The organism is Streptomyces sp. NPDC085931, from assembly GCF_044540565.1.
GTDB lineage: Bacteria > Actinomycetota > Actinomycetes > Streptomycetales > Streptomycetaceae > Streptomyces.
This window is the reverse complement of the sequence record NZ_JBITSK010000007.1, coordinates 220,393-263,456: the sequence shown is the minus strand read 5'-3', so window position 1 is coordinate 263,456 and position 43,064 is coordinate 220,393. Positions and strand designations below refer to the sequence as shown.

At 73.7% G+C, this 43,064-nt stretch carries 36 protein-coding genes and 2 pseudogenes; 18 read left to right on the top strand and 20 right to left on the bottom strand.

Annotated elements, in window-relative coordinates; genetic code table 11:
* The first annotated feature begins 203 nt into the window (after positions 1-203).
* Positions 204-893, top strand: coding sequence for a nucleotidyl transferase AbiEii/AbiGii toxin family protein (locus ACIGAN_RS17010; RefSeq protein ID WP_399858276.1), 690 nt, complete (start codon positions 204-206; stop codon positions 891-893).
* Here ACIGAN_RS17010 and ACIGAN_RS17005 read toward each other — a convergent pair.
* The gene (locus ACIGAN_RS17005) at positions 856-2,088 is read right to left on the bottom strand and encodes an MFS transporter (protein ID WP_399858274.1); all 1,233 of its coding nucleotides are present in this window, start codon (positions 2,086-2,088) and stop codon (positions 856-858) included. The two genes, ACIGAN_RS17010 and ACIGAN_RS17005, sit on opposite strands and share 38 nt — an antisense overlap.
* 69 nt (positions 2,089-2,157) lie before the next feature.
* Here ACIGAN_RS17005 and ACIGAN_RS17000 point away from each other — a divergent pair, with 69 nt between their 5' ends.
* Positions 2,158-3,141 (top strand): ArsR/SmtB family transcription factor, encoded by a 984-nt coding sequence (locus ACIGAN_RS17000; protein WP_399858272.1) that lies wholly within the window; start codon positions 2,158-2,160, stop codon positions 3,139-3,141.
* A 9-nt stretch (positions 3,142-3,150) separates the two neighbouring features.
* Positions 3,151-3,660, top strand: a complete 510-nt coding sequence (locus ACIGAN_RS16995) for a glutathione peroxidase (RefSeq protein WP_399858270.1) — start codon at positions 3,151-3,153, stop codon at positions 3,658-3,660.
* A gap of 143 nt (positions 3,661-3,803) precedes the next feature.
* Here the strand turns inward: ACIGAN_RS16995 and ACIGAN_RS16990 are convergent, their stop codons facing one another.
* The 3 genes from ACIGAN_RS16990 to ACIGAN_RS16980 all read right to left on the bottom strand — a co-directional run bounded on the left by ACIGAN_RS16990 (position 3,804) and on the right by ACIGAN_RS16980 (position 6,058).
* Positions 3,804-3,995, bottom strand: a complete 192-nt coding sequence (locus tag ACIGAN_RS16990; RefSeq protein ID WP_114253634.1) for a DUF397 domain-containing protein — start codon at positions 3,993-3,995, stop codon at positions 3,804-3,806.
* Between the two features lie 196 nt (positions 3,996-4,191).
* Positions 4,192-5,049, bottom strand: coding sequence for a helix-turn-helix domain-containing protein (locus ACIGAN_RS16985; RefSeq protein ID WP_311681551.1), 858 nt, complete (start codon positions 5,047-5,049; stop codon positions 4,192-4,194).
* A gap of 253 nt (positions 5,050-5,302) precedes the next feature.
* Positions 5,303-6,058: a GOLPH3/VPS74 family protein gene (locus ACIGAN_RS16980; RefSeq protein ID WP_365745072.1), complete on the bottom strand. Its 756-nt coding sequence runs from the start codon at positions 6,056-6,058 to the stop codon at positions 5,303-5,305.
* Positions 6,059-6,293: 235 nt separating this feature from the next.
* Between ACIGAN_RS16980 and ACIGAN_RS16975 the strand changes: the two genes are divergently transcribed.
* The 3 genes from ACIGAN_RS16975 (at position 6,294) to ACIGAN_RS16965 (ending at position 13,014) form a co-directional block, all read left to right on the top strand.
* Entirely contained in the window at positions 6,294-9,068 is a 2,775-nt protein-coding gene (locus ACIGAN_RS16975) for a D-alanyl-D-alanine carboxypeptidase (RefSeq protein ID WP_399858266.1), read from the top strand.
* Between the two features lie 195 nt (positions 9,069-9,263).
* On the top strand, positions 9,264-11,168 hold the full coding sequence (locus tag ACIGAN_RS16970) for an MFS transporter (RefSeq protein WP_399858264.1): 1,905 nt from the start codon (positions 9,264-9,266) through the stop codon (positions 11,166-11,168).
* A gap of 271 nt (positions 11,169-11,439) precedes the next feature.
* A complete protein-coding gene (locus ACIGAN_RS16965) occupies positions 11,440-13,014 on the top strand; it encodes a sodium:solute symporter family protein (protein ID WP_399858261.1) in 1,575 nt (524 codons plus the stop codon).
* A gap of 73 nt (positions 13,015-13,087) precedes the next feature.
* On the opposite strand, the gene ACIGAN_RS16960 is transcribed toward ACIGAN_RS16965, so the two are convergent.
* From ACIGAN_RS16960 to ACIGAN_RS16940, 5 genes are all read right to left on the bottom strand, one after another.
* On the bottom strand, positions 13,088-14,386 hold the full coding sequence (locus ACIGAN_RS16960; protein WP_399858605.1) for a phytase: 1,299 nt from the start codon (positions 14,384-14,386) through the stop codon (positions 13,088-13,090).
* Between the two features lie 172 nt (positions 14,387-14,558).
* Entirely contained in the window at positions 14,559-15,677 is a 1,119-nt protein-coding gene (locus ACIGAN_RS16955) for an ADP-ribosylglycohydrolase family protein (RefSeq protein ID WP_365091015.1), read from the bottom strand.
* A 103-nt stretch (positions 15,678-15,780) separates the two neighbouring features.
* Positions 15,781-16,083 carry a DUF6247 family protein gene (locus ACIGAN_RS16950; protein ID WP_399858259.1) on the bottom strand — a complete coding sequence of 101 codons (303 nt, stop codon included), beginning with the start codon at positions 16,081-16,083 and terminating at the stop codon, positions 15,781-15,783.
* Positions 16,080-16,868 (bottom strand): helix-turn-helix domain-containing protein, encoded by a 789-nt coding sequence (locus ACIGAN_RS16945; RefSeq protein ID WP_399858256.1) that lies wholly within the window; start codon positions 16,866-16,868, stop codon positions 16,080-16,082. Before ACIGAN_RS16945 ends, ACIGAN_RS16950 begins: the two co-directional genes overlap by 4 nt.
* Before the next feature lie 139 nt (positions 16,869-17,007).
* A complete protein-coding gene (locus ACIGAN_RS16940) occupies positions 17,008-17,541 on the bottom strand; it encodes an ATP-binding protein (protein WP_399858254.1) in 534 nt (177 codons plus the stop codon).
* A gap of 113 nt (positions 17,542-17,654) precedes the next feature.
* Here ACIGAN_RS16940 and ACIGAN_RS16935 point away from each other — a divergent pair, with 113 nt between their 5' ends.
* Both ACIGAN_RS16935 and ACIGAN_RS16930 read left to right on the top strand, forming a co-directional pair.
* Positions 17,655-18,467 (top strand): helix-turn-helix domain-containing protein, encoded by an 813-nt coding sequence (locus ACIGAN_RS16935; protein ID WP_365738292.1) that lies wholly within the window; start codon positions 17,655-17,657, stop codon positions 18,465-18,467.
* Positions 18,464-18,655, top strand: coding sequence for a DUF397 domain-containing protein (locus ACIGAN_RS16930; RefSeq protein ID WP_365738291.1), 192 nt, complete (start codon positions 18,464-18,466; stop codon positions 18,653-18,655). Before ACIGAN_RS16935 ends, ACIGAN_RS16930 begins: the two co-directional genes overlap by 4 nt.
* Here the strand turns inward: ACIGAN_RS16930 and ACIGAN_RS16925 are convergent.
* Positions 18,639-20,939, bottom strand: coding sequence for a tetratricopeptide repeat protein (locus tag ACIGAN_RS16925; RefSeq protein WP_399858251.1), 2,301 nt, complete (start codon positions 20,937-20,939; stop codon positions 18,639-18,641). The genes ACIGAN_RS16930 and ACIGAN_RS16925 overlap by 17 nt on opposite strands.
* A 90-nt stretch (positions 20,940-21,029) precedes the next feature.
* On the opposite strand from ACIGAN_RS16925, the gene ACIGAN_RS16920 reads away from it, so the two are divergent.
* The gene (locus ACIGAN_RS16920; RefSeq protein ID WP_365091036.1) at positions 21,030-21,542 is read left to right on the top strand and encodes a DUF2165 domain-containing protein; all 513 of its coding nucleotides are present in this window, start codon (positions 21,030-21,032) and stop codon (positions 21,540-21,542) included.
* Here ACIGAN_RS16920 and ACIGAN_RS16915 read toward each other — a convergent pair.
* Both ACIGAN_RS16915 and ACIGAN_RS16910 read right to left on the bottom strand, forming a co-directional pair.
* A complete protein-coding gene (locus ACIGAN_RS16915) occupies positions 21,535-22,089 on the bottom strand; it encodes a hypothetical protein (RefSeq protein WP_365091039.1) in 555 nt (184 codons plus the stop codon). The two genes, ACIGAN_RS16920 and ACIGAN_RS16915, sit on opposite strands and share 8 nt — an antisense overlap.
* 100 nt (positions 22,090-22,189) lie before the next feature.
* The gene (locus ACIGAN_RS16910; RefSeq protein WP_399858248.1) at positions 22,190-23,188 is read right to left on the bottom strand and encodes a glycosyltransferase family 2 protein; all 999 of its coding nucleotides are present in this window, start codon (positions 23,186-23,188) and stop codon (positions 22,190-22,192) included.
* A gap of 93 nt (positions 23,189-23,281) precedes the next feature.
* Here ACIGAN_RS16910 and ACIGAN_RS16905 point away from each other — a divergent pair, with 93 nt between their 5' ends.
* Both ACIGAN_RS16905 and ACIGAN_RS16900 read left to right on the top strand, forming a co-directional pair.
* A complete protein-coding gene (locus ACIGAN_RS16905) occupies positions 23,282-23,752 on the top strand; it encodes a GtrA family protein (protein WP_365091045.1) in 471 nt (156 codons plus the stop codon).
* 27 nt (positions 23,753-23,779) lie between these two features.
* On the top strand, positions 23,780-25,189 hold the full coding sequence (locus tag ACIGAN_RS16900) for a hypothetical protein (RefSeq protein ID WP_399858245.1): 1,410 nt from the start codon (positions 23,780-23,782) through the stop codon (positions 25,187-25,189).
* 6 nt (positions 25,190-25,195) lie between these two features.
* Here the strand turns inward: ACIGAN_RS16900 and ACIGAN_RS16895 are convergent, their stop codons facing one another.
* The 3 genes from ACIGAN_RS16895 to ACIGAN_RS16885 form a co-directional block, all read right to left on the bottom strand.
* Positions 25,196-27,781: a bifunctional FO biosynthesis protein CofGH gene (locus tag ACIGAN_RS16895; RefSeq protein ID WP_399858242.1), complete on the bottom strand. Its 2,586-nt coding sequence runs from the start codon at positions 27,779-27,781 to the stop codon at positions 25,196-25,198.
* Positions 27,782-27,823: 42 nt separating this feature from the next.
* On the bottom strand, positions 27,824-28,030 hold the full coding sequence (locus tag ACIGAN_RS16890) for a hypothetical protein (RefSeq protein ID WP_365738282.1): 207 nt from the start codon (positions 28,028-28,030) through the stop codon (positions 27,824-27,826).
* Positions 28,031-28,171: 141 nt separating this feature from the next.
* The gene (locus ACIGAN_RS16885; protein WP_365738280.1) at positions 28,172-29,017 is read right to left on the bottom strand and encodes a TIGR03619 family F420-dependent LLM class oxidoreductase; all 846 of its coding nucleotides are present in this window, start codon (positions 29,015-29,017) and stop codon (positions 28,172-28,174) included.
* Positions 29,018-29,215: 198 nt separating this feature from the next.
* Between ACIGAN_RS16885 and ACIGAN_RS16880 the strand changes: the two genes are divergently transcribed.
* Entirely contained in the window at positions 29,216-30,745 is a 1,530-nt protein-coding gene (locus ACIGAN_RS16880; protein ID WP_365091074.1) for a CehA/McbA family metallohydrolase, read from the top strand.
* Between the two features lie 9 nt (positions 30,746-30,754).
* On the opposite strand, the gene ACIGAN_RS16875 is transcribed toward ACIGAN_RS16880, so the two are convergent.
* Positions 30,755-31,585 (bottom strand): endonuclease/exonuclease/phosphatase family protein, encoded by an 831-nt coding sequence (locus ACIGAN_RS16875; RefSeq protein ID WP_399858238.1) that lies wholly within the window; start codon positions 31,583-31,585, stop codon positions 30,755-30,757.
* A gap of 101 nt (positions 31,586-31,686) precedes the next feature.
* On the opposite strand from ACIGAN_RS16875, the pseudogene ACIGAN_RS16870 reads away from it, so the two are divergent.
* The 3 genes and pseudogenes from ACIGAN_RS16870 (at position 31,687) to ACIGAN_RS16860 (ending at position 35,716) form a co-directional block, all read left to right on the top strand.
* Positions 31,687-32,075: pseudogene (locus tag ACIGAN_RS16870) on the top strand (nitroreductase/quinone reductase family protein).
* Between the two features lie 268 nt (positions 32,076-32,343).
* Entirely contained in the window at positions 32,344-35,355 is a 3,012-nt protein-coding gene (locus ACIGAN_RS16865) for an AfsR/SARP family transcriptional regulator (protein WP_399858235.1), read from the top strand.
* Between the two features lie 175 nt (positions 35,356-35,530).
* Positions 35,531-35,716 carry a hypothetical protein gene (locus tag ACIGAN_RS16860; RefSeq protein ID WP_365091082.1) on the top strand — a complete coding sequence of 62 codons (186 nt, stop codon included), beginning with the start codon at positions 35,531-35,533 and terminating at the stop codon, positions 35,714-35,716.
* Positions 35,717-35,891: 175 nt separating this feature from the next.
* Here the strand turns inward: ACIGAN_RS16860 and ACIGAN_RS16855 are convergent, their stop codons facing one another.
* Together ACIGAN_RS16855 and ACIGAN_RS16850 are read right to left on the bottom strand one after the other, a co-directional pair.
* Positions 35,892-38,270, bottom strand: coding sequence for a serine/threonine-protein kinase (locus tag ACIGAN_RS16855; protein ID WP_365091085.1), 2,379 nt, complete (start codon positions 38,268-38,270; stop codon positions 35,892-35,894).
* A gap of 192 nt (positions 38,271-38,462) precedes the next feature.
* Positions 38,463-39,184: pseudogene (locus ACIGAN_RS16850) on the bottom strand (VOC family protein).
* Between the two features lie 134 nt (positions 39,185-39,318).
* Here ACIGAN_RS16850 and ACIGAN_RS16845 point away from each other — a divergent pair.
* From ACIGAN_RS16845 to ACIGAN_RS16835, 3 genes are all read left to right on the top strand, one after another.
* Positions 39,319-39,954, top strand: a complete 636-nt coding sequence (locus tag ACIGAN_RS16845) for a TetR family transcriptional regulator (RefSeq protein WP_399858602.1) — start codon at positions 39,319-39,321, stop codon at positions 39,952-39,954.
* Between the two features lie 152 nt (positions 39,955-40,106).
* Positions 40,107-40,532: a pyridoxamine 5'-phosphate oxidase family protein gene (locus tag ACIGAN_RS16840; protein ID WP_365091090.1), complete on the top strand. Its 426-nt coding sequence runs from the start codon at positions 40,107-40,109 to the stop codon at positions 40,530-40,532.
* Between the two features lie 33 nt (positions 40,533-40,565).
* Positions 40,566-41,231 (top strand): pyridoxal 5'-phosphate synthase, encoded by a 666-nt coding sequence (locus tag ACIGAN_RS16835; RefSeq protein WP_399858231.1) that lies wholly within the window; start codon positions 40,566-40,568, stop codon positions 41,229-41,231.
* A 55-nt stretch (positions 41,232-41,286) separates the two neighbouring features.
* Here the strand turns inward: ACIGAN_RS16835 and ACIGAN_RS16830 are convergent, their stop codons facing one another.
* Positions 41,287-42,144 (bottom strand): GNAT family N-acetyltransferase, encoded by an 858-nt coding sequence (locus ACIGAN_RS16830; protein ID WP_399858229.1) that lies wholly within the window; start codon positions 42,142-42,144, stop codon positions 41,287-41,289.
* Positions 42,145-42,373: 229 nt separating this feature from the next.
* A complete protein-coding gene (locus ACIGAN_RS16825) occupies positions 42,374-42,988 on the bottom strand; it encodes a GNAT family N-acetyltransferase (RefSeq protein ID WP_365091098.1) in 615 nt (204 codons plus the stop codon).
* Positions 42,989-43,064 lie beyond the last annotated feature (76 nt).

Below are 43,064 nucleotides of genomic sequence, written 5' to 3'. Positions count from 1 at the left end.
CTCCTACTTCACGGCCCCCGGCCGCTTCGCCACGGAGTGCGCCCAGGCGGCCCCCTGGATCGCCGCGGGCCCCCCCCCCCCCCCCCCCCCCCGGGGCCCCCCCCCCCCCCCCCCCCCCCCCCCCCTCCCGTTCGGGCGGCCGGCGCTCACCCGTCCGCATCGGCCGTCCGGGCCCTCGGCCGCCGCCCGGCGATAATCAGGGCATGTCCGCCCCGCCCGCGCACCCGCAGCCCGTCAGCCGGCTCCTCGGCGATCTGGTCGCGGTGGGCGAGGCCTACGCGCTCGTCCTGGCCGGCGGGTCCGCGGTGCTGGCGCACGGGCTGGTGGACCGGGGCGGGCGGGACGTGGACCTCGCCACCGAGCACCCCGCGGGCATGGACGCCATCGCCGACGCGGTCCGCACCGGGCTGGTCGGGCGCGGCTGGCTCGTGCAGACGCTGCAGACCGAGCCGCTGTCCGCCCAGTTCCTCGTCACCGACGCGGCGACCGGCGAGGAGTGCCAGGTCGGCCTCCGCAAGGAGGTGCTGTGGCGGCCGCCCGTGCCGACCCGGCTGGGACCGGCCCTCTCCCGCGACGACCTCGCCGGCACCCTGGTGCGGGACCTGGCCGACCGGGGACTGGCCCGCGACCTGGTCGACGTGCACGCCGTCTCGGCCCGCTGGAGCCACCCGGAGCTGGAGGAACTCGCCCGCCGCCACGCCCCGGACACCTTCGACCCGACCGATCTCCAGGCCCGGTTGACCGGCACGGACTGGCTGGACGACAGGGCGTTCACCTCCCAGGGCCTGGACGCCGGGGACGTGGCCGGGCTCCGCCGCTGGGCGCAGGAGTGGGCCGACGACATCGCGGAACGGCTCATCGAGGGCGAGGCCCCGGAGGAGACGGACGGCTGACCGGCCGTCCCCCGCCCGCCGGCGGCGACGTCCGCCGCCGCTGCCGCCCCTCCGCCGCCGTCAGCGCCAGGGTCACCCCCGCCGACACCACCGCCAGCGCCGACATCGCCCGGGCGGGCGAGGTCAGTTGCGCCACCGCCCCGGCCAGGGCCGCCGCCACGCCCTGCATGGTGAGCATCCCCGCCGAGTGCAGGCCGAGGGCATGGCCCGTCAGCTCGTCCGGGGTCAGCGCGACCAGCCGCTCCTGCTGCACCAGGCTCGCGCCGAAACCGGCCGAGGCCACCGTGACGGCGGCGGCCGCGAGCGGCAGCGGCGGGTGCAGGAGGAACGGCACGTAGGGCAGGGCCAGGAGCAGCAGCAGGGGGAAGCCGAGGCGGGGGCGCAGCCGGGGTGGGACCAGGCGGCCGACCAGCACGTCCCCGGCGAGCATGCCGAGCGCGGCGCAGGCGAACAGGGTGCCCGCGGCCCCGGGCGCGTAGGAGACGTAGAGGGATTCGCAGCCGACGATCAGGCCGTTGGGGATCCAGAGGGCCAGATAGACCTGGCGGCGCGGCGCGGACGACCACAGCAGGGCGTTGGCGCGCCAGGTCGCCGTCACGGAGGGGCGGCCCGTGGTGCGGGGCGGGCGGCGGGTCAGGCCCAGCCGGACCACCACGGCGGCGAGGGCGTACAGGGCGGCCGCGACCAGCAGCGAGGGCCGGGGGGAGAGCAGGGCCACCAGGGCGCCGCCGGTGGCGTAGCCGGCGATCTGCATGAGGCCGCTCATCATGTTGAAGACCGAGCGGCCCAGCAGATAACCGTCCTTGCCGACGATCTCGTTCAGCAGCCCCCAGCGCACTCCGCCGCCCACCGACTCGGCCAGCCCTCTGGCCAGGATCAGCGCGAAGAGCGACCAGACCGGCAGGCCGGGCAGGGCCAGGGCGGCGGTGGCCGCCGCGAAGAGCAGCGGCAGGGCCGTCAGGGCGGCGCGCGGGGGCAGCCGGTCGGCCGCCGAGAGCAGGAACGTCGCGCCCACCACCTGCACGAGCGAGGAGCCGAAGATGCTCAGCGCGGACAGCAGCGGCGAGCCGGTCTGCCGGTACACCAGCGTGCCCAGGGCCAGTCCGCCCATGGTCTGGGCGACCGTCTGCGCGGAGGCGGCCAGGAAGAAGGGGCTGAACTCGGGGGTGCGGAACAGATCGCGGTAGCTGCGCATGCGCGGAGTCTCGGAGCGGGCCGCGGGCCGGGAACAATGTTTCGCACACACGCGAAAGGAGGGGGTGGCGTGGGCTGGTGGCAGATCAACGCCGACACCCTCGCGGGGAGCCGTTTCGTGATCTCGCCGTTCGCGGAGGCCTTCGGGAGCCTGCGGCTGCTGCAGTCGGCCGAGGCGGCGCATCCCGGCGAGCGCCGGTGGCTCGACGCGCATCTGCCGGACTACCGGCGCCGGCTGGCCCGGGACCCGGTGACCGCGCTGCTCGTCCGGGCCGGCATCGGGGCGGAGTGGACGGCCGACTTCCTCGCCCCCACGCCGCTCGACGGGGAGACCTTCGAGGAGGCGGTCGCGCGGGTACGGGCGGCCTGCCCGGCGCGGGCCCGCGCCGACCTCACCGTCTCCCTGCGCGGCCCGGTCCCCGCCCGGCTGGAGCGGGACGACCTGCCCGAGCGCGCCGCCGACCTGCTGACGTACGTGTGGACCACGGCCGTGCGGCCGTACTGGGCCCGGCGGCGGCTCGTCCTGGAAGCGGATGTGACGGCGCGGACGGCCCGGGTCAGCCGCGGCGGCTGGGCGAGCGCGCTGGACACGCTGCGCCCGGGGACGCGCTGGCTGGGCGAGAACCGGCTGCAGGTCAACGCCCGGGAGTATCCGCCGCGGGAACTCTCCGGCGCACAGCTGGTGTTCGTGCCGATCACCACGCAGCGGATCGGCTGGGTGGCGTGGGAGGGGACGGAACGGTACGCGCTGGTCTATCCGTGCGCCGGTGCCCTCGCCGACCCGGGCGGCAGGCCCGTGCCCGCGAGTCTGGCCGCGCTGCTCGGCCGGGCCCGCGCCGGGGTGCTGGTGCGGCTCGGCTCCCCGCTGAGCACCAGCCAGCTGGTGGCCGTGACCGGCCAGGGGCTGGGCTCGGTCGGGCGGCATCTGCGGGTGCTGCGGGACGCCGGGCTGGTCGAGCGGCGGCGGGCGGGCAGGTCGGTGCTGTACGTGCGGACGGCGGCGGGGCAGGTCCTGGTGGAGGCCCAGGAGCGGTCGGCGACCCACCGGAGCTAGCATCCGCCCATGACGACTACCGACCACACCGGTTCCTCTCCCCTCGACGTCGAGATCGGCTCCCTGCAGGGCGGCCCCGCCGACCTGTCCCAGTACGCGGGCACGGTGGTGCTCGTGGTGAACGTCGCCTCCAAGTGCGGCCTGACCCCGCAGTACGCCGGCCTGGAGAAGCTCCAGGAGCGCTACGCCGGGCGCGGCTTCACGGTCCTCGGCGTGCCCTGCAACCAGTTCCTCGGCCAGGAGCCGGGCAGCTCCGAGGAGATCGCCGAGTTCTGCTCGGCGACGTACGGCGTGACCTTCCCGATGACGGAGAAGGTCGAGGTCAACGGGGAGAACCGGCACCCGCTCTACGACCGGCTGACCGGCTTCGCCGACGCCGAGGGGCACAGCGGGGACATCCGCTGGAACTTCGAAAAGTTCCTCATCGGCCGGGACGGCAGGGTCGTCGGCCGCTTCTCACCGCAGACCGAGCCGGAGTCGGCCGAGGTCGTGGCGGCGATAGAGGCCCAGCTGGCCTGACTCCGGTCACGGCTCGACCTCGCCCCGGGGGCCGGCGACCGCCGCCGGCGCCCGTGGGTACAAGCGGAGCCCTCTCGGCTAGGACGGCGATTCTGGTCGAGAGGGCTCTGTCGGTGGTGCTTGTGCTGTTGTCGAGCTCGCGGTCAGGCCTTGACCGAGGCCACGAAGGCGTTCCACGCGTCGGCGGGAAATGCCAGCTTGGGGCCCTCGGGAACCTTCGTGTCCCCGAGCTCCAGGGCCTCTTCGACGGTCGACCTGACCATCACGCAGGCGCCGTTGTTGTTGGTGTAGGAGGACGTCGTCCACGTTTCCGTGGCGCCCAGACGAATTGCCATGTTCGCTCCGTAGCCAGTTGCGTTTACGCCAACCCGTGCTGGTGGGTGGCGTGATCGACGCTACTCGCCCACATCCTCGTACGGAGCAGTCATTCACTCGACCGGATGGCATATTCCAGGGGAGACTTCCAGTCAGGCGTGTCAGGGGTGTAGCATCCCGCGCCTTGCCCGATGGAAGGCCTCTCGTAACGGCGGTTCAGCGTGCGTAGTCCTTCGCCAGGCGCTCGATGAGCTGCCGCGACTGGTCCACGTTCAGCGACTGGGCGCGCAGGTGCTCGTACATCACCGTGTACTTCTGCACGTCGAGCGGCTTCTCCAGGTACAGGTCGCTGGTGACGCCCTCGATGTACACGACGCTGGAGTCGGCCGCGTCGGCGAACTCCAGGATCGAGTACTGGCCGTTGATGCCGGCGTGCGCGCCGACCTCGAACGGCAGGACCTGCACGGTGATGTGGGGCAGCTGCGACATCTCGATCAGATGCTCCAGCTGCTCGCGCATCACTTCCTTGTTGCCCACGACCCGGTGCAGGGACGCCTCGTCCAGCACCACCCACAGCCGCAGCGGGTCCGTCTCGGCGGTGATACGGCCCTGCCGGCGCAGCCGGACCTCGACGCGCTTGTCGTTGTCCGCCTCCGACGCCTCCGGCGAACCGCCCCGGATGATGGCCTCGGCGTAGGCGCGGGTCTGCAACAGGCCGGTGATGATCTGGGGTTCGTAGACCCGCAGCGACTCGGCGTCCGTCTCCAGGCCGATGTAGACGGAGTAGGGGATGTCGCCGAAGGCGTGCCACCAGCCCTGCTGGCGCGAGTCCTTGGCCATCTGCATCAGCGAGTCGACGATCCGCTGGTCCTCGACCTCGTAGACCCCGCACAGGTCGCGCACGTCGCGCTGGCTGATGCTGCGCCGCCCGTTCTCCAGGCGGCTGATCTTCGACTGCGACACCAGCAGCCGCTCGGCCACTTCCTCCGCCGTCATGCCCTTGAGCTCGCGGAGCCTGCGGAGCTCCTGACCGAGCCGGCGCCGCCTGACGGTGGGATTGACATTGGACGCCACGGGACGTGCACCTCCGGCTGCGTGCCTCTACTTTGCGTATCTGCTGTTGAGCAGACTGCCACCAAGGTGCTTCCTACCGCTGGGAAACGGTGGATATGCGACGGGTACACGCCAGTTCGGCAGCGGCACGCCGAGCGGGGCGGCGAGAGTGGGTCCTCTCGCCGCCCCGCTCGGACAGCGGCTCCCGTGACCGGGCTCGTGGGGTCCCGTGATGTGTGCCGGTCAAAGGCGGTGCTCGGTGGTGCGGCGCGGCTCAGTGGGCCACGGCACGCGCCATGGATCCGTGGCGCGGTTGCATCGGAACGCCTCGGGCGGGCTCCGGTGCGGGCCTGGCTCCGGCGGCCGGACGGCCGGGCGTCGGGGCCGGGCTGCGGCGCGGCTGGGCCGCCACGCCGTTCTGGACGTCCATCACGGCGTGCGCGACGAGACCGCCCATGGGGTCGTGCCTGATCAGGTCCCTGAGCCGGGAGCGAGAGGAGCGTCCCTCGTTGCCCGGGTACAGGTGCTTGCCGAGGCCGACCGCGTGCGCCAGTGCGGCGAGCGCCGCGGTCCGCGGGTCCGGCGGTACGCCGGTGCGGATCGCGGAGTCCAGCCGGGCCCTGATCTCCCGGCTGATCTCGGTGTCCGTCGCCTGGTAGCGAGTCGTCGGCAGCACTCCGCACATCTGGCCCGCCACGGCATGCACCATGCCGCACCGCTCCAGATGCGAGAGGTAGGTCTGGCGGAGCCCCAAGCGCGGCCCGCCTATCCAGTGGACCGCCCGTACGGGAGCGCCGCGCCTTCGCAGCAACTCCAACGCGCAGTCCAGAGTCGGATCTCCAGTCGGCCGTGGTACCACCACGGCGATACGATCCCCGTCTGGGGCTATCCGTCCGGCCAGCGCCAGCTCCACTAGCTGTGCTCCGGCCAGACCGAGGTCGAGCGACTGCGGCTGTGCGGTGGTACCCGTGGCCGGGTCCAACGCCAGCAGCAGAAGCTCCTCCGGAAGTGTTCTGCGGCTCCTGCCCATCCATGCCTCCCCGCGTGGATGAATGACAGGGTGACCCCTCTCACATTGGTCTGTCGAGGGTGCGTGACCGGTTCGTAGTGGAACCAGTAGGTATGTCGTTCTCGTCTACCGGATGGGTCCGGTCCGCACACAGGACACTGGTACATGGTTCGGACAGCGCCGGAGAGCGTTGTCAGGGCGGCGGTTCACGGTTCGTACGCGCACGCGGGTGGTGCGGCGCGAGGAGGAGGCATCGGTGGCGGGCGAGTCCCCCGACAGGTCGAAGCAGCGCGAGTCGTCGGCAGAACCGACGTCGGGGAGCGCGGGTCCGGTTCCCGGGGCCAGGAGCGAGTCAGCGGACCCGCGGCTCGCGATGGCGCGGGAGGCGCGGAAGTCCTCGGGGCGCGTGAGCGTCGACACGGCGACGCGTGTGCTGTCGACGCGGACGGCCGAGGAACGGACGGCCGAGGAGCGGACGGCCGAGGAGCGGGGTGACGCGGAGCGCGGTACGAGCGACGCCGTCTCCGAGGAGTCCGCCGAGTCCGGGAAGCCCGGGGAGTCCGGGGAGCCCGGGGAGCCCGTGGAGGCGTCCGGCGGGGACTCCGGCGAGCGGGGTGCGGGCCGCTCCGGGGGCTCGGACGGACGGCTGCGGGAGGCGGTAGCGGCGTGGGTCGCCTCGGCCGACGACGACGAGAAGCAGTCGGGCGCGGGCACGAACTCGGGCACGGACCCGGGCACGGACTTCCGGGAGGCCGAGCGGGCAGACGGGGCCGACGAGACCGCTCCGCGCAGCCAGGAGGCTGCCGACGCGGCGGACAGGGCCACGGATGCCCGGGAGGCCGCTGAGGCGGCGTCCCAGGGCTCCCAGGGCTCCCGGGACCAGGACGAGGCCGAGGAGCCGGACGCGGACCGTTCCGCCGCGGCCGGTGGCAGCGCGCGCACGGGGAAGGCCGAGCCGGCCGGCTCCGCCGACGGTGAGGCCGACGGCACGACGGGGGGGACGAGCGCCTCCGCGGCGGCGGACAGCGCCGACGGCACGCCCGCCGGGACCGCGGCTTCCCGTACCTCCGGCGACGACGCCGAGACGGCGGCCGCCGCGCCGGAGCCCGACTCGGACACGACCGAGGGCACGGACGCGGACGACGCGGCATCCGGGGCCGGCGCCTCCGGGACCGACGGCGGCTCCCGGCCGGACACCGCCACCAAGCCGGCGCCCACCGACACCAAGCCCGCACCCACCGCCACCGGCACCGCCACCGGCACTGACGAGGACGCGGACGGCTCGGACGCCCCCGAGGCCGACGGCGAGTCCCGGCCGGACACCGACACCACCGAGCCCGCGCCCACCGGCACCGGCACCGGCAAGGACCCGGTGTCCGAGAGCGGCACCGGCAAGACCCCGGCCTCGGGTGCCGACAAGGCCGGCGACGGCAAAGCCAGCGACGATGCCGGCGACGGCACAGCCCGCGGTGGCGCTTCGGCCGGTGTCGATCAGCCCACCGCCGTCTTCAAGGCCGTGCGGCCCCCGGTCGATCAGCCCACCACCATGCTCAAGCTCGGCGGCGGCACCAAGGACGCCGACGCCGACGGGAAGGCGGACGCTCCCGAGAAGGACGCCGAGCGGACCAGCAAGTTCGTCGCGCTCAAGCCGCTGGACGACCCGGCGGCCCGGAAGCCCGTCCAGCCCGCCGACGCCACCGCCCCCGTCCCCGCCGTCGGCCCCGAGCGGACCACCCAGCAGCCGCTGCCGCCGAAGCCGCCGCTGGACCTGCTGGCCGAGCTGACGAACACGCCGCCGCCCCCGGAGACCCCGCTGCGCACGGCCGTGCGGCGGGTCAAGATCTGGACGCCGCTGGTGCTGCTGCTGGTGATCGTCTTCGCGGTCGTGCAGAGCGTGCGCCCGCTGCCGACGCCCACCCTCGACCTCACCGCGAAGGACAGCTACACCTTCGAGGGCGGTCAGGTCGACATCCCCTGGCCCGCCAAGGGCCAGGCCGCGCTGGACGTCCAGGGCATCGGCACGTTCGGCTCGTCCGGCGAGCAGAAGCCCGTGCCGATCGCCAGTGTCGCCAAGGTCATGACCGCCTACGTCATCCTGCGCGACCACCCGCTCAAGAGCGGCGCCGAGGGCCCGAAGATCAACATCGACCAGGCGGCCGAGGACCAGTCCGACGCCGGCCAGGAGTCCACCGTCGACGTCACCAAGGGCGACAAGATCACCCAGCGGGAGGCCCTGGAGAGCATCCTGATCGCGTCCGCGAACAACGTGGCGCGGCTGCTGGCCCGCTGGGACGCGGGGTCCGAGAAGGCGTTCGTGCAGAAGATGAACGACGCCGCCGAGGACCTCGGCATGAAGAACACGACGTACACCGACCCGTCGGGCCTGAACAACACGACCGTCTCGACGGCCGTGGACCAGGTGAAGCTCGCCAAGGCCGCCATGCAGCAGCCCGCCTTCCGCGAGGTCGCGGCGATGATGTCGTACGTCGACTACAAGGGCACCAGGCACGACAACTGGAACCGCCTGGTCGGCTCCAACGACGTCACCGGCATCAAGACCGGTACCACCACCTCCGCGCTCGGCAACCTCGTCTTCTCCGCGAAGAAGGACGTGAACGGCGAGACGCACCGGATCATCGGCGCGGTCGTGCGCCAGCCCGCCGGCGGTCCCGACAACACCATCCTGGGCGCCGCGCTCTACGAGGGCGACCGGCTGATCCGGGCCGCGCAGGGCGCGCTGGAGACGGCGACGATCCTGAAGAAGGGCACGGTCGTCGGGTACGCCGACGACGGTCTCGGCGGCCGTACGCCGGTCGCCGTCACCGAGGACGTCACGGCCGTCGGCTGGGCGGGCCTGTCGGTGAAGCTGACGTTCGCTGCGGACGACCTGCCGCACACGGCGAAGGCCGGCACGAAGGTGGGCACGCTCACCGTCGGGGACGGCAGCAGCGGTGCCGTGAAGGTTCCGGTCGCCCTCCAGGAGGACCTGGTGGAGCCGGGCTTCGCGGCCAAGCTCACGCGCATCGCCTGAGCCTGGGCGGCGCCCCGCGCGAGCGCACCCCGCCGGTGGCGGCCCGTCCGGGCGCTGCCCGGCGGGGTGCGTGCTAGCGTCGCGAATCGGGGCAGGTCGCCGTGCGCGGCGGCACGGCCGGTGACCCGGGGGCGAACGGGACGCGGCCGGGGGAAGAAGCCCCACCAGAAGACGGGACACGGGGAGTGCCTTCGAGTGGCCACTGCGGAGCCGACACGCGCAGACGACACCGGTCCGGGCCCGGTATCCGGCCCGCGAATAGACACGCCCAAAACACCCGGCCTCGGCATGCCGGAAGCCACCCGTGACCGCGCACCGGAAGGCCCCCCGGACAGCGCACCCGACGGCCCGCCCCGCACCACCGGGTTCCGCTGGCCCGGGTTCGTCCTGACCCTGCGGGAGCGGATGCTGCGCCACCCCGTGCTGTCCGTCACGGGACTGGCCGGGGTGCTGCACGTCGTCTGGTTCTTCACCTTCGCGAACAGCGGGGGCGACCTGGCCGCGCAGGACGCGTGGGCGGAGTTCGTCGGCCGGCACCCGGACTCGGCGTACAACCTCGCCTGGTACGGCGGCATGCACCCGGTGTCGTACAGCGTGGTGTCGCCGTACCTGATGTCCGTGCTCGGGGTGCGGACGACGATGATGATCGCCGGGACCGTCTCGGCCGGGCTGCTGACCCTGCTCCTGCTGCGCTCGCGCTCGGTGCGCAATCCGCTGTGGGCGTCGCTGGCGGGCGTGTTCGGGCTCTTCTGCAACGCCGTGTCCGGCCGGGTGACCTTCGGTCTGGGCATGATGTTCGCGCTCGGCGCGGTGGCGGTGGTGTTCTGCTGGCCGTACCGGTGGCGTTACAAGCGCTGGGCGAAGGCCCTGTGCGCGGCGCCGCTGGCCGCGCTGGCCACGATGGCGTCTCCGGTGGCGGGCCTGTTCGTGGGTCTGGTGGCCGTGGCGCTGTTCCTGCAGAAGCGGCGGCCGGGCGCGTGGGCCCTGGGGCTGGCGCCGAGCGCGGTGGTCGCCGTGTCGGCGTGGCTGTTCCCGTTCTCGGGGACGCAGCCGATGATGTTCGGCTCGGTGGTGCTGCCGCTGGCGTTCTCCGTCCTGGTCCTGGTGCTGGTGCCGCGGGACTGGAAGACGGTCCGGCTCACGGCCGCGGTGTACGGCCTGGGAGTCGTGCTGGTGTGGCTGATCAGCTCCCAGATCGGTTCGAACATCACGCGGCTGGCGATGCTGTTCGCCGGTGTCGCCCTGGTCGCCGCGCTCCCGTTCACGGTGCCGCGCAGCCGCAAGTGGTACGCGGCCGTGGTCGCCCTCGTCGGTTTCGGGGTGTGGATCGGCTTCAAGACGGTCGACGACATCGTGCACACGGCCCCGGCGGCCTCCTGGTCGCGCGAGCTGGCCCCGCTCGTCAACGAGTTGCAGGAGGTCGGCGCGGAGAAGGGCCGGGTCGAGGTGGTCCCGGCCCGCTCGCACCGCGAGGCGTCCGCCCTGGCGCCCTACGTCAACCTGGCCCGCGGCTGGAACCGCCAGGCCGACATGGAGCGCAACCCGCTCTTCTACGACGACACGTTGAACTCGGCGAACTACCGCGAGTGGCTCAAGCGCTGGGCGGTCCACTACGTCGTGCTGCCGAAGGACGAGCCGGACGGCGACGGCGGCGAGCGGGAGCGGGCGCTGGTGCAGCGCGGTCTGCCCTATCTGACGCAGGTGTGGGGCGACGCCAACTGGCAGCTGTTCAAGGTCACCGACCCGACGCCGCTGGCCGAGCCGAACGCCGTCGTCGACCGGGCCGAGCAGGGCGAGATGGTCCTGCAGGTGCGCAAGGCGGGCCGGATCCTGGTCCGCATCCCGTACTCGCCGTGGCTGAGCATCGTCGACGCGGAGGGCAAGAGCCTGAAGCCGCCGCAGGAGACGGAGGCGTCCGAGGACCGGCCGGAGGGCGAGCCGAAGTCGTACGTCAACGTCAACGGCTGTCTGCGGGAGACGGAGGAGGACGCCCAGGGGGACCGCTGGACGGAACTCCTCGCGCCGAAGCCGGGCACGTACCGCCTGGCGGCGCCGTACCAGCTCCCGCGCGGCACCCCGTGCCCGGAGGAACTGCGCTGACGCCCGCCCGGCGGCCCCCGGCCGCCGGGAGCAGGTCAGTCGCTCACCCGCCCGAACCGACGCCGTGGCGTTCCTGGCGTCGGACCGGGCGCGGACGATCACCATGTCATCGGTGCTGGTCAAGGCGGAGGAGTCGCTCCAGCAGGTTCACATAGATGAACTGAGGCCAGCACGTCGAACATTTTTACCTCCCTTTGACCCTACGCTTACTTGTCGTGTTCACGCGGCAGCACCCACGATGAGCGCCGGGCTGAACCCTGGGAGGGCGCACATGAACGGTCTCGACTGGGCCGTGCTCATCGGCTATTTCGCCGTGATGGTCGCGATCGGTGTCTGGTCGCACAAACGGGTGGACAACGTCAGCGACTTCTTCACCGCGGGCGGCAAGATGCCGTGGTGGCTGTCCGGCATCTCGCACCACATGTCGGGCTACAGCGCGGTGATGTTCACCGGGTACGCGGGCATCGCCTACACCTACGGCGTCACGTCGTTCGTCACCTGGTCCTTCCCCATCGCCCTGGGCATCGCCATCGGGTCGAAGCTGTTCGCCCCGCGCATCAACCGGCTGCGTTCCCGGCTGCATGTGGCGTCGCCGCTGGAGTACCTGAAGAACCGCTACGACCTGAAGACCCAGCAGGCGCTGGCCTGGTCGGGCATGCTGCTGAAGATCGTGGACGTGGGCGCGAAGTGGGCGGCGATCGCCACCCTCCTGTCCGTCTTCACCGGGATCTCCCTCAACCAGGGCATCCTCATCACCGGCGGCATCACGGCCATCTACTGCACGATCGGCGGCCTGTGGGCGGACGCGCTGACCGAACTCGGCCAGTTCATCATCCAGTTGCTGGCCGGCATCGCGATGTTCGTGGCGGTGTTCGTCCGGCTCGACGACCACGGCGGCTTCTTCGGCGTATGGGACTCCCCCGAGCTGCAGGGCCATGAGAAACCGCTGGTCGGGCCGTACGGCACGGTCTTCCTGCTGGCGTTCTTGTTCATCAAGCTGTTCGAGTACAACGGCGGCATGCTCAACCAGGCCCAGCGCTACATGGCCACCCCGAACGCCAAGGAGGCCGAGCGCTCGGCCCGGCTGTCGGCGATCCTGTGGCTGGTCTGGCCGCTGGTGCTGTTCTTCCCCATGTGGATGTCGCCGCTGCTGGTCGAGTCGCAGAAGCCGGACGGCTCCGACTCCTACGCCCTGATGACCGAACAGCTGTTGCCGCACGGCCTGCTGGGGCTGGTCATCGTCGGCTTCTTCTCGCACACCATGGCCATGTGCTCCTCGGACGCCAACGCCATCGCGGCCGTGTTCACCCGGGACTGCGCGCCGGTGATCTGGGCGCGGGCCCGGCGCTGGAACGAGAGCCAGGGCCTGCGGGTGGCCCGCATCGCCACGGTCGTCTTCCTCGGGCTGTCCATGGCGGCGGCCACACAGGTCAACTCGCCCGCGTTCAAGGACATCATCACGGTCGTCATCAAGTGGGTGGCCGGTCTGATGGGCCCGATGGCGATCCCGATGATGCTGGGCCTGCTGCGGGCGTTCCGCCGCTCCGGACCGACCGCGGCGCTGGTCAGCTGGTCGATGGGGCTGTTCGCCTTCTGGCTGGTGAACTACCCGATCAACTGGAACGTCGAGGGCGGGGTGCCGCTCCAGTACCAGGTGTCGATCCCGCTGGCGGTGTCCCTCGTCCTCTACATCCTGATCGGCTACATCAGGCCCGAGGACACCCCCGAGCGCCTCGCGCTCATCGAGAAGATCAACACGGACGGGGACGGGACCGCGGCGGCCGCCGTGCCGGCCCCGGCGGGTGGCGCGCAGGACGCCACCGTGCGCACCACCGTGAAGGACTAGCCGCCACCCGGCCGCGACGACCGTACGCCCCCGCCCGGAACCGGCGGGGGCGTACGGCTGTTCAGCCGCTTGTTCAGTCGTCCTCGTCCAGTGTGCGGGTGACCTTGCGCAGGTCGACGAACTTGAAGTTCGTGTTGTCGCGGACCTCCCCGTCCGCGTCCGTCTCGGCGGGGGTGTTGTGCCCGTCCTGCACCACGAGCAGGCCGCCGGGGTAGCGGGAGCCGAGCGGGGCGTTCAGTACGGCGGCGCCGTCGCACTCCTCGGAGCCGTCGACGGTCCCGGCGGTGATCCGGAAGCCGCTCTCGTACTCGTTGTCGTCGGAGATCTCGCGGTCGTAGGCGGCGAAGGTGTCGTCGCCCTGGCTGGAGGCGAGCAGGTGGCCGTCGTCGTCACCCTCGTCGAGCAGGGTGAGGCCCTCGACGTCGGCGGACAGGTGCGTGCCGCCGTAGCCGGGGTCGGCGCCCGCGACGCACTCCTCGGTGGCCTCGTCGTAGGTGCCGGGGACGCCGTACTCCCGGACCTTGTCGATCAGCTTCGGCTTGCCGCTCAGGTCGGCGGGCAGCCGCCAGATGCCGACGTCCTCCTGGCCGGCGTAGAGCACCTTGTTCGCCGGGTCCACGACCATGCCCTCGACCTGCGGGAGGTCGCCGGGGTCGGCGCAGGGGGCCCAGGAGGTGCCGTTCGGGAGGGTGAAGGAGGCGGGCAGGTCGTGGGTGCGCACCTGCCGGTAGGTGACCGCTCCGGCGGCGGTCGTCCTCAGCTCCAGCAGGGCGAGCCGGGTGCGGCTGCGCCGGCTGACGACGGCGTAGGAGCGGCCGGTGGCCTTGTCCTTCCAGGTGGCCAGGCCGTAGGGGGTGGCCTGGTCGTCGACCTCGTTCTCGTCCTTGGAGAAGACCAGCGGGGCGTTCGGGTCGGTGACGTCGGTCAGCGGCCGCGCGGCGCCCGGGGTGATGCGGTAGATCCGCAGGTGGTCGCGGCCGCGGTCGGTGACGACGGCGACGTCGGCGCGTCCGGTCGGCAGCGGGAACCCGGAGATCAGGTCCACGTTGTTGAAGCGGCCCGGCTTGGCGTCGGGGGTGGGCGCGGGCGGCGCCGGGATCGACTGCACCTCCCTGCCCGCCAGGTCGTACACGCGCAGGCCGCCCTCCTTGGCGGTGGCGATCACCAGGCTGGCGTCGGGGTCGGCGGCGTTGCGCCAGATCGCCGGGTCGTCGGCGTCGGCGTTGCCGCCGGCGTCGTCGCCGTACAGGGCCGGGGTCTCGGTGGTGGCGGTCACCCCCGGGAGGCCGGGGCCGGCGGCCAGGGCCGGGGTGGGCAGGACCGCCATGGCCGTCAGGACCGCGGCGATCGCGGCCGTCTGTGTCCCGCGCAGGTAGCGCACAGTGCCTCCACGAAGGGGGATGAACGGACGGGCCCGGTGCAGCGGTCGCGGGACGGTGATCCCGCGCGGGCCGTGCACATCCTGTGGACCGAAGGTGACGCGACGACCACGGTACGGTGACGTGCCCATGCCACGGGAGTGAGCACGGGGAAGAGGGCGCGTTTCACACGGCGCGCGGATACCGGGCCAGCCAGCCCGGGGAGGAGCCCGCCGGGCCGTGCAGGGCGGGGCCCTGGGTCATCTCCATGGCGAAGTCGTCGGCCAGTTCCAGGATGGTGGGGCGCCCCTCCAGCTCGGCCAGCCAGGCCGGCGGCAGGGCCGTCTCGCCGTGCAGGGCGCCGAGGAGGCCGCCGGTCAGGGCGCCGGTGGCGGCGGAGGGGCCGTCGTGGTTGACCGCGAGGCACAGCCCGTGGCGGACGTCCGGGGCGACCAGCGCGCAGTACACGGCCGCCGCGACGAGCCCCTCGGCGGTGCCCGCCCCGATCAGCTCGGCGACCCGCTCGGGCCCCGGCATGCCTTGGCGCACGGCGCCCAGCGCGTGCTGCAGGGCCTCCGCGACGGGCTGGTGCCCGGGGCGGGCCGCGAGCAGGGCGAAGGCGCGCTGCACGGCGGCGTCGAGGCTCTCGCCGAGGGCCAGCCCGTGCACGATCACGGCGTACGCGCCCGCCGCGAGGCAGGCCGTGGGGTGGCCGTGGGTCTGCGCCGCGCACTCCACCGCGAGCTGGGCGACGAGTTGCGGCTCCCACCCGACGAGCAGTCCGAACGGGGCGGACCGGGCAGCGGCCTCGGGCCCCGCCTCCCCCGGGTTCTTGGGCGCGTCCGGGGTCCCCATGGTCTCGTCACCGAGTCCGAGGAGCAGCGCGCGGCTGGGGTGGCGGCGGGCGTACAGCCACTCCTCGCGCGCGAGCCAGCCGTCCTCCTTGCGGCGCTCGTCGGGCCCCCAGTCCCGCTGGGTGGCGGCCCAGCGCAGGTACGCCCGGTGCAGGTCGGTGGGCGGGTGCCAGGCGCCGGTGTCCCGCCGTACCTGGGCCCTGATCAGCCCGTCCACGGAGAACAGGGTCAGCTGGGTGAGGTGCGTGACGGCGCCGCGTCTGCCGTAGGCGGGGGCCAGGTCCAGCAGTCCCTCGGCCCCGTGCGCCTCCCGGATCTCGTCGATCCCCAGCCCGTCCACGGGCGCGCCCAGCGCGTCCCCGACGGCCGCGCCGAGCAGCGTCCCGCGCACCCGGCTGCGGAAGTCCTGCTGCTCCGTACGCCCCCAGACGGCACCGGCAGTCGCACCCACCTTGACCTCCCAGGGCACCGTCCACACGTACGACAGCTCGCCACTGTAATCGAATGGGGACGGTGGGTTCAGGGGGAGGAACGGGGCGGGGACGGCCAGGCCGTCACAGTCCTGCCTCGGCCTCTGCGGCGTCCCGGATGGCGCGGATCTCGGCGATGGCCTCGGTCGGGTCCTGTTCGCCGGCATCGACGATGCGCTCCAGCTCCCGCAGCCGCTCGACCCTGGCGGGGTGACGCTCGATCGCGACGAAGACGGCCCACGAGTGCACGAAGGCGCGCAGGGGCGCCAGGCTCTGGGTCTGCTGGGCATTGGTCGTGGCCTCGAAGAGGTGCTGCGTCAGCGTCGGCAGACGGCTCGGGGCGATCCGTGCCACGGCATCACGCAGCGCGTCCGGCGTGGTCCTCACGCTGCCCTGTGTGCGTCGGCCCGGCAGTCGCGGCAGTGGCCGGGGGCGGGGGCGCGGAAGGCCCGCTCGCAGCCGTCGCAGGTCTGGAGGGGGTCCGGGCGGACCAGGGGTGGGGAAGGGGGCGGGGCCGCGGGGAGCGGCGGGGGCAGGAGGGCGGTCAGGCGGTGGGCCAGGAACGCCGCCGGGTGCTGGATCGGGGCCGCGGGCAGGCCCGTCGTCAGGGCGCGCCGGACCGCCTCGGCCGGAACCCCGCGCTCCAGCCACGCCGTGACCGCCGGGGCCAGGCGGTGCACGTCACGCTCGCTGAGCAGCAGGCGGGAGTCGAGCGCGCGCAGGCCGGTGAGGAGGTCGGAGGCCGTCGAGCGGTCAGGCCTCTCAGCCGCCGTGCCTTCCGGGCGGGGCGTGGCGGGTGCCGGGCGGGGCTCCGGGGCGGCGGCGGTCCGGGGCTTGTTGTACGAGACCGTGCGGGTCACGACTCGGCCCGATTGAAGACGCTCCCTGGGGCGAGCGAGGTACCCATGGGCCTCCAGTTCGCGCAGGGCCGCCGCGATGCGGATCTCGCCCTCCGGGAACTTGCCCGCCAGCGCCTTGATGCCGACCGGCGTTCCGGCGGGCAGCGACTGGATGTGGACCGCCAGGCCGATCGCCGTCAGGGACAGCTCGGGGTGCTGGGCGAGGTGGTTGCCGACGACGGTGAAGTGGTCGTCGTGGCGTTCCGTCACGTGCTGGACACCTGAAGTGCCGGACTGCGCGCGCGAGGGCGCGCTAGGGTGCTGCTCAGTCATCGGGAAGGTCTCTTCTTCCTTGGTGATCAGGCCCTCGCAGTGGGATGGCAGTCCCGGCGAGGGCCGTATTCGTTTGTGGGCTTGTCTGCGCCGACGCTGCACCATCGACTGCCCGCCACGCCAGCCGAGTTGGTGATGTTCACCCCTGCGGGTGAGCCGCGGGGGCGGTGGGGGTGGGTGGGTTCTTTCCCCGGTTCTTAGGGTTTTTGGCGTCGGGGCCGCCCGGGTCATGACGCACCGCGATCCGGCGGTGCGCCAGGGCCAGTTCGGCCCAGACCGTCTTGGCACCGGCCGGCGCCTGCGTCACGCCCCAGCGGTCGGCGTACGCCTCGACGATGAGCAGGCCCCGGCCGCCTTCCGCGTCCTCCGCCACCGGGTCCGGGACGCGCGGGACCCGGTCGCCCCGGGCGTCCGTGACCTCGATGCGGAGGGTGCGGTCGGCGCGCAGCTCCAGGCGCAGCCGGAAGTCCCTGCCGAGCACCCGGCCGTGCCGTACGGCGTTGGACGCCAGCTCGGCCACGACGTGCGCGGCGGCGTCGTAGGGCTCGCCCCACGCGTCGAGTTGGCGTTCGGTGAGCAGCCGTGCCAGTCGCGCACCTCTTCGAGTCGCCGACAGCTGAACGGTGAAGTGGCGGGTGTGCGCGGGGATCCGGGTGGGGAGTTTCTGACTCATGTCACCCAGCGTGGTCGTCGATCCCTACTCTGAACAGCGACGACCTCGGTACGGAGCGTGACTGTCCGGCCGCGCGGCGGGGTCGTACGGGTCGTACGACAGGGAGGGAAGGCGTGGAGGACGAGGAGGCGGCGGCCGTGCTCAGGACGGTCGGGCGGCAGATCAAGATGTGGCGCGAGGCGGCGGGCCTGAAGCAGGCGGAGTTGGGCGCGGCCATCGGATACGGCGAGGAGATGGTGTCGTCCGTGGAACGGGCCCGCCGCATCCCCAAGCCGGACTTCCTCGACAAGGCGGATGAGGTCCTCGACGCGGGCGGCAAACTCGCCGCGATGAAGGAGGACGTGGAGAAGGCTCGGTATCCCAAGAAGGTGCGGGACCTAGCGCGACTGGAGGAGGAGGCCGTAGAACTCGGGGCCTACGACAACCACCAGATCAACGGGCTGCTTCAGATCCCGCAGTACACACACGCGTTGTACGCCATGAGGCGGCCCGCCTTCACGGAGGACGAGATCGAGCGGTACGTCTCGGCACGCATGGCGCGCAAGGCCGTGTTCGACCGCGTGCCGCGAGCGCTCATCACGTTTGTCCAGGAAGAGACGACACTGCGCAGGCCGCTCGGGGGCAGAATGGTGCTCCGCCAGCAGCTCGAACACCTGTTGGAGGTCGCCAAGTTACGGCACGTGTCGATCCAGGTCATGCCGACGGACCGGGAGGACCACGCGGGTATGGCAGGTCCGTTCAGGGTGTTGAAGCTCCAGGAGGGCAGGACGCTGGGGCACTTCGAAGCCCACCTGCACAACCGCGTGATCAGCGACCCCCGCGACGCCCAAGTCCTTGACATGCGCTATGGAATGATCCGGGCGCAGGCCCTCTCGCCGCGAGAGTCCCTGGCCTTCATCGAGAAAGTTCTGGGAGAAGAGACGTGACCCCCGAGCTCGACTGGTTCAAGAGCAGCTACAGCAGCAATGACGGGCCCGACTGCGTAGAGGCGGCGATATCCGCCAGCCGCCACCTCACGATGCACGTCCGCGACTCCAAGCAACGCGACGGTGCCCACCTGGCATTCACCCGTACCGCCTGGTCGGAGTTCCTCGCGTTCACGGCAGGCCGCTGACCCGGCGCACCTCCGCCCTGCGCTCCAGCGCCCAGGCGTATCCCGGCCGGAGTTCCACCGCCCGGTCCAGGTCGGCCAGCGCCTCCGCGTGGCGGCCGAGCCGGGCCAGGGACGCTCCGCGGCTCGCGTACGCGGAGGCGTACCCGGGGTCCAGGCTCAGCGCGATGTCCAGGGCGGCGATCGCCTCCTCGTCGCGGCCCGCTGCCCGGAGCGCGTCACCGCGTTCGCAGTGGGCCCACGGCCAGTCGGGGGTGAGCGACACCGCCTGGTCGAGGTCGGCCAGTTGGCGCTCCGAGTCGCCCAGGGCCCGCCACACCCGCGCGCGGCGGGCGAGCGCCCAGGCGTAGTCCGGCTCGAGGTCGAGTGCCTGGTTCAGGTCGGCCAGGGCCGCCTCCGGGTCTCCGGCGCGTTCGTGGGTGGCGCCCCGGGACGCCCAGGGGAACTCGTTCGCCGGGTCGAGGCGGATGGCCTCGGTGAGGTCGCGGAGCGCCTCGGCGTCGTGGCGGGCCAGACGGTGGTGTTCGCCGCGCAGGGCGACGAACCAGGCGTTGCCCGGCTCCAGTGCGACGGCCCGGTCCAGGTCGGCGATCGCCGCGTCCAAGTCCCCCCGTTGCCCATGGAGCACGGCGCGGTTCCGGTGGGCGCGGGCCCGTGCCGGTGCGTCGAGCCCGCCGCGGCGCAGCAGGAGGCCGAGTGCGGCGGTGATGCCGCCGGCGTCGAGTGCCGCGGTGAGTTCCGCGCCCCACCCGGCCACCGCCTCGGCCTCCGCGTCCTGCCCGGCGTCGAGCAGGGCCCGTGCCCAGTGCGCGGCCACTCCCGCGCCCGCCTCGCAGGCGTGGACGAAGTCGCGCAGCGCGTGCGGCAGCGCCTCCCGTGTCCCGGCGCACAGCTGGTGATACGTCTCCGCCAGCCGGAGTTCCCGCCACGCTTCGTCCGCCCAGAGCGCGCCGGGCTCCCGGCCCGCCTCCGCCTCCTCGCGCCAGGCGCGGAACGCGGCGGCCAGCCGCCGGTGCCGGCCGGCCCAGCCGCGCGGTGACCGGCGCCGCTCCGCCCGCAGCATCGGCGCCCGTACGACATCGTGGTAGCGCAGCCGCTGCCCGCCCCGGTCCGTGACGAACGGCATGCCGCGCAGCCACGCGTAGACGGCTTCCGCCTCGTCCTCCGGGCAGTCGGCCGCCGCCCGGAACACGTCCGCGTCGAACCCGCGGGGCAGCGCGCAGGCCAGCGCGGCGGCCCGCCGGACCGGGTCCCGCTCCCAGCGCAGGAAGCGGTCGACGGCCGTGGCGCTCGGGTCGCCGACGTCGTCCGGGTCAGCGGGCCGGGACTCGGCCAGGGTGGAGACCAGGACGGGCAGGCCGCCGGTGAGGCGCAGGACCTCCTGGACGACCGGCTCGGCGGTCACGCCCCGGCCCGCCAGCAGGTCGCGTGCCTCCGCCTCGGTGAAGGGCGCGAGGGGCACGTCCGTGACGAAGTCCCGCAGGCCGCCCCAGCGGGCGGGGTCCGCGGGGCGCTGGCCGGCCGTGACGACGACCGCCGTGGCGGGCATGGTGCCGTGGCGGTCGGTCGTCATGATCTCGCGCAGCCAGGGGTCCAGGTACGGGGCGGTGCGCTCGTAGGTGTCGAAGAAGAGGGCGACCCAGGGGACCGACCCGGCCGCCTCCGCCAGTTCGCGCAGGAAGACCGGTGTGAGCACCCGCTCCGGGGCGAGGACCAGCTGGGCGTCCTCGTGGTCGCGCAGCCGGGACAGGACCCGCGCCCGCAACCGGTCGGCGCCCTCGGCCAGTTGGTCCGCGTCGAGCAGGCCCGCCAGCGGCCCGGCCACCGGGATCATGCCCAGGGCCACCACCCCGGCCCGGGCCGCCAGCCTCCCGCCCGCCGACGGGCCCGTCTCCTCCTCCGCCTGTGCGGCGAGCACGGCCAGCTCCGCCTCGTGCCGGCGCTCGCGGTGGGCGGCGAGCAGGCGGTCCAGTTCCTTCATGCGGCGGCCCTGGGCCGCGAACTGCCGGCTGATCTCCGCCAGCACCTCCGGCAGGCTGCCGGCGCTGTCGTCGACCCGCGCGGTCAGCGCGCCCTGCTCGCGGGCGATCTGCTCCCACTCGCGCAGCAGGAAGGTCTTGCCGACGCCCGCGTTGCCGTGCACGTGGAAGCGGAAGCGGTGGCGCTCGTCGTGCGGCTCGGTGGCGAAGTTGGCCCGGAACAGGGCGCGTTCGGCGCCCCTGCCGACGAATCCGGCCCGGGTCCGGCGCCGTATCAGCTCCTGCATCGACGGTCTCGTCTGCGCCATCCGCACATCCTCCGTCAACTCGCCCCGGGCCGCCGGGTATCCGGCCTCATTGTGTCGCGTGCGCACCGGCGGTTGGGAAGAATGATCGCCATGGCCACCTCCACAACCTCACGCGGCGGGCTGTCCCTCGCCGCCACGCTGCTCACCGGCACCATCGCGCTCTACATGGCGCTGGTCGCCTTCGGCAACATCACCGACTTCGGCACCAACCAGCAGTTCGTCCGGCACGTGCTGGCGATGGACACCACGTTCAAGGACGAGGACCTGATGTGGCGCGCGATCACGAGCCGGGGGCTCCAGGACGCCGCCTACGTCGCGATCATCGTGTGGGAGACCGTCGCCGCGCTCGTCCTGATATACGGCACGTGGCTGTGGGCCGGACGCGATGCCGCGCGCGCCCGGCGGATGTCGACGTACGGGCTGCTGATGGTGATGCTGCTGTTCGGGGCCGGGTTCATCGCGATCGGCGGCGAGTGGTTCTCCATGTGGCAGTCGAAGAACTGGAACGGGCTGGACGCCGCGACCCGGATCTTCCTGTTCAGCGGGGTCGTGCTGATCGTCAACCAGCTGACGGCCCCGCGGACGGAGACGTCCGCTACCTGACCACGGCCACGGTCGTGCCGACCGTGCCGAACGCCCACAGTGCCGTGCCGTCCGCCTTCTTCATCCGGACCCCGCCGGTCTTGCCGCCGGAGGCGGCGGGCGGCGGGGAGGACCCGTCGACCGCGTTGGAGAAGGCGACGGAGACACCGTCCTGCGCGGCGAAGTACAGGATGTGCTCGATCGGGACGCCGTCGGAGCCGGTCGTGGCCGCGTTGCGGGACGAGATCGTGTACGTGCCGGGGTCGGGGCTGACCGTGCCCGGCCAGACCGTGAACGTCCGGCGGGTCGCCTCGCTCGCGTCGACCATCCACACCCGCTTCTCCCCGAGGGAGTAGACGATGCGCCGGCCGGTGCCCGAGCCGTCGGGGACCCGGGCCGGGGCGGACGCCGTGGGCGTGGGCTGGGCCGACACCGAGCTGCTCGGCTTGGCGGAGCTCGCGGTGGGATGCGGGCCCTTGTCCGCCTGCACGGCCAGGACCGCCACCGCGGCTATCGCTCCCACGGTCAGCCCGGACGTCCAGGCCCACGAAGGAAGTCGGGCAGGCACCGGCACGCATCTCCTCAGTCACGGGACCCCGCACAGCACCGGGGTTCCGATCATCGTACTGCGCGCCCGCCGCTCCTCGACGGCCTCGGGCCCCGGCTGCTCAGGGTCCCCCGGCGGCCTTGCGGACCGGGACGGGGCCCGCACCGGCGCCGCGCGCGGTGTAGCGCGGGGTCCGCACCGGGGCCGGGTAGGAGAGGTGCACCAGCCGGGTCTGCTCCTGCCGCATGTGGGTGAGCGACTCCAGGATGTAGCCCACCAGCAGCACCAGCGCGGCGATCGTCATGATCGCAGCGGCCAGGATCGCCGTGGGCACGCGGGGCACGGTGCCCGTGCGGACGAAGTCGGCGATGACGGGGATGCCGAGGATCACCGAGACCAGGGCCAGCACGCCCGCGACCACGGTGTGCACCAGCGAGGGACGCTCGCGGCGCGCCAGGTCGAGGATGACCCGCAGGATGCGCCAGCCGTCCCGGTAGGTGCGCAGCTTGCTCTCGCCGCCGGCGGGCCGCACCCGGTAGTCCACGGGCACCTCGGCGGTGGGCAGCCGCAGGTGCAGCGCGTGGATGGTCATCTCCGTCTCGGTCTCGAACTCGCGGGCCAGCGCCGGGAAGGACTTCACGAAGCGCCGCGAGAAGACCCGGTAGCCGCTGAGCATGTCGGTCACGTCGTTGCCGAACAGCGCGCGCACCGCCCCGGTCAGCACCTTGTTGCCGACCGCGTGCCCGGCCCGGTAGGCGCCGTCGCAGGTGACCCGGCGGGCGCCGACGACCTGGTCGTAGGGCCCCTCGAAGAGCAGGTCGACCATGTCACGGGCGCGGGAGGCGTCGTAGGTGTCGTCGCCGTCGACGATGAGCAGGGCGTCGGCGTCCACGTCGGCGAAGGCGCGGCGGATGACGTTGCCCTTGCCCTTGCGGGGCTCGTGCCGGACGATCGCGCCGGCCTCCCGGGCCAGCTCCGCCGTGCGGTCGGTGGAGGCGTTGTCGTACACGTAGACGACGGCCTCGGGGAGGGCCGCGCGCAGGTCGCGGACCACCTTGGCGACGGCCGCCTCCTCGTTGTGACACGGCACGACACACGCGATCGTCGGTTCCACGACCACTCCTCACCCGGACCAGGCCCGCTTTCGTGGGTAAATCATGCGATATGCGCGTGTCTAGGGCGCGCGGGGGCGCCGGGTCGTTACGCTCGCCGGGTGCCGGTCCTCGCATCCGTGACGCTGCGTGCGCGTGACGCCGTCAAGGGCATCTGGCGGGAGGCCGCCAAGTTCGGCGTCATCGGGGCCCTGGCCTTCGTCGTCGACAACGGCGGCTACAACCTGCTGGTCTTCGGCCTGCCCGGCGACGGGCGGGGCGGAGTGCTGCGCACCGCCCCCGTGCAGGCGTCCGTGCTGGCGACGGCCGCGGCCGCGCTGTTCAGCTGGGCCGGCAACCGGTACTGGACCTACCGCCACCAGCACCGCGCGAAGGTGACCCACGAGCTGGCGCTGTTCCTCCTCGCCAACGGCGTCGGGCTCGTCATCACCGCCGGGACCGTCTTCGCCTCGCGGCAGCTGCTCGGGCTGGACTCGGCGCTCAGCGACAACACCGCGCGCATCCTCGGCTGGGTGCTCGCGACGCTGTTCCGCTTCTACGCCTACCGGCGCTACGTCTTCGTCGCCCCCTGAGCGCACCGAGCGGCTAGCATCCGGCATATGTCACAAAAGGGACGATGGTCGGGTGAGCGGCGCTGGATCGCGGGGCCGGCCGCTCTCGCCGCCGTCTGCTGGCTGGGCACGGTCCTCGTCTTCGCCCCGGGCTTCCTGAGCCCCGACAGCCTCGACCAGTTGCGGCAGGCCGAGGGCAGGACGCCCCTCACCGACTGGCACCCGCCCGTGCTGAGCCTGGTGTGGCGGGCCCTCATCGCGGTGACCGGCTCGATCACGTCGATGCTGGTCCTGCAGTCCCTGGTCCTGTGGGGGGCGTTGGGCGTGCTGGCCTGGGCGGTCGGGGAGCTGACCGGGCGCCGGGCCGGCTCGCTCGCGGTGCTCGGGCTCGGGCTGACGCCGTTCGTGCTGACGTTCGCCGGTGTGGTGTGGAAGGACGTGCACGCGGCGTTCGCGCTGCTCGCGGCGAGCGCGGTGGCGTTCACCGGGCTGCGCGTCCGGGACCGCGAGGTGCGGCCCGCCGCGCGGTGGGCGCTGTTCGGCCTCGGCGTGCTGTTCCTGGCGTACGCCATGCTCGTGCGCAAGAACGCCTTCCTGGCCGCGCTCCCGGTCTTCGTGCTGCTGATCCTCGCGCTGTGGCGGTCCCCGGGGCGCCGCGGCTGGGTGATGTGCACGGCGGCGCTCGCGGCCGGGTTCGTCGTGCCCGCCGCCGCCATCTCCCTGTTCGCCCAGCCCGTGCAGACCGAGCAGGGCGCCCAGATCATGCTCGACGACCTGGTGCACGTGCTGACGGTCGACGAACTGCGCGCGGCGGACGTCCCGTCCCCGTTGCGCGACCGGCTCGTCGCCTCGGCCCGGGAGTGCGACCGCACCGGCGCCCTCTCGGACGCCTACTGGGCCTGCTACCAGCGCCCCGCCGACGGGCTGCGCGGGGACTCGGACGAGATCACCTCCCTGTGGCTGCGGGAGATGGGCGGGCACGTGCCGGGCTACCTCCAGTACCGGCTGCGGCTCTTCGCGACGCTGCTGTTCGAGACCGACTACGTGTACAAGGCGGGCATCACCCGCAACGACCTGGGCATCGAGGTGGCGCACCCGCAGCTGGAGGCCACCCTCGGCACGTACGTCGACGGCATGGCGGCCGATCTGCGGTGGCTGTTCCGCGGCTGGTTCTGGCTCGCCGTCGCGCTGGTGCTGTCCCTCCGCCCCGGCCGGGGCGCGTTCTCGATGCCGGTGCGGGCGCTGGGCGTCAGCTCCGCGGCCTACATCCTCGGCTACCTGCCGATCATGCCCGCGACGGACTTCCGCTACGTGTACTGGCCCGCGATCGCCGGCGCCCTCGGTCTGCTGCTGCTGTGGCTGGGCCGCGGCACGCCTCCCCCGCGGCCCGCGCACCCCGGTGTCCCGGCCGGCCGCCCCCTGAGGGAGCACCAGCCGGCGGACACCGGGTGCCAGTAGGAGCCGTCAGTCCAGCACCGGCAGCAGCTCCGGCAGATGCCCGTCGGAGGCCGCCGCCGCCCGCTGCCGCTCCTGCGGGACCTCGCCGTACAGGGTGGTGCGGGGCCGGGCCGGACGACCGGCCGCCGCCGCCACGGCGATCAGGTCCTTCACCGACTTGTACGAGCCGTACGACGAGCCCGCCATCCGGGAGATGGTCTCCTCCATCAGCGTGCCGCCGAGGTCGTTGGCGCCGGAGCGGAGCATCTCGGCCGCGCCCTCCGTGCCGAGCTTGACCCAGCTGGTCTGGATGTTCGGGATGTGCGGGTGCAGCAGCAGCCGGGCCATGGCCGTCACCGCGCGGTTGTCCCGCATGGTCGGGCCCGGGCGGGCGATCCCCGCGAGATAGACCGGCGCGTTGGTGTGCACGAACGGCAGCGTCACGAACTCGGTGAAGCCGCCCGTGCGCTGCTGGATCGCGGCGAGGGTGCGCAGGTGCCCGAGCCAGTGGCGGGGCTGGTCGACGTGCCCGTACATCATCGTCGAGGACGAGCGGATGCCCAGCTCGTGGGCGGTCGTCACGACGTCGATCCAGTCGGCCGCGGGCAGCTTGCCCTTGGTGAGGATCCAGCGGACCTCGTCGTCGAGGATCTCGGCGGCCGTGCCCGGGATCGTGTCCAGGCCGGCCTCCTTCGCCGCCGTCAGCCACTCGCGGACCGACAGGCCCGTGCGGGTCGCGCCGTTGACCACCTCCATCGGCGAGAAGGCGTGCACGTGCATGCCGGGCACGCGTTCCTTCACGGCCCGGGCGATGTCGAAGTACGCCGTGCCCGGCAGGTCCGGGTGGATGCCGCCCTGCATGCAGACCTCCACCGCGCCCACGTCCCACGCCTGCTGGGCCCGGTCGGCGACCTGGTCCAGGGAGAGGGTGTAGGCGTCGGCGTCGGTGCGGCGCTGGGCGAAGGCGCAGAAACGGCAGCCGGTGTAGCAGACGTTGGTGAAGTTGATGTTCCGCGTGACGATGTACGTGACGTCGTCGCCCACGGCCGACTTGCGCACGTCGTCGGCGACCCGGGCGAGGGCGTCCAGCGCCGGGCCGTCCGCGTGCAGCAGGGCGAGGGCCTCGTCGTCGGTGAGCTTCGTCGGATCGTCGGCCGCCGTGCGCAGGGCCTGGCGTACGTCGGTGTCGATGCGCTCGGGTGCCATGCCCGGGGCGGCGGCCTCGCGCAGCGCGCCCCAGTCGCCGTACACCTCGTCGAAGTCGTCCCGGCGGTCGGAGCTGCGGCCCTCGGTGTCGATGGAGGAGTGCAGGTCCGTGCGGCCGGAGGCGGTGAAGACCTCCTCCGGCTCCTGCCACGGCAGCCCCTGCGGGAGGGCCTCGGGGCGGGCCAGGCCGGTCTCCGGGTCGGCCAGGGCCGCCACGTGCGGGCGCAGCCGCGGGTCCAGCCAGGGCTCGCCGCGCTTGACGAACTCCGGGTAGACGCACAGCCGTTCACGCAGTTCGAAGCCGGCCGCGCGGGACTTCTCGGCGAGCTGCTCGATCCGCGGCCAGGGGCGCTCGGGGTTGACGTGGTCGATGGTGAGCGGGGAGACGCCGCCCCAGTCGTCGATGCCGGCGCGGATCAGCCGCTCGTACTCGTCGTCGACGAGGTTGGGCGGGGCCTGGATGTTGCCGCCCGGGCCCATGAGGAGGCGGGCGACGGCCACCGTGGCGACGAGTTCGTCCAGTTCCGCGTCGGGCATGCCGCGCATCGCGGTGTCCGGCTTGGCGCGGAAGTTCTGGATGATCAGCTCCTGGATCCCGTGGTAGGCGCGGGAGACCTTGCGCAGCGCGAACAGCGACTCGGCGCGCTCCTCGTAGGTCTCGCCGATGCCTATGAGCAGCCCGGAGGTGAAGGGCACGGAGGACCGCCCGGCGTCCTCCAGGACGCGCAGCCGGACGGCGGGCTCCTTGTCGGGCGAGCCGTGGTGAGGGCCGCCCGGCTCCGACCACAGGCGGGTCGCGGTGGTCTCCAGCATCATGCCCATGCTGGGCGCGACGGGCTTGAGCCGCTGGAAGTCGGCCCAGCTCATGACGCCCGGGTTCAGGTGGGGCAGCAGGCCCGTCTCCTCCAGGATGCGGATGGAGACGGCCCGGACGTAGGCGAGGGTGTCGTCGTAGCCGTGCGCGTCGAGCCACTCGCGCGCCTCGGGCCAGCGGTCCTCCGGCTTGTCGCCGAGGGTGATGAGGGCTTCCTTGCAGCCGAGGGCGGCGCCCTTGCGGGCGATGTCCAGCACCTCGTCCGGGGACATGAACATCCCGTGGCCCTCGCGGCGCAGCTTGCCGGGGACGGTGACGAACGTGCAGTAGTGGCACTTGTCCCGGCACAGCCGCGTCAGGGGGATGAAGACGCTCTTGGAGAACGTGATGACACCGGGCCGGCCGGCCGCCTCCAGGCCCGCGTCCCGCACCCGGGCGGCCGACGCCGACAGGTCCTCCAGCTGCGCACCCCGCGCCTGGAGCAGCACCGCCGCCTCGGCGACGTCGAGGGAGACACCGTCCCTGGCCCGTTTCAGGGCGCGACGCAGGGAGTTCTCGGTGGGTCCGGATCCGGGGGTCGCGGGAGTCGTCATCCTTCGAGGATACGAGTGCGCTGATCAGCCGCCCGGGGCCCGTCAGTGGAAGGCCAGCCAGCCGATGCCCAGGGCGGACACCGCGCCGGCGGCGGCCACGGCGGCCGGCCGGTTGCGGTGCAGGGCGAACCACAGCAGCGCGGCGGTCACCAGGACCGCCGCCGTGCCGACGGCGCCGCGCGCCGGCCCCTGGCTGTAGCCGTAGTCGTCGAAATGGCGTGCGAGCCAGGAAAACCAGGCAAGCCTCAAGACGCTCTCCCCGTGTCGGCCCCGAGCCGGGTCCGGCACCCCCTGCGGCGCGATGGTCGGTCGCGCGCGGGTGCCCACCCGCCGATGACAGACCCGTACTTTAGTTCGGGTCAGGAACGCGCCGCGCCGGCACCCTCGTCGTCACACGTACTCGGCCAGGTGGTCCAGGGCCTTCAGTACCTCGCTCTCCCCCGCCGGAGGCAGCTGCAGCACCACCTCCTCGATGCCGAGGTCGGCGTAGTGGGCGAGTTTGCCGGGGCTCGGGTGGACGGCGTACGGGACGACCTGGAGGGACCCGGGGTCGCGGCCCGCCTCGGTCCAGGCGGCGCGCAGCCTCGGCAGGGACTCGGACAGGCCGCGGCCGCCGATGGGCAGCCAGCCGTCGGCGTACGCGCAGACGTGGTCGAACAGCTTGGGCCCGGCCGCCCCGCCGACGAGCGTGCGCGGGCCGGTCACGGGGCCGCGCGGCGCGCGCACCGGCTTGGGGTGCGCCTCGCTGGCCCGGACCGAGCCGAACTCCCCCTCGTAGCCGGTCGGTTCCTTCGCCCACAGCGCCCGCATCAGCGCCATCCGGTCCTTCACCAGCTCGCGCCGGGTGCGCCAGCGCACGCCGTGGTCGGCGGCCTCCTCGACGTTCCAGCCGAAGCCGACGCCAAGGGTGAACCGGCCGCCGGAGAGGTGGTCCAGGGTGGCGATCCGCTTGGCCAGGTCGATCGGGTCGTGCTGGGCGACGAGCGTGATGCCCGTGCCGAGGCCCAGCCGCTCGGTGACGGCGGCGGCCTGGCCGAGCGCCACGAACGCGTCGAAGGTACGGCCGTACTCGCGCGGCAGCTCTCCGCCCGCCGGGTAGGGCGTGGTCCGCTCGACAGGGATGTGCGTGTGCTCGGGCAGGTACAGCCCGGCGAAACCGCGCACCTCCAGCTCCCGGGCGAGCCGGGTCGGGGTGATCGTCTCGTCGGTGAGGAAGATCGTCACGGCGATGCGCATGAGCCATCTGTACCCGAGGGCACCACCGGTGTCCATACCGACCGGTACGGACCGTCGCGCCGACGGCCTGTTCCGTTCCCGACCGCCCGCGCATTCCCTTCCCTTGCACGGCAGTTCACGGCTCAATACAAGGGTTGCACGCACCACGCCCGCACCACCCAGGCCATGTCAGCGGACGCCACACCGGGGAGCAGCAGCATGTGCGAGGACAACCACGGCGGTCTCGGCCGGCGCGCCCTGTTCGTGACGGGAGCGGCCGCCGCGCTTACGTTGGGGAGCGTGAGCTTCGCTTCAGCGGCCGGCCGCGACCGGGACGACGGCGACCAGGAGACCAGAACGGTGCGGGGCACGCTGCCGCCCGGGTCCCCCGACTTCGTGTACGTGCCCGTCGAGGTCCCGGCCGGGGTCCGGGAGCTCAGGGTCGCCTACACCTACGACCGGCCGTCCGTACCGGCCGGCACCACGGGCAACGCCCTGGACATCGGCATCTTCGACGAGCGCGGCACCGAGCTGGGCGGCAAGGGCTTCCGGGGCTGGTCGGGCGGGGCGCGCACGGAGTTCTTCCTCCGCGCCGACGAGGCCACCCCCGGCTACCTGCCGGGCCCCGTGCGCGAGGGCACCTGGCACATCGCGCTCGGCCCGTACACGGTCGCCCCGCAGGGCCTGGCGTACGAGATCACGATCACCCTGACGTACGGCGAGCCGGGCGAGACCGCCCGGCCGGTGTATCCGCCGGAGCGGGCCCGGGGCCGGGGGCGCGCCTGGTACCGGGGCGACTGCCACCTGCACTCCTGGTACTCCGACGGCCGCCGCACCCCCGCCGAGATCGGGGAGCTGGCCCGGGCGGCCGGCCTGGACTTCATCAACTCCTCCGAGCACAACACGCACTCCGCGCACGCCCACTGGGCCGACGTGGCCGGGGACGACCTGCTGGTGCTGCTGGGCGAGGAGATCACCACCAGGAACGGGCACGTGGTCGCGCTCGGCACCGACCCGGGCACCTTCGTCGACTGGCGCTACCGGGCCCGCGACAACCGCTTCGGCCGGTTCGCCCGGCAGATCCGGCGCGCCGGCGGCCTGGTCGTCCCGGCCCATCCGCACGCCACCTGCGTCGGCTGCAACTGGAAGTTCGGCTTCGGCGAGGCCGACGCCATCGAGGTGTGGAACGGCCCCTACACGCCCGACGACGAGGTGGCGCTGGCCGACTGGGACAGCATGCTCGTGGCGTCCGTGCGGGACGGGCGCGACTGGATCCCGGCGATGGGCAGCAGCGACGCCCACCGCTCCCCGGACGCCGTGGGCAGCCCGCAGACGGTCGTGCTGGCCGACGACCTCACCCGGCGCGCGATCCAGGAGGGCATCCGGGCGGGACGGTCGTACGTCGCCGAGTCCGCGAAGGTCGCGCTGTCGCTGCGGGCGTCCGGTGGGCGCGGGGAGCACGCCGGCATCGGCGAACGGCTCGGCGTCGGCCGCGACACCCCCGTCACCGTCCGCCTGGAGGTCACGGGCGCCCCGCGCTGCACGGTCCGTTTCGTCACCGACCAGGGCGTGCTGCACACCAGCGCCCCGCTGCCGGTGTCCGGCGCGGGCACCGTCGAGTGGCGGACGACACCGTCGTACGCGGCGTACGTGCGGGCCGAACTGCGGCACGAGGCGGCGGCCGGCCCGGTGCCGGGGCCGCTGGCCGCCTTCACGAACCCGATCTTCCTGGGCCGCCGCGCGGACTGAGGGGCCGGGTCAGGCCCCGTCCGCCCGCTCCGCCAGGTCGGCCACCACCGCCGCGTGGTCGGAGGGCCACACCCCGTCCACCGGCCCGTCGCAGGCCCGCCGCACCTCCCGCACCCGGCCGAGGCCGCCGGGGCCGGGCAGGCCGACGTGGATGTAGTCGATGCGCGCGCTGGGCTCGTGGGTCGCCGCCACGTACGGGTTGGCGGCGTCCCAGGTGGCGGCGGGCGCGGCCGGTGCGGCGTACTCCCAGGCGTCGAGGAGGACCTGGCCGGGGACGGCCGGGGCGGTCTTGTAGCCGCCGAGGAGGCGGACCTCGTCGGAGTCGGGCCAGGCGTTCAGGTCGCCGGTGACGACGGGCGGGAAGGCGGTGTCGCCGCGGTGCCGGGCGACGAATCCGGCGAGCGCGGTGACCTGCCGGCAGCGGACCGCCGAGGCGTGCACGGCGGAGGTGAGGTGCGCGGTGAAGAACGGCACCTCGTGGCGGGGGGCGGCGATACGGGCGTGCAGGGCCAGCCGGCCGTCGTCCAGGTCGGCCGGGGCGGGCAGCGGCAGCACGTCCCGCGCGACGACCGGCCACCGGCTGAGCACGGCGTTGCCGATGTCGGCCGAGGGGTCCCCGATCCGCGCCCGCCAGCGCTCCGGGGCGGGCGAGGCGGCCCAGACCCAGTGCAGGCCCAGCTCGCCGGCCAGCCACTCGGCGAGGTTCTCGCCGTCCGCCGCCCACACCTCCTGCAGGCCGACGACGTCGGGCTCCAGCTCCCGCAGGGCCGTCAGGACGGCCTTCTGGCGCGCCTGCCACGGCCCGAAGCGCCACCACAGATTCCAGGTCACTATGCGCACCGCCGGCCACCCGCTCCCGTCAGCCGTGTCAGGGGATCATCATGGAAGCAGGGTGCCCCGCCGAAGCGAGGGGAACCGTGCGCGAAGGAGTCGATCCCGCCATGCCCCACGACCTGCGGTTCCGCCTCACCACGGCCGTCCAGCGGCGCGTCGACCCGCTGCTGCGGCGCCTGCCGCCGCAGACGGTCCTGGAGACCCGGGGCCGCGTCTTTCGGACCTGCCCCGCCGCACCCCGGTGGGCGGCCGCCGCGTCGGCGACTCCTTCTGGCCGGTGTCGGAGTTCGGCACACGGTCCCAGTACGTGCGCAACATCGAGGCCGACCCGCGGGTGCGCGTGCGCATCCGCGGCCGGTGGCACGAGGGAACGGCACACCTGCTGCCGGACGACGACCCGGTGGCCCGCCTGCGCCGGCTGCCCCGGATCAACAGCCTGGGGGTGCGGGCCCTCGGGACGGACCTGCTGACGGTGCGGGTGGACCTGGCCGGGTGAGGGTCGTCCCGGCCGGACGGCCGGCCTCCCGCCGCTGTGCGCGCGGTGCACGGCCGCGCCGAGCTGCTGGGCCGTCAACTCCGGTACGGGGGACGGCTTCCGGACAGGTGGCCTGATCGGCACGGCCCGTCCGGGGGCCGCCGCGAAGACACTGTGCAGACCTCGTGGACTCCCGTGCGCCGCCCTGTGATCGGCGTCTCCCACGGCTGACGTATCCGCCCGCACAAGGCAAACTGGCGGGGTTGCTCAGGATGTCTAGGGGGACTGCATGGACGGGGTACCGGCCGGTGTACCGCGCGTACCGGAGCAGCGGCGTCCCGGCTCCGCACCGGAGTCACCGGGACCGGTGGAGCCGGCGGGGCCTGCCGGGGCGGTGTCGCCGGTGCCGTTGCGCTTCAGCGTGCTCGGGCCCGTACGGGCCTGGCGCGGCGACGAGCCGATCGCCACCGGGTCACCCCAGCAACGTGCCCTGCTGGCCGCCCTGTTGCTGCGCGAGGGCCGTACGGCCACGGCCGCCGAGCTGATCGACGCCCTGTGGGGCGAGGAACCGCCCTCGCAGGCCCTGGCGGCGGTCCGGACGTACGCCTCCCGCCTGCGCAAGGTGCTCGACCCGGGCGTCCTGGTCAGCGAGTCCGGCGGCTACGCGGTGCGGGACCTCGCCGACGGGGCCCTGGACCTGGCCGTCGCCCAGGACCTGGCGACCGAGGCGGAGAAGGCCCGGACGGCCGGCGACCTCTGCCACGCCCGCGACGTGCTGCGGCGCGCTCTCGCCCTGTGGGACGGCGAGACCCTGGCGGGCGTGCCCGGCCCCTACGCGGAGGCCCAGCGGGTCCGCCTGGAGGAGTGGCGGCTGCAACTCCTCGAATCCCGGCTGGACATGGACCTGGAGCAGGGCTGCCACGCCGAGGCCGTCTCCGAACTCACCGCCCTCACCGCCGCGCACCCGCTGCGCGAACGGCTCCGCGAGCTGCTGATGCTGGCGCTGTACCGCAGCGGCCGGCGGGCCGAGGCCCTCGCGGTCTACGCCGACACCCGGCGCCTGCTCGCCGACGAACTGGGCGTGGACCCGCGCCCCGGCCTCAGCGAACTGCAGCAGCGCATCCTCCGGGCCGACCCGGGCCTGGCGGAACCCTCCTCCCCGGCCCCCGAACCGGCCTCCAGCCCCGTCCGCCCGGCGCAACTGCCCGCGACCGTCCCCGACTTCACCGGCCGCTCCGCCTTCGTCCGCGAACTCGGCGGCCTCCTGGCCGCGGCCGAGGGCCGTGTCATGGCCGTCTCGGCCCTGGCGGGCATCGGCGGCGTGGGCAAGACGACCCTCGCCGTGCACGTGGCGCACCAGGCCCGCGCGGCGTTCCCGGACGGGCAGCTCTACGTCGACCTCCAGGGTGCCGGCGCCCGGGCCGCCGAGCCGGAGACGGTACTGGGCTCCTTCCTGCGCGCGCTCGGCACCGCCGACGCGGCGATCCCCGACTCCCTGGAGGAACGCGCGGCGCTGTACCGCTCGCTGCTGGCCGGCCGCCGCGTCCTGGTGCTGCTGGACAACGCCCGCGACGCCGCGCAGATCCGGCCCCTGCTGCCCGGCACGGACGGCTGCGCCGCCCTCGTCACCTCCCGGGTGCGGATGGTGGACCTGGCGGGCGCCCACCTGGTCGACCTGGACGTGATGTCCCCGGACGAGGCGCTGGCGCTGTTCACGAGGATCGTGGGCGAGGAGCGGGTGGCGTCCGAGCGGAAGGCCGCCCTGGACGTGGTGGCGGCCTGCGGTTTCCTGCCGCTGGCCATCCGCATCGCGGCGTCCCGCCTGGCGGCCCGCCGCACCTGGACGGTCTCGGTCCTCGCGGCGAAGCTCGCCGACGAACGCCGCCGCCTGGACGAGCTCCAGGCCGGCGACCTGGCGGTCAAGGCCACCTTCGAGCTGGGCTACGGCCAGCTGGAGCCCGCCCAGGCCCGCGCGTTCCGCCTGCTGGGCCTCGCGGACGGCCCGGACATCTCCCTCGCGGCGGCCGCCGCGGTGCTGGACCTGCCCGCGGAGGAGACGGAGGACCTGCTGGAGTCCCTCGTCGACACGTCCCTGCTCGAATCGGCGGCCCCCGGCCGCTACCGCTTCCACGACCTGGTCCGCCTCTACGCGCGTGCGTGCGCGGAGCGGGACGAACAGCCGCCCGGCGAGCGCGACGCGGCCGTCTCCCGCCTGCTGGACTTCTATCTGGCGTCGGCGGCGGGCGTGTACGCGATCGAACGGCCCGGCGACCGGCTGGTGGACCACCTGGCGCCCACCGCGTACCCGGGCCTGCGGTTCGACGACCGCCACACGGCCCAGGACTGGCTCTACGCGGAGGCCATCTGCCTGTTGGCCTGCGTACGGCAGTGCGCGGGCCGGCCGGACACGCTCCCCCGGGCCATCGACCTGCTGTGGGCCGCGCACGACCTGTCGGAGTCGGGGGCCAACGCCAAGGAGTACGAGGCCACCGCCGAGGCGCTCCTGGAGGCGGCCCGGCTGCACGACCTGGGGCGGGCGGAGGCCCGGGCGCTGACCACCCTCGTCAACGTCCACCATGTCGGGGGCCGTTTCGAGCGGGCCGACCAGGAGGCCGAGCGGGCCATCCTGCTCGCCCAGGAGGCCGACGACCTGCTCCCCGTCTGCTGGGCGCGCAACGCCCGCGGCATCATCGCGCTCTACCAGAACCGCCACGAGGACGGCGAGGAGCACCTCTCGCGGGCCATCGAGCACTTCCGCGCGCTGGGCGACCGCCCCGGCGAGGCCGCCGCCCTGTGCAACCTGTCCCGCATCCACCTCGCGACCGGACGCACCGCGAGCGCGGTGGCGCTGGCCCGGCAGGGCATCGACATCTACGACGGCATGGGCAACTCCCTGCGCGGGGCGAACGCCCGCTACGCCCTCGGTCTGGCCCTCACCCAGAGCGGCGAACTCGGCGACGCGGCCGGGCGCCTGCAGGAGGCGCTGGAGGTGTTCCGCGACAGCCGGCAGCGCCTGTGGGAGGGCATGAGCCTGTTCCGGCTGGCCGAGGTGGACCTCGCCGCCCGGCGTCCGGCGCAGGCCGCGGCCAACGCCGAGATGGCGCTCACCGTGCTGCGCGGGATCGGCGGGGAGTGGCGGCGGGGCAACGTGCTGACCGTGCTGGGCCGGGCGCTCAGCGGCATAGGGCAGACCGGCCGGGCTCAGGTGTGCTGGCAGGAGGCGGCCGTCATCTACGAGGAGCTGGGCTCGCCCGAGGCCGCCGAGGTGCGTGCGCTGCTGACTCCGGTACGGGCGGCCTGAGGCCCGTTCGGGCGTTCATCGTTCGTTTATCGCCGCCCGCCATGCTGGACGTAGTCGATCCGTCGCGTCGGGGGGCAGACGGGTCGCCGCACGGGGCCCGTCCGGTCGGACTCGGGGGAGTGACCGGACGGGCCCGCCGACCGCACCGCCAGCCGCACAAGGGGAGTTGACGATCATGGGCGACGAGCTCAAGCCGCAGGACCTGCACGCCACCGGCACGACGGACGGCCAGGCCTCCACGGAGGACCTGCACGCCACCGGTGAGGGCGTCGCGAAGACCGAGGACCTGCACGCCACCGGCGAGCCGCTGGAGACGAAGGACCTGCACGCCACGTCGGAGCCGTTCAAGCCGACGAAGTAAGCCATCACCACACGGGGTACGGCCGCGGCGGCGCGGAGGGGGAGCCGTCGCGGCCGAGGCGTGTCCGCGGACGGGAGCCGTCCCCGCAGGGGCACGGCCCCGCCACCCGGCCCTCCCGTCAGCCGGCCGTCCGGAACCCCTTCCGCGCGCCGGTGCGACGGCCGTCCCGGACGCGTCAGGCGGTGCGCGCCGTGCCCGTGCCCTTCTCGGCGTCCAGCGCGTACACGCAGCGGTCCTTGCTGCACGCGTACACCACCCCGTCCCGGACGACCGGGGAGCCGGTGATCTCGCCGCCGGTGGCGAGCTTCCAGCGCAGCCGGCCGTCGTCGGCCTTCAGGGTGTAGAGCAGGTGGTCGGTGGAGCCGAAGTGGATGCGGCCCTCCGCGACCGAGGGGGCGCCGACGATGTCGCCGCCCGCCTGGAAGCGCCACTTGGGCGTGCCGGTGACCGCGTCCAGGGTGTAGAGGCCCTTGCCGCTGCCCACGTGGACGTGACCGGCGGCGACCAGGACCGGCTCGACCGAGGCGCGGGCCTCGGTGGCGATGCGCCAGCGGTCGCGGCCGTCGGTGGCGTCGAGGGCGTAGACCGTGCCGAGGTAGTCGGCCAGGTAGATGCCGCCGCCGGTGACGGCCGGGCCGGGGACGAAGGTGGGCGGGGAGAGGAAGACGGCCGGGGCCTCGAAGTGCCACCGCACGTGCCCGGCGGCCACGTCCAGGGCGAGGACGCGGGTGCCGGCGCAGACGTAGACGTACCCGTCGGGCGCCTGGACCAGCCGGACCGGGACACCGCCGCAGGAGGCCGCGTCGCCGATGGGGTACGACCAGCGCTCGTCGCCGGTGCGGGCGTCCAGGGCGCGCAGCCGGGCGTCCTGCCACACGTAGACCGTGCCGTCGTGCAGGGCGGGGCCGGCCTCCGGGGACTCGAAGTCCGTCTGGCAGCCGGTGAGCTCCCACAGCTTCTGCCCGTTGGAGGCCTCCCAGCCCTGGACGCCGCCGCCCCGGGTGCCGGTGACGACGGTGCCGCGGCCGGCCTTGAGCGCGTAGACCCAGGCGTCCGTCTGCAGCCGCCACAGGTCGCCGCCCTCGCGGGCGTCCAGGGCGAACAGGGTGGGGCCGTCGGAGGCGTGGATCCGGCCGTCCGAGACGGCCATGGACCAGGCGACGTCCCGGGTCTTGAAGCGGCGCCGGCCGGTGGCCACGTCCAGGGCGTGCACCTCGAAGGAGGTGACGTAGACGAGGTCGTCGGCGACCGCGGGGGTGCCCCAGACGTCGTTGGACATGCGGAAACGCCAGGGGCGCCAGCCACCGGGCTGCTCGGGCGGCGCGGCGGGGGCCGGCGGCGCGGCGACGGCGGGGCCCACGGCGGGGTCGGCGCCGTTGACGCCGGGGCGGGGCTTGGACCAGGAGGCGGCCAGGGCGGCCTCCGGAGGGGGCGCCTTGACGGCGGCGGCCCGGACGTCGGCGACGCGCGGGCCCGGGCCGATGGGCACCCGGGCGCCGGCCAGCCGCACCGGACCCGTGTCGGGGCCGCCGGCCGGGGCCGGCGCGGGCGCCGGGACGACCGGGTCGTGCGCGGGCGGCGGCGGGATGGGCGCCGGGCCCGGGGCGGGACGGCCGCCGCCGCTGCGTCCCTGGCCGGGGGCGGGCTTGCCGGCCGGGCGGCCGTTGCGGCGGGACTCGATCAGGTGGACCGCCCGCTCGGGCAGCCACGCGGAGGCCGTGCCGCTGTCGTCGGAGCCGGAGCCGAACAGGTGCGGGGCCAGCTGCGCCTGGAGGTCGGCCGGGTTGGGGCGGGCCGTGGGGTCCATCTGCATACAGGACTCGATCAGCGGACGCAGTTCGTCCGGGAGCCCTTCGAGGTCCGGGCCCTCGCGCAGCAGCATGAAGACGGTCTCGACCGGGTTGGCCCCGTGGAAGGGCGGGTGGCCGGTGGCGGCGAAGACGAGCATGGAGCCGAGCGAGAAGACGTCGCTCGCGCCCGTGACGCTGCGGGAGTCCTTGGCCTGCTCGGGGGACATGTAGGCGGGCGTGCCGACGGCCACGTTGGTCATCGTCAGACGTGTGTTCGAAACGCCGGACGCGATACCGAAGTCGATCACCCGCGGGCCGTCCTCGACGACCAGGACGTTCGACGGTTTCAGGTCCCGGTGCACCAGACCGGCCCCGTGGATCGACTGCAGCGCCTCGGCCACCCCCGCCGCGAGCCAGCGCACCGCCTGGGCCGGCAGCGGCCCGCAGTCGTTCACTATCTCTTCCAGGGAAGGCGCGGGAACGTAGGCGGTGGCCAGCCACGGCACGGCGGCGCGCGGGTCGGCGTCCACCACCGCGGCCGTGTAGAAGCCGGAGACGGCCCGGGCCGCCTCCACCTCACGGGTGAAACGCACCCGGAACAGCTGGTCCTCGGCCAGCTCCGTCCGGACGGTCTTGATCGCCACGCGCCGGCCGGACGCCGAGCGCGCGAGATAGACCAGCCCCATGCCGCCGGCACCCAGCCGTCCCAGCACCTCGAACGGCCCGATCCGCCGCGGATCGTGCTGCGTCAGCTGATCCACCACTCTGCCTGCCACCTCCCCGTACGAGCCGCGCCAAGCCACATCTTCCACGCGACCCCGTGCAGCGTCTCACCACCGCACCGCCATGGCGGCACGCACCCCGATTCTTCCTGGCCGAAGCCGTGGTGGCGAACCCGGTGACCATTGGGGTGTCTGCGTCCATACAGGGATAAAACATGACCAGCCGACGCCCGCTCAGCGGCGCAGCAGCGCGAAGGACGCCCCCTGGTCGTCCGTGACGACGGCCACGGTGCCGTAGGAGGTCGTGAACGGCGGGGCCTGGACCCGCCCGCCGAGCCGGGTCACCTCCTCCAACGCGGCCGGTACGTCCTCGACGGCGAAGTGGACGAGGAAGTGGGGCGGCATCTCGGCGGGGAAGACGTCGGAGACCGGGGCGCGGCCGAAGTCCGGCGCGGCCTCCGGCCCGAACAGGGCCTCGCGGAAGAGGTCGCCGTAGAAGCCGTTGGCCGCCTCGGTGTCCCGGGCGTACAACTCGGCCCAGGCGAAGGTGCCCGGCTCGTGCCGCCGGCCGAAGCCGGGGTGCTCGCGCGGCTGCCACAGGGCGAAGACGGCCCCCTCCGGATCGGTGACCAGCGCGGTGACGCCCAGCTCTGCGGCCGGCACCGGCGACTGGACGACCTGTCCGCCCGCCGTCCGGATCCGCCGCACCAGGGCCTGGGCGTCCGGGGTGGAGAAGTACACCGTCCAGACGGTGGGCAGCCGGCCGTCCGTCTTGCGCACCAGCGCGGCCACGGCTGCCCGTCCTTCAGCGCCCGCGTGAAGGGACCGAACCAGTCCTCGAAGGCCCACCCGAAGAGTTCACCGTAGAAGCGCTTGCCCGCCTCGACGTCGGGGAGCTGCGCGTCCACCCAGCAGGGGACGCCCTCTGCGTACACCGATGCCCTGTTTTCGGCCATGTCGCCAACGTAACCGCCACCGGCGCACCCCGCAGACCAGGCACACCAGCCTCCGTACCCCCTCACACCCCATTTGCAGTCGGCCGAATCGCGCCCCGATCACGCCTCGGTAAGCTGACGTCATGACAGGACAAGTGCGTACCGTCGACGGCCGCGTGGCCGGTCGGCGTGGGCAGGCGACCCGGCAGAAGCTGCTCGACTGCCTCAGCGAGATGCTCAGCTCCTCCCCGTACCGGGATGTCAAAGTCATCGATGTCGCCCGGAAGGCGGGCACTTCGCCCGCGACCTTCTACCAGTACTTCCCGGACGTCGAGGGCGCCGTCCTGGAGATCGCCGAGCAAATGGCGTCCGAGGGCGCGACGTTGACCGAACTCCTTCAGGGCCGTTCCTGGGCGGGGAAGGCCGGCTGGCAGACGGCGCAGGAACTCGTCGACGGCTTCCTGGAGTTCTGGCGGAAGAACGACGCGATCCTGCGCGTGGTGGATCTGGGCGCCTCCGAGGGTGACAAGCGCTTCTACAAGCTCCGCATGAAGATCCTCAACTCGGTCAACAACTCCCTCGCGGACGCCGTCGCCGAACTGCAGGGCAAGGGCCGGGTCGACAAGGACGTGAACCCGGCGGCCGTCGCCGGCTCGCTGGTGACGATGCTCGCGGCCGTCGCCTCGCACCAGAAGGGCTTCTCCTCCTGGGGCGTGAAGCAGGCGGAACTGAAGCCGAACCTCGCGCTGTTGGTGCACCTGGGCGTCACGGGGAGGAAGCCGACGAAGTAGCCGGTCGCGGCGTCCCCTCCCCTTTCCCAGTCCTGTCTGGCAGGCGGCGGTCCACCCCGGTGGGCTGCCGCCTGTCGTGCTGTGGGGCGGGAACACCCCTGCCGCTTCCCGGCGTTGCTTCCAGCACCGACCGCCTGCCGAAGGAGACCGTGGTGGCTCTGTCCCGCGAAGAACGTGAACAGTTCCTGGCCGAACCGCACATCGCGGCCCTCGCGGTCGACGCGGGAGCGGGCCGCGCCCCGCTCACCGTGCCGATCTGGTACCAGTACGAGCCCGGCGGCGACATCTGGATCATGACCGGGCGCGACTCCCGGAAGAACGAGCTGATCAGCGCGGCGGGCCGGTTCTCCCTGCTGGTGGACCGGGTCGAGCCCACGATCCGGTACGTGTCCGTGGAGGGGCCGGTGGTCGACACGGCCCCGGCGACCCTCGAACAGCTCCGGGAGATCTCGGCGCGCTACCTGCCCGCCGAGAAGGTCGACGGCTATGTGGACTTCGCCTCGAAGAACCACGGGGAGCAGCTGGTGCTGCGGATGCGGCCGGAGCGGTGGGTGTCCTCCGACCTCGGGCAGGTGTGAGCCCGGTGCCCCCAAAGCGGTGACAATCGGGGCATGGCAACCGATCTTCACGAGCTGCTGAGGTCGCTGCGGGTGTGGGACCCGGGGACCACGGACCTGCGGCCCTTCGACCCGGACACCGCGCCCGAGGCCCCCCTCCCCCTGTTCGCCGAGTGGTTCGCGCAGGCGGTGGCGGCCGGGCAGCCCGAGCCGCACACCATGTCCCTGGCCACCGCGGACCCGTCGGGCCTGCCCGACGTACGGATCGTGATGCTGCACGGCGCGGACGACGAGGGCTGGTCCTTCGCGTCCCACGCGGGCAGCCGCAAGGGCCGCCACCTCGCGGGCCGGCCGTACGCCGCGCTCGGCTTCTACTGGCCCGTGCTGGGCCGCCAGGTCCGCGTCCGCGGCCCGGTGTCGGCCGCCCCGTCCGAGCAGGCCCAGGGCGATCTGCACGCCCGCTCGACCGGTGCCCTGGCCGCCGCCCTGACCGGCCGGCAGAGCGAGGTCCTCGGCTCGCTGGAGGAACTGGACCGGGCCTCGGCGGCCGCCTGGGAACGGGCCGCGCGGGAGCCCCGGGCGCCGGTGCCCTCCTGGACGCTGTACCGGCTGCGGGCGGAGGAGGCCGAGTTCTTCCAGGGCGACGAACGGCGACGGCACGTCCGGCTGCGCTACCGGCGCGCAGGGCGGGGGTGGGCGCGGGAACTGCTGTGGCCGTGACCGGCCCCCCGGGGCGTCCGGCCACGGGCCCGCGCCGCACCCTGAACGCGTGCGCCTACCCGAAGTCGCGGACCGCGAAGTCCGCGACCGGCCGGTAGCCGATGCGCTGGTAGAGGCCGTTGCTGGTCGGGTTCGCCAGGTCCGTGAAGAGCAGCACCTCGCGCGCCCCGGCGGCGAGGGCGGCGCGGCTGACCTCGGCCGTCACGGCGCCCGCGTAGCCACGGCCGCGGTACCGGGCCGGGGTGTAGACCCCGGCGACGCGCACCTGCCCGGCGACCCGGGGGCCGGTGCCGGCCATGGCGACGGGCGTTCCCTCGGGGGTCTCCCAGAGAGTGACGCCGCCGCTGTCGATGCGGGCGTCCGCCCACTCGGCGGGGTCCCGGACGGTGCCCGCCCCGACGGCCTCGGTGAACTCGTCGTGCCAGCGCACCAGGAGCGCGTGGTCCCCGCGGGCGGCGAGCCGGGGCCCGCCGGGCGGCAGGGGCCCGGGAGCGGTGAGGGCGCCGAGCCGGTAGAGCCGCTGGCGCCGGCGGAGGGTGGCCGTGGCGCCGGTGTGCCGCTGCCAGGCCGTGGCGAAGGCGGCGGCGGTGTCGCGGTCGGCGCTCACGCCGGGCAGGGGCCTGCCGAGGCCGGCCAGCCGCGCGGCGAGGTCACCGGCCTCCCCGGGGGTGAGGGCGGTGGCGTTCAGCCAGTGCGGCGGCGTGCGGAAGAAGACCGCCCGGGTCTTTCCGTCCCGCTCCAGCACGCCGAACTCCGGCTCGCCGTCGCCGTACACGCGCGGTCCCCGGGTCCGCAGGGTCTCGGTGACGGTCAGCGGGACGGTGTGCCGCGCGGGCCGGGAGCGCAGGAAGTCCCCGGCCCGCAGCAGGAAGCCGTCGAGGTCGTGGGTGAGGTGCCAGGTGCCGGTGTCCATGCCTCATCGTGCCGTCGCCCGGCTGCCCGGGGCCCCTGATTTTCCGCTCCCCGTCAGCTCACCTGCCGCTGCGAAGCAGCTCGCGGGGTCGGACGCGGTGGTCGCGTCGGTGACGATCCGGACCGGGCCGGTTCACGGGTGCGGTCATCTCGGGTGGTCCCTTCTCTGCGGTCACCCGTGACGACCGGCGGAGCGGGGCGAACCGATCGGCCCGGCCGCGTGATCCGGGTCACCCGGGGTCGTCCGGGCCGGCCGGGGCCGGATCCGTGGCCAGCCGGGCGTGCAGGTGGGCGTCCCGGAACGCGTCGTGGCGGCCCTCCTGGAAGACCGCCCCGCGCAGGGTGCCCTCGTACGCGAATCCGCACCGCCGCGCTATCCGGCAGGAGACGTCGTGACCGACCGCGTGGTCCAGTTCCAGGCGGTGCAGGCCGAGTTCCGCGAAGGCCCAGTCGGCGGCGAGCAGCAGGGCCCGGGTGGCGACGCCCCGGCCGCGGGCCCCGGGGAGCACCCAGTAGCCGACGCGGGCGATCTTCAGGTGGTACTTGATCTCGTTGACGCCGATGTGTCCGAGGGCCTCGCCGGTGCGCCCGTCCGCGACCCGGAAGGAGACGGAGGTGCCCTCCGAGGCGCTCTGCGCCCGGGCCAGCAGGGACTCGCGCGCGCTCGCCCGGTCCGTGACCAGCCGCAGCGGGGTGTTCCAGCGGCGGAACTCCGGGTCCCGCATCCCGTGCAGCCAGGTGTCGATGTCGGATCCGGACCCGGCGTCCCAGGGGCGCAGGCTCAGGCCGTGGCCGTGGAGTTCCGTGCGGGGGCCGGTGAGGGACGGGTCGCGTAAGGGGGCCATGGGGCCCATTCAATCCCCTGATCCGCCGTACGGGACGGGGCCGGTGAGTCATCGGCGGCCGTGCCCGCGCCCGCCT

Coding starts and splice junctions, on each gene's coding strand:
- ACIGAN_RS16990 (WP_114253634.1), bottom strand. CDS start 3,995: ATGGCAATTCGTCTGGGCGCCACGGAAACGTGGACGACGTCCTCCTAC.
- ACIGAN_RS16830 (WP_399858229.1), bottom strand. CDS start 42,144: ATGGACACCGGCACCTGGCACCTCACCCACGACCTCGACGGCTTCCTG.
- ACIGAN_RS16860 (WP_365091082.1), top strand. CDS start 35,531: ATGGGCGACGAGCTCAAGCCGCAGGACCTGCACGCCACCGGCACGACG.
- ACIGAN_RS16920 (WP_365091036.1), top strand. CDS start 21,030: ATGGCCACCTCCACAACCTCACGCGGCGGGCTGTCCCTCGCCGCCACG.
- ACIGAN_RS16980 (WP_365745072.1), bottom strand. CDS start 6,058: ATGGGCAGGAGCCGCAGAACACTTCCGGAGGAGCTTCTGCTGCTGGCG.
- ACIGAN_RS16995 (WP_399858270.1), top strand. CDS start 3,151: ATGACGACTACCGACCACACCGGTTCCTCTCCCCTCGACGTCGAGATC.
- ACIGAN_RS16880 (WP_365091074.1), top strand. CDS start 29,216: ATGTGCGAGGACAACCACGGCGGTCTCGGCCGGCGCGCCCTGTTCGTG.
- ACIGAN_RS16885 (WP_365738280.1), bottom strand. CDS start 29,017: ATGCGCATCGCCGTGACGATCTTCCTCACCGACGAGACGATCACCCCG.
- ACIGAN_RS16945 (WP_399858256.1), bottom strand. CDS start 16,868: ATGACTGAGCAGCACCCTAGCGCGCCCTCGCGCGCGCAGTCCGGCACT.
- ACIGAN_RS17010 (WP_399858276.1), top strand. CDS start 204: ATGTCCGCCCCGCCCGCGCACCCGCAGCCCGTCAGCCGGCTCCTCGGC.
- ACIGAN_RS16835 (WP_399858231.1), top strand. CDS start 40,566: ATGGCAACCGATCTTCACGAGCTGCTGAGGTCGCTGCGGGTGTGGGAC.
- ACIGAN_RS16900 (WP_399858245.1), top strand. CDS start 23,780: ATGTCACAAAAGGGACGATGGTCGGGTGAGCGGCGCTGGATCGCGGGG.
- ACIGAN_RS16965 (WP_399858261.1), top strand. CDS start 11,440: ATGAACGGTCTCGACTGGGCCGTGCTCATCGGCTATTTCGCCGTGATG.
- ACIGAN_RS16865 (WP_399858235.1), top strand. CDS start 32,344: ATGGACGGGGTACCGGCCGGTGTACCGCGCGTACCGGAGCAGCGGCGT.
- ACIGAN_RS16940 (WP_399858254.1), bottom strand. CDS start 17,541: ATGAGTCAGAAACTCCCCACCCGGATCCCCGCGCACACCCGCCACTTC.
- ACIGAN_RS16895 (WP_399858242.1), bottom strand. CDS start 27,781: ATGACGACTCCCGCGACCCCCGGATCCGGACCCACCGAGAACTCCCTG.
- ACIGAN_RS16925 (WP_399858251.1), bottom strand. CDS start 20,939: ATGGCGCAGACGAGACCGTCGATGCAGGAGCTGATACGGCGCCGGACC.
- ACIGAN_RS16825 (WP_365091098.1), bottom strand. CDS start 42,988: ATGGCCCCCTTACGCGACCCGTCCCTCACCGGCCCCCGCACGGAACTC.
- ACIGAN_RS17005 (WP_399858274.1), bottom strand. CDS start 2,088: ATGCGCAGCTACCGCGATCTGTTCCGCACCCCCGAGTTCAGCCCCTTC.